Origin of the sequence: Blautia sp. JLR.GB0024 (assembly GCF_037000545.1) — a bacterium.
Taxonomy (GTDB): domain Bacteria; phylum Bacillota; class Clostridia; order Lachnospirales; family Lachnospiraceae; genus Blautia; species Blautia celeris.
In genome coordinates this window covers 57,672-105,655 of the sequence record NZ_JBANBF010000015.1, presented here as the reverse complement: position 1 = coordinate 105,655, position 47,984 = coordinate 57,672, and the positions used below count along the sequence as shown (strand labels likewise).

Genomic DNA, 47,984 nt, shown 5'->3' with positions numbered 1-47,984 from the left:
CATAAGCTTCCCTGTACGGACGGGAGCAGAGAACTTCCGAGCTAACACGCAACCCGCACTAAGTTCATCGCCTTAGGGCTCTTCACTAAGTGCTTGCTAGCGTGTGGATCTCGTAAGATTCTCTAAGCGCTCCTAAACGTCCGTACAGGGAAGCTTATGACCAGACCCGCCTGTTTTTCAATATGGGAATATACCTCCAGAATAACTGTGCCACGAAATAGATTATAAACTGCATGAAAAAGAAATTTCCTGTATTTACCTATAAGTTCAATAGAAATATCAGGGCTATATGTAATAATAAAGAGGTTTTGACAAGAATCATAATAATTTACCCATAATTTTTGTCTTAAGTAAAAAAATCATATGCAATATCTGGAATTACATTTTAAAAGTCTCTTATATTTACCTATAATTTCTTAAATGATAAACTCATTTATTTGTAGCAGCTTAAATTCGCCATTAAAATGATTCCGAATTTACGTACCATATCATATCGAAATACCAAACTTATATGAAGTCATAAAAAAGAATGAGCATTATTCTGTCCTGTTATCAGGAATTTATCCGGCAGGATCTCCAATGCAGTTCGCAACATTTTTCGTGTTCCAATTATTTCCCACTTATCAACTGTTCCACATACAAAGTCAGCCGAACCTGGCCGCAGGCTTCCCCGCACGGGCGTTTAGGAGCGTCCAGAGAAGCTTACAAGATCCATGCGTTAGCAAGCACTTAGTGAAGAGCCCTAAGGCGATGAACTTAGTGCGGCTTACGCATTAGCTTGTAAGTTCTCTGCTCCCGTCCGTGCGGGGAAGCCTGCGGCCAGGTTCGGCGTCCGGGTATATATCCTCTCCAACCAGAAGTCAACACAGCACTATTTACCACATAAAAAGCATCATGCCGCTTGCGTTTTCCACGGCGAAGTGATAAAATTTTCAACAATAACATCTGCAGTGCAATATAACATAAATCACGATCCCACTGGAATAGAATGGGAAAAGCGGAGAGGAGAATAACATGAGAACTTTTGATAAATCTTCAAAATTAGACAACGTCTGCTATGATGTCCGGGGACCGGTGCTGGATGAGGCCAACCGGATGCAGGAGAGCGGCATTGATGTGCTGAAATTAAACATAGGAAATCCGGCACCCTTTGGTTTCAAAGCACCGGAGGAAGTGATACTGGATATGATCTACACACTCCGGGACTCTCAGGGATATTCAGATTCCCATGGGATATTTGCTGCCAGAAAAGCGATCATGCAGTACTGTCAGATCAAGAACATAAAAGACGTGGCCCTGGAAGACATCTATACAGGGAATGGTGTCAGCGAGCTTATCAACATGGTGACTCAGGGGCTTATTGATGACGGGGATGAGATTCTGGTACCTTCCCCGGATTACCCGCTGTGGACCGGCTGTGTGACGCTGGCAGGAGGAAAGGCTGTGCATTATATCTGTGATGAACAGGCAGACTGGTATCCGGATATTGAGGATATGCGCAGCAAGATTACGGATAAGACAAAAGCCATTGTGATCATCAATCCAAACAATCCGACGGGAGCTGTCTATCCCAAGGAAGTGCTGGAGGAGATCGCTGCGCTGGCAAGAGAGCATGATCTGATGATTTTCTCTGATGAAATCTATGACCGCCTGACCATGGACGGGGTGGTGCATCATTCCATCGCTGCCCTGGCACCGGACGTGTTCTGTGTTACCATGAACGGCCTTTCAAAATCCCACATGGTGGCCGGATTCCGCTGCGGCTGGATGGTCTTAAGCGGGCCGAAAGAGAGGGCAAAGGGATATATCGAAGGGCTGAATATGCTGTCCAACATGCGTCTCTGCTCCAATGTTCCGGCACAGTCCATTGTACAGACAGCCCTGGGCGGTTTTCAGAGTGTACAGGAATACCTGCAGCCGGGAGGGCGCATCTATGAGCAGAGGGAATATATTTACAAGGCAGTCAATGATATTCCCGGTCTGTCGGCTGTGAAGCCAAAAGCGGCTTTCTATATTTTTCCGAAAATAGATACAAAGCGTTTTCATATTTTGGATGATGAGAAGTTTGTCCTGGACTTTTTGAAAGAGAAGAAGGTGCTTCTGACTCATGGAAAAGGATTTAACTGGGGAGAGCCGGATCATTTCCGTATTGTGTATCTGCCGAATCTGGAACAACTGAAAAGTGCAGCCAATAAACTGGCTGATTTCCTGGACGGTTATCATCAGAAACTCTGAAAGAGGCAGATAGAATGAAACAGAGACAAAAGGGAATTCTCTGCATTCTCATGGCAGCCTTCTGTTTTGCGCTGATGAACACCTTTGTGCGTCTGTCAGGGGACCTGCCGTCTGTGCAGAAGAGTTTTTTCAGGAATCTGGTGGCAGCAGCCTTTGCAGGTTCCATACTGATAAAAAATAAAGCCTGGTATTCAGGAAAAAAAGGAAATATGAAATATCTGCTGTGCCGTGCGGTTTTCGGCACAGCAGGTATTTTATGTAATTTTTACGCGGTGGATCATCTGGTGCTGGCAGATGCCTCCATGCTCAATAAGATGTCCCCGTTTTTTGCCATAATCTTCAGTCTGTTCCTGCTGAAAGAAAAACCGAATAAACTGCAGGTGGGAGCTGTGATCCTGGCCTTTGCGGGAAGTCTTATGATCGTTAAGCCTACGGGGACGGGAATGAGCTTTCTGCCTGCCCTTATTGGACTTGCAGGGGGAATGGCGGCAGGGTTGGCTTATACTATGGTGCGCGTGCTGGGAGGCAGGGGAGAGAAAGGGCCGTTTATTGTGTTTTTCTTTTCCTGTTTTTCCTGTCTGGTGACGCTTCCGTATCTGCTTTTCTTCTACCATCCCATGAGCCATATGCAGCTTTTGTATCTGCTTCTGGCGGGAGCAGCGGCGGCAGGGGGGCAGTTCTCCATTACAGCCGCTTATTGTTTTGCGCCTGCCAAGGAGATTTCGGTTTATGATTATTCTCAGGTTATTTTTTCGGCAGTTCTGGGCTTTATCCTGTTTTCACAGGTGCCGGACGTGCTCAGTATCCTGGGATATTTGATCATCTGTGCCATGGCAGTCTGGATGTATCTGTATAATACGGGAAAGCTGGGAAACGCAGGGGCTATGGGCCGTTCCCGGTGAAAGGAAGTGTAGGAAAGAATGCAATGGATAAAAAAACTGCATGAGGCACATAATGAAGAGCATGATTTTTCCCGGGGCAGTATCCCCGGGAATATTTTAAGACTTTCTCTGCCGCTTATGGTGGGGCAGTTTATCAACGTGCTCTATAGTATTGTAGACCGAATGTACATAGGACGTATCCCGGGGGCGGATTCCTCGGCGCTGACCGGTGTGGGGGTTTCCTTTCCGATCATTACGGTTGTCATGGCATTTGCCTTTCTGATCGGAACCGGCGGGCCGCCGCTCTGCTCCATTGCGAGAGGAAAACAGGAGGATGACAAAGCGGAAGTGATCATGGGCAATGCGTTTGCCCTGGTGGTCATTGCCGGTATCCTTATTATTATTCTGGGGCTTGCGGTAAAACGGCCTCTTCTATATGCGCTGGGCGCAAGTGAGGCTACTTTCCCATATGCGGACGATTACATCAGTATATATCTGCTGGGCAGTGTATTTGTCATGATCAGTATGGGGATGAATGGATTTATCAACTGTCAGGGATTTGCTAGGATCGGTATGCTGACCGTGCTGATCGGCGCTGTGATCAATATTGTGCTGGACCCTGTGTTCATTTTTTTATTCCACATGGGCGTGCGCGGGGCGGCAATCGCCACGGTCATCTCCCAGGCGGTGTCAGCTCTGTGGATCGTTCGTTTCCTGACCGGACCAAGGACACTTCTTCGTCTCAGGGCAGGATGTATGAGACTGAAATTGTCCTATGTAAAGGACATTCTGGCTCTTGGGCTGTCCGGCTTTATCATGCAGGCTACCAACTGTATGGTGCAGATTGTCTGCAATGTCACCCTGCAGAATTTTGGCGGGGATATCTATGTTGGAGTTATGACCATTATCAATTCCGTGAGGGAGGTCTTAAGCGTCCCGGTCAATGGATTTACCCAGGGGGCCCAGCCCGTAATAGGCTTTAATTACGGCGCGGGAAAATACAGCCGGGTGAAGCAGGGAATCAAATTCATGTCCGTGATCTGTATCGGCTATACCACGGTGGTCTGGATCCTCACCATGCTGGTGCCCGGCGCCTTTATTGCTATTTTCAATGGAAGCGGGGAGCTGATGGAGGCAGGTGTCCATGCCATGAGGATTTATTTCTTTGGATTCTGCTTCATGTCCCTGCAGTTTTCCGGTCAGACTGTCTTTACCGGGCTTGGAAAGGCAAAGCAGGCAATCTTCTTTTCCCTGCTCAGGAAGGCAGTGATCGTGGTGCCCCTCACCCTCATTCTGCCCCACGTGGCAGACCTTGGGGTGAACGGTGTATTTTTAGCGGAACCCATCTCTAATTTTATCGGCGGTACTGCCTGTTTTGTTACTATGCTGTGTATTATGTGGCCTGCGCTTTCCAGAGAAAAAGCATGACGAAGAAAAGAGTGGCATTTACAAAAGTGCATCGTGCGATTGACGAAAAAGTCATCCGCACGGTGCCTTTTTTCGGCTTTTTTTAATTCTCCGGTGTAACAAAAAGATTAGCCGGCTAATAAAATAAGATAAAGAAATTATAAAAAAAGGATAAAATATAAAGCTTTATATTGAAAAATGATAAATGTTGGGATAAACTAAGTTAGTCGACTAACTAATGAGAAGGGAGGCGGAAGAAATGATGTGTGGTAATGAAGACAGCCTGCAGAGTCTGTTTATAAAAACAACCCATATGTATTTTGGCAGGGCCTATGAGGCGCTGCGGGAGATGGATGTGCATCCCAGGCAGGTGCCGATGCTTCATCTGCTGGGAAAAAAAGAAGGATTGAGCCAGCGGCAGATTTCGGAGGAGATGAAGATAAAACCTCCGACTGTGGCAGTCTCCATTAAAAGGATGGAGAAGTCAGGGCTTATTATCCGCAGGGCGGATGAGAAGGACCAGCGCATGAGCCGCATTTATCTCAGCCCCAAGGGACGTGAACTCAATGAAAATGTTCAGAAAATGGTGGAAGACAGCGAAAATGCCATTTTCCGCGGCTTTTCAGAGAGCGAGATTTGTCTTATGAAACGGTTTTTCAAGCAGATGATCGAGAATCTGGAACAAACCAAATAAACTAAAAGGAGTGACACCATGATAAAAATGTTTCATTACATGAAAGAGCGCTGGTACTATATTGTGCTGATCATTGCTCTTTTATTCCTTCAGGCGAATTGTGACCTGGCTCTGCCGGATTACACATCTAAGATCGTCAACATAGGTATCCAGCAGAAGGGAATTGAGGACGGCGTTCCGGAAAAAATCCGGGAGGAGTCCATGGATAAACTCTTTCTGTTCATGGAAGAGAAAGATGTGGAGACAGTCAAAGATGCCTATACCTTAAAAGGTGATATTTACGAATTAAAAGAAATTGACGCAGATAAGAGAGAAAAGCTGAACAGCATTTTCGGTATGCCCATGATGGCTGTGGAAGGTCTGGAAGAGGGCGGGGACCAGGTAAAGCAGATCAGGGAAAAAATGCAGCTTCCCGAGGATGCGGACCTGTTCCAGGTATTTTCGCAGATGCCGAAAGAACAGCTTCTGAAAATGATGGATGCCATGACCTCAGGTATGAAAGATATGCCGGATTCCATTGTGACACAGGCGGCTGTACAGTATGTAGAACTGGAGTACGAAGGCCAGGGAATCGATGTGGACCAGATGCAGATCCGCTACATTCTGATGTCAGGCCTTAAAATGCTGGGGCTGGCGCTTGTCATAATGATAGCTGCCATTTCCGTTACATTTTTGTCAGCCAGGGTGGCGGCAATACTGGGACGGAATTTGAGAAACGGTGTGTACCGCAAGGTCATATCCTTTTCCGGTGAGGAGCTGAATCATTTCTCCACAGCGTCTCTGATCACCAGAAGTACAAACGATATACAGCAGGTGCAGCAGGTGTTTGCCATGATATTCAGGATCGTACTCTATGCGCCGATCTTGGGCATCGGCGGTGTGTTAAAGGTACTGCAGACAGACGCATCCATGACCTGGATCCTCGGTGTGGCAGTAGCGGCGATCATGGTTCTGGTGGGGCTGCTCTTTAAGATCGCTATGCCAAAGTTTACAAAACTGCAGTATCTGATCGATGAGCTGAACCTGGTTTCCAGGGAAATCCTGACAGGTATTCCGGTTATCCGGGCCTTCAGCCGTGAGAAACACGAGGAGGAGCGTTTTGAAAAGGCCAATGACAGGCTTACGAAGACAAACCTGTTTGTCAACCGCTGTATGACATTTATGATGCCTGCCATGATGCTTATTATGAACGGTATCACCATTCTCATTGTCTACAACGGAGCCCATGCGGTGGACAACGGAACCATGCAGGTGGGAAATATGATGGCGTTTATGCAGTATGCCATGCAGATCATCATGTCATTCCTGATGATCACCATGATGTCCATTATGCTGCCAAGGGCAAGCGTTGCGGCAAAACGTATCAATGAGGTGATGGACACCAAGGTTTCCATCCTGGACGGCGATGCAGGAGCACTGCCGGACAAAGGGGCAAAAGGTGAGGTGCGTTTCGAGCATGTGGGATTCTCATATCCGGGTGCTGATGAGGAGACGCTTACTGATATTGATTTTTCAGCCCATAAGGGGGAAACAGTGGCATTTATCGGAAGTACAGGAAGCGGCAAGAGTACGCTGGTGAACCTCATACCGCGATTCTTTGACGTGACATCAGGCCGGATTCTGGTGGATGGCGTGGATGTGCGTGATATGAAACTCACAGAGCTGCGTGACCGCATCGGTTATGTGCCGCAGAAGGGTGTGCTCTTCTCAGGTACCATTGATTCCAACATCCGCTACGGAAAAGAGGATGCTTCGGAAGCAGAGGTTCAGCGTGCAGCAGAAGTGGCTCAGGCTTGGGATTTCATACAGGAAAAAGAGGAGAAGATGGAATCAGAGATCGCCCAGGGCGGTACCAATGTATCCGGCGGACAGAAACAGCGTCTCTCCATTGCCAGGGCCATTGCCAAACGGCCGGAGATTTACATTTTTGACGACAGTTTTTCTGCCCTTGACTATAAGACAGATGTGGTGCTTCGACGCGCACTGAAGAAAGAGACAAAAGATGCCACGACTCTCATCGTTGCACAGCGTATCAGTACCATTTTACATGCAGACCGGATCCTCGTTCTGGATGAGGGACGCGTGGTCGGTCAGGGAACCCATAAAGAGCTTTTGAAATCCTGTGAGGTATATCGTCAGATTGCCATGTCACAGCTGTCGGAGGAGGAATTGGCTAATGAGTAATACTGCGAGAAGACCGAGAGGGCCGATGGGTGGTCACGGAAAAGGAATGCCGGGCGAGAAGGCAAAAGATTTTAAAGGCGCCATGAAACGCCTGGTGAAATACATGGAGCGGTATAAGTTCCGCCTGATGCTGATGATCCTGTTTGCTGTGGGCGGTACGGTATTTAATATTGTGGGGCCGAAGATTTTAGGAAAGGCTACCACGGAACTGTTTAACGGACTGGTGTCCAAGATAAACGGCGGCAGCGGAATTAATTTCGATAAAATTGTCCAGATCCTTTTGGGATGTCTCTGCCTGTACCTGGTAAGTGCCCTGTTGTCCTTTATCCAGGGATTTATTATGACGGGAATCTCAAATGATGTAACTTATAACCTGAGAAAAGATATTTCCGAGAAGATCAACAGAATTCCCATGAAATATTTTGAGAGCAGGACCCACGGAGAGATCCTTTCCAGGATCACCAACGATGTGGATACCCTGCAGATGGGTATCAACCAGAGCGTGACCCAGCTCATCACGTCCTGCACCACCTTGGTCGGTGTGCTGGTGATGATGCTGAGCATCAATGTGTGGATGACGCTGGCAGCCCTGCTGATCCTGCCTGTTTCCATGGCGATCATCAGCAAGGTCATGAAACATTCACAGAAATATTTCCAGGCGCAGCAGAAGTACCTGGGTGAAGTAAACGGACAGGTGGAGGAGATCTACAGCGGACATAACGTTGTGAAAGCCTTCAACAAAGAGGAATCCGTGATCAATGAATTTGAGAAGACCAATGAGAAGCTGTACAGCTCTGCATGGCGCTCCCAGTTTTTCTCCGGCATGATGATGCCTATCATGCAGTTTGTGGGAAATCTGGGATATGTGATGGTTGCCCTTTTGGGCGGATTCATGGTTATTAAGAACAGGATTGAAGTGGGCGATGTGCAGGCATTTTTCCAGTACATCAGAAACTTTACCCAGCCCATCCAGCAGATTGCCCAGGTGACGAATATGCTGCAGTCTTCAGCCGCCGCATCCGAGAGGGTCTTTGAATTTCTGGATGTCCCGGAGGAAGAGCAGATTGTGGAAAACCCTGCAGATGTAAGCCATATTGACGGCAATGTGGAAATCTGCCACACTTCCTTTGGATATGATCCGAACAAAATCATTATCCATGATTTCTCCGCATCTGTAAAAGCGGGGCAGAAGGTGGCAATCGTCGGCCCGACAGGTGCCGGCAAGACGACCATGATCAAACTGCTGATGCGGTTCTACGACGTCAATTCCGGTGAGATCCTGATCGACGGCCATAATATCAAAGATTTTAACAGAAGTGAACTGCGGGAACTGTTCGGCATGGTGCTGCAGGATACCTGGCTGTTCCACGGAACTATCATGGAAAATATCCGTTACGGCAGGCTGGACGCCACGGATGAGGAGGTTATCGCTGCGGCGAAAGCGGCGCATGCCCACCACTTCATCATGTCACAGCCCGGTGGCTACCAGATGGTGCTGAATGAGGAGACAAACAACATTTCCCAGGGACAGAAGCAGCTTCTGACCATAGCAAGGGCAATTCTGGCGGACAACCGGATACTGATCCTGGATGAGGCTACATCCTCTGTGGATACCAGGACAGAGGAGCGTATCCAGAAGGCTATGGATAACCTGATGAAGGGCAGAACCAGCTTTGTGATCGCGCACCGGCTTTCTACCATACGTGACGCGGATTTGATCCTTGTGATGAAAGACGGAGATATCATTGAGCAGGGAACCCATGAATCGCTGCTGGAAGCAGACGGATTTTATGCAAATCTGTACAACAGCCAGTTTGAGAGAGCTGAGGCAATGTAAAACGCTGATTTTTATGAGCGGTCCCGGCGGTGGGAGGACTCCTGGCAGGAACGGAAAGAGCCGTTCCCTGCCAGGGGTTCTTTTATTTTTGGGCTGCGCTTGCAATTTAAACCGTTACACTTTAAACTGATAAAATAATCTGATATAAAATGATTGACAAAGCAGCCGCCGGGTAGTATTATTGGGAATAACAAAGTGAGATAGAGGTTTTATTATGACAGCAGAAATGAACGTTTGGACAAAAGCATATTATTTTGGCTTTCTGGGTTATTTTTATAACGCAGGTTCATTTTGCTACGGTAAAACATCTGTTTCATAAAGTCTTTTAAAATATTGAAAGATAGTGGAATCAGACCGGTGTTTGCGCGTAGCAGACATCGGTTTTTTGTGTTCATTGGGAAATGATTTTCCGGAACAGGAGTCAGATATCTGAAGAGAAGAAATGGAGGAAATGCATTATGATCATTGTACTGAAAAAGGGCGCGGACGAGAGAAAGGTGGAGGAGCTGAAGAAAAACCTCCTTGACAGAGGACTGAAGCTTCACATGTCCGAAGGGCTGGATACCACACTGATCGGCCTGATCGGTGATACCACAGAACTGCAGGAGGACCAGTTTCAGGCGCTGGAAGTGGTGGAGTCGGTAAAAAGAATTAAGGAGCCGTACAAGAAAGCCAACAGAAGCATGCACCCGGATGACACGGTGATCGATGTGTGCGGAAGAAAGATTGGCAGCGGGAATTTCCAGGTCATTGCAGGGCCGTGTTCTGTGGAAACCAGGGAGCAGATGATCGAGGTGGCCGAGGATGTGAAAAAATCAGGTGCAGGACTCTTAAGAGGCGGCGCATTTAAGCCCAGAACCTCCCCCTACTCTTTCCAGGGACTGGGAGACGAGGGATTGAGGCTGCTTTTAGAAGCCAAGAAACAGACCGGACTTCCCATTGTCACGGAGATTATGCGTCTGGGCCATCTGGAATTATTTGAGGATGTGGATGTGATCCAGGTCGGCACCAGAAATATGCAGAACTTTGAGCTTCTGAAAGAGCTCGGAAAGTTGAAAAAGCCCATTCTCCTCAAACGCGGCATGGCGAATACCCTGGATGAACTGCTCATGAGTGCAGAATACATTATGGCAGGAGGCAATGAGAATGTGATTCTCTGTGAGAGAGGTATCCGCACATTCGAGACTTCCATGAGGAATACCCTGGATATTTCCGCGATTCCCATGCTGAAGAAAAAGACGCATCTGCCGGTCATCATAGACCCAAGCCATGCGGCGGGAATCCGTTTCATGGTAGAGCCCCTTACCATGGCAGCGATTGCGGCGGGAGCCGACGGCGTCATGATCGAAGTACACAATAATCCGGAAAAAGCGCTGTGTGACGGTATGCAGTCTTTGACACCAGCCATGTTTGACGATATAATGCAGAAAGTGAAGAAGACAACAGAATTTTTTGGAAAGGTAATGTAATTTCATGAAATCATTAGTTTTAGCAGAAAAACCGTCCGTCGCCCGGGATATTGCCAGGGTGCTGAAATGCGGGAAAAAGTTAAACGGCGCCATGGAGGGTGACAAATACATTGTGACCTGGGCCCTGGGCCACCTGGTCACTTTAGACGACCCGGAAGGCTATGACAAAAAGTACAGGGAGTGGAAAATGGAGCATCTCCCCATGATTCCAAAGAAAATGGAGCTTGTGGTGATCAAACAGACAGCCAAACAGTACAATGCAGTGAAAACACAGCTTTACAGAAACGACGTGGGAGAGATCATCATTGCCACCGATGCGGGGCGTGAGGGCGAGCTGGTTGCCAGATGGATCCTGGAAAAAGCAAACTGCCGAAAACCCATCAAACGTCTGTGGATATCCTCTGTCACAGACAAGGCGATCCGTGACGGTTTTGCCCATTTAAGAGACGGCAGGGACTACAATAATCTGTACGCAGCAGCAGTTTCCCGTGCGGAGGCTGACTGGCTGGTGGGAATCAATGCCACAAGAGCCCTGACCTGCAAATACAATGCCCAGCTTTCCTGCGGACGTGTCCAGACGCCGACCCTTGCCATGATAGCAAAACGCGAGGAGGAGATCAGAAACTTCAAACCCGTGGATTACTACGGCATGACTGTACTTGCCGGAGGCGTTCATTTTACCTGGCAGGACAAAAAGAGCGGTTCCTGCCGTTCCTTCCAGCAGGAGAAGATGGAAACCCTGTTAAAACAGGTCAAGGCAGGCTCCCTTACCATAGAATCCGTAGACAAGACTGCAAAAAAGACCTTTGCGCCGGGCCTTTACGATCTGACTGAGCTTCAGAGAGATGCAAATAAAAAATTCGGCCTCTCCGCAAAAGAGACTCTGAACATTATGCAGCGCCTGTATGAGAACCACAAAGTCCTCACGTATCCGAGAACAGATTCCCGCTACATCGGAAGCGACGTGGTCGGAACCCTGAAAGAAAGGCTGAAAGCCTGTGCAGTAGGTCCCTACCGCAAACTTGCGGGCAGCCTCTCCATGAAACCCATAAAAGCCAGCAAATCCTTTGTGGATGACAAAAAGGTAAGCGACCATCATGCCATCATCCCCACAGAACAATTTGTCCAGTTGGATCACATGACAAACGAGGAGCGCAAAATCTATGACCTGGTGGTGCGCCGTTTTCTAAGTGTACTCATGCCGCCTTTTGAATACGAGCAGACAACCGTGAAAGCCCAGGCCGCAGGGGAGTGTTTTCTCGCAAAAGGCAAAATAGTAAAAAGTCCGGGCTGGAAAGAAGCCTATGAAAGCGGCTGGTCCGATGAGGATGACGAGGAGGAATACACGGGAAGCCAGGAACCGTCCCTGAAAGACCAAACTCTCCCAACCGTGAAAAAAGGTGACACCTTCCCAGCATCCAAAGCGGAGCTGACCACAGGAAAAACAAAACCCCCGGCTCATTTCAACGAGGCAACCCTGCTCTCCGCCATGGAAAATCCCATTAAGTTCATGGAAAGCCATGACGCCAAAGCAGCCAAAACACTGGGCGAGACAGGCGGCCTTGGAACCGTTGCCACCCGTGCGGATATCATTGATAAACTTTTCAACACCTTCCTGATGGAAAAACGAGGCAAAGACATATACATCACCTCCAAAGCAAAACAGCTTCTGGAGCTGGTACCTGAGGACCTGAAAAAACCGGAGCTGACAGCAGACTGGGAGATGAAACTTTCCAGGATCGCAGACGGCAGGCTGAAAAAAGACGCCTTCCTCTCCGACATCAAAGACTATACCCAGGACATCATCCGGGAGATCAAGACAGGAGACGGCACCTTCCGCCATGATAACCTGACCAACACCAAATGTCCTGTCTGCGGCAAACGCATGCTCTCCGTAAACGGCAAAAACAGCAGACTCCTGGTCTGCCAGGACCGTGAGTGCGGCCACCGTGAAACCATTTCCCGTACCACCAATGCCCGCTGCCCCAAATGCCACAAACGCATGGAGCTCTATGTAAAAGGCAAGGAGGAGACCTTTATCTGCCCCTGCGGCTACAAAGAAAAACTCTCCTCCTTCCAATCACGCCGTGAAAAAGAAGGCGCCGGCGTCTCCAAAAAAGATGTCCAGAAATACCTCACCAAGCAAAAAAAAGAAGCCTCCGAACCCCTAAACAACGCCTTCGCCGATGCCTTCGCCAAACTAAAACTATAATCATACAACCGGCGGTATCCCCTGCCTGCAAACAAGCAGCCGGGATACCGCCAGTTTCATATAGTTACTCATTTATATTCCCACTTTTCCACAGCTCCCGCCAACAGCAGCCTTCACCAATATCCGCCCTCGCAGTCAGATACACCCCTACTCCTGCACATGCTCCAACCCCTGACTAAGTATAGTCTCCACATGCGCATCCGCCAAAGAATAATAAACCGTCTTCCCCTCCCTCCGGAATTTTACCAGCTTAATCTGCTTCAACACCCGAAGCTGATGCGAAATCGCACTCTGCGTCATATTCAGCACCGAAGCAATATCACAGACACACAATTCCCCGGCCGACAAAGCATACAAAATCCGAATCCTGGTAGGATCCCCGAAAACCTTGAACAGATCCGCCAGCCCATACAATGTAGTCTCGTCCGGTATTACTTTTTTTTGTATATGATCATGCTTATGCACGCAATCACACACATCTACAGTTTCATCCATTTTCATAAGCGAACCATTCCTTTCATTCCTTTAGTTTAAAGGAAAAAATCCTTTTCTGCAAGTATACAATGCAAAAACATAGTTATGCCGGAACAGTTACTGTCTGATAAATTTATAGAATGTTTAGAAAAATTTTTCTTGTTACGGACCTTTTCTTATGGTAAAATATCGTTATGCTAAAGCGATGAAGATAAAAGAACAAGGGGGAATCTAAAATGGGATTTAATATGAAAGTAACACCTGAAATCGAAGCCCTTACAAAGATTTGCGAGGATCACAGCAAGATGGATGTGTCCCTCTATGCGAAGTATGATGTAAAGCGAGGCCTGCGTGATATCAACGGAAAAGGCGTTCTTGCCGGACTGACACAGATATCCAATATAGTCTCCAGCAAAGAAGAGGATGGAAAATCAGTTCCCTGCGAAGGTGAGCTGTACTACAGAGGAATCAACATTGAAGAATTGACTAAAGGATTTCTCCAGGAGAAACGCTTTGGATTTGAAGAAGCTACATACCTGCTGTTATTCGGAACACTGCCGACACAGCAGCAGTTAGATGATTTCTGCAAGATACTGGGCGACCAGAGATGTCTGCCACGGAATTTTGTCCGTGATGTTATCATGAAAGCTCCCAGCAGGGACATGATGAATACCCTTTCAAGGAGTGTTCTAACCTTATATTCCTACGATACGAACCCGGAGGACATATCACTTCCCAATGTACTCCGTCAATGCATCAATCTTATCAGTATTTTCCCGATGCTGTCCGTTTACGGATATCAGGCGCACCGCCATTATAACCAGAACAAGAGTTTATATATACATCATCCGAAAAAGGAACTGTCCACAGCAGAGAACATTCTTTTAATGCTGCGTCCGGATAAGAAGTATACGCCGTTTGAAGCAACCATTCTGGATTTGGCCCTGGTGCTGCATATGGAGCACGGCGGCGGTAATAACTCTACCTTTACCACGCATGTGGTTTCCTCCTCGGGAACAGATACCTATTCTGCCATTGCGGCGGCTCTCGGTTCCTTAAAAGGTCCGAAACACGGCGGAGCCAACATTAAAGTTGTACGCATGTTTGACGATATGAAGAAGCATGTAAAGGACTGGAAGGACGAGGAAGAGGTTTCCGAATACCTCAGAAAACTGCTCCATAAAGAAGCCTTTGACAAGAGAGGTCTGATTTATGGAATGGGTCATGCGGTATATTCCATATCAGATCCGCGTGCCCAGATTTTCAAGAAGTTTGTAAAACAGCTTGCAGAAGAAAAGGGAAGACAAAAAGATTACCAGCTTTACGAGATGGTAGAGCGTCTGGCACCTCAGATCATCGGACAGGAGCGTCATATCTACAAAGGTGTCAGTGCCAATGTGGACTTCTACAGCGGATTTGTTTACAGCATGCTGGAGCTTCCGCTTGAATTATATACACCGATGTTTGCCATTGCCAGGATCGTGGGATGGAGTGCGCACCGCATGGAAGAGCTGATCAACACAGACAAGATCATTCGTCCGGCCTATAAAAATGTACTGGAGACACAGCAGTATACAGTCCTGACAGAAAGATAACTGAAAAGTGACAGTTCAGACAGGTCTGCAGATTTACTGCGCTGCCTGCCTCAGGATTTTATATCTTCGGTTTAAAAACACCTGGCGGGACAGAGAAGCGCGAACAACGGCACAGTCGGGCAAAACGAACTTGAAATAATACAAAAAGAATTGACAAACACCCGGGAAAACTGTTACCATCACGGTATACTATATGCGGCACATTTGCTGTGCCTTCAGGTACGGGGTGCCATCTATGGCATGCCACAGTATCTAAAAAGTATGCCGTGAAGAATACAAGAATTTTTGGATGCGCGGCAGGGTATAATAAGCCATGCCGCGTTTTATTTTGCTTACAGATGGGAGAGAATCGACAATGTTTCGCACTTTTTTTCCGGATGAATATCTGGATTCCACATATGTCATAGACTTTGAAAAATTATATGCGCAGGGATACAGGGGTCTGATCTTCGACATTGACAATACCCTGGTGCCTCACGGGGAGCCTGCAGATGAACGGGCAAAGGCGCTTTTTGTACGGCTTAAAGAGATTGGATTTCAGTGCTGCCTGCTGTCAAATAACCAGTATGAAAGAGTTTCTTCTTTTAACAGGGATGTACAGGTACATTTTATTGAGAATGCGCATAAGCCATCCCGGAAGAATTACAGAAGGGCTATGGAGCTGATGGGAACAGATCTGCAGACCACGGTGTTTATCGGTGACCAGCTTTTTACGGATGTGTACGGTGCAAAGAGAACAGGGATGCACAATATTCTTGTGAAACCGATTCATCCCAAAGAGGAGATTCAGATAGTTTTAAAGCGGAAATTGGAAAAAATCGTCCTTTATTTTTACAGGAAAGACCAAAGAAAGCGAAAAAACAGTTGAAAAATCGGATGAGGTATTATACAATGGAGTACAGTGGAAAAAGAGATGCTTTTCCAATGGAAGAATTTAAGGAGGAATATTCATTATGATATCAGCAGGAGATTTTAAAAATGGTCTCACTCTGGAAATTGATGGCAATGTAGTGCAGATTATGGAATTCCAGCACGTAAAACCTGGAAAGGGTGCTGCTTTCGTAAGAACAAAATTAAAAAATGTTATCAACGGCGGAGTTGTAGAGAAGACATTCAGACCTACTGAGAAATTCCCGCAGGCACGTATTGACCGTGTGGACATGCAGTATTTATACAATGATGGTGATTTATATTACTTTATGAACAATGAGACATATGACCAGATTGCCATTGACAATCAGACTGTAGGCGATGCTCTGAAGTTCGTAAAAGAGAACGAGACGGTAAAGGTATGTTCCTACAACGGAAATGTTTTCGCTATCGAAGCTCCGTTATTCGTAGAACTGGATATCACCGATACAGAACCTGGATTCAAAGGAGATACTGCTCAGGGAGCTACCAAACCGGCTACTGTTGAGACTGGCGCAGTTGTGTATGTTCCTTTATTTGTAGACCAGGGTGATAAGATCAAGATTGATACAAGAACGGGAGAATACCTGTCCAGAGTATAATGCTTCTGGTAAAAGAAAAGCCTGGAAACCTGGATTTCCAGGCTTTTATCATGTCTGAAATTATTCTGTCAAACTGTTTTGAAATTCATACAGCCGGCAGTCCTCTCCCTGTACCAGATAGTCATCCAAATGATTCTCCTGCAGAAAGGAGAGCTTCTGCTCGTACTGCTTCATCTGCTGCTTTTGTCTGCGCTGCTGCCTGCGCAGACGGCGGAGGAAACTCCGGTGGAAGTCGTTAAGCGGAAATAACCAGTCATCCAGCTCCCGGTCTGCTTTTAACGTGCATCTCTGCTCCCAGGTGTTATATTCCTGTACCGCTTTGTTGGAGGCCGCATAGGAAAGCCCGAACCGCAGGTGGATGTCCTCTGCATTTTTGCAGCCATAATGGCGGATCGCAACCCGGGGAGCCAGTATATTACCGGAAAAACAGTCTGCAATTTCTTCGTTTTCCGGATCTTCGCCGGTGTGTTCAAAGACAAAGTGTGCCAGTTCGTGCATGAGAGAGAAACGTATACGGCCCAAAACCGCTTTTTCATTGTAAGCGATGATGCGGTTTCTCTGGTCACAGAAAGCGTCGTTGGAGGCAGTGACGCAGAGTGTGTAAATCTCAGGATTTAATTCTTTCAATCTTGAATATGTAATCGTCCTGAATTCATAATGCCTCAGGATATCAAGGCAGGGAATGGGGAAATCTTTAATGCCGCACTCCCTGTAGACTTTCAGAATCATATCTGCTATATAAATATACTCCAAAATAAATCGCTCCGAAATTACTCATCTATTTCGGACAACAGTTGTATCAGGCGAAGTTTCTGTTCTTTTGACATTTTTTTTCCGTTTCTGGCTATGAGAAGCTCCACGTCGTCGTATGTGGGGACGGGTTTCTCCGGCTCTCTGCTCACATCATCAAAATCATCCAGGGTAAGTCCAAGAACCCGGGCGATGGCTTTCAGGGTTTCCAGTTTAGGATCTCTGGTCACGCCGCTTAATATTTTGTCAAGCGTTCCTTTCGGAACACCGGATTTCTCAGAAAGCTCTGCAGTAGTCATTCCCAGCCTCTTTTTGTATTCTTCGATTTTTTCAAGACCCATTTCAGTATCCTCCTGTTACTGAAAGTTTACAGCCGCCAGCGGAAAAAATCAACAAAAATCAACTTGAGAATAGAAAATAAATACTACTTGACGGAAAAAAATGGAAGAAAAATAGTTGACTATAGTAATTAACGGTGATATTATATAAAAGTAATAACCGTTAACGGAAATAAATGCCAAATACAAACGTATGTTCGATAAAATGAGTATACTTTATTATCTCAGCAATGTCAATAAGGATTGGAGGAAGAATATAAAAATACTGCATAAACCGTTACATATTACAGGCTATAGTTCCGGGAGATGTTTTCTAAAGATGGATGCTGCGCGATGCGAAGCAAGATTCCCGCCAGCAGGCATCAAAAAGCTATTTATTGTTTTGGTACTCTAAAGGACAGAACTGTGCATCGCGAAGCGCGTTACTGGTCACAAAGCGGACAAAAGCCATAAGCTTTATAAAATGAGGGTCGGATACACGGTCCGGCAGTATGGGTAAAACAGGAAAAGATTTTTGAAACTACACAGATACGGCAAAGAATTTGAGAAGGAATAGGAGAGATGACGGTTTTGGAATATTTAAAAAATATTGGTGTGGATAAGCAGCAAATGGGCATTAAGATCCATGACCTGCCAAACTACATAGAACACCCTGTATGGGACAGCAGAACGGAACAGTGGCTGATCATCAAATCTGTTGTATACGAGCGCGATACCGCGAAAGTTTACGCCACAGACGGAAGCTGCCGTGAAGTACCGGTAGGAATGGAGGATACCTGGCTTTGGAGGACAGAGGGGCAGTGACAGCCCCTGCCTCCGGGTTTAAAAGAATGAGAGATTCAAAAAAGAAATATTATCGTAAAATGTACTTGAAATATCCCTTGCATTCCTGTATAATGATATTTACATTTTTACAATGTATAGCAGTCAAATATCTATCAGCATTCTTGCACATTCGTGCAGTGTTTTCCAATTACAGCAAAAAGAATATTTACGGACTGTCAATGGAAACCGTATGTCCATTTGCAGCCCTTAAATATAGGACAGTATTTTTACTGTCTGAGATCCTATACGGCAAAATTCCGGTAGGCAGTAAAAAAGAAAGAGAGGTTCACAGATGGACTACAACACATTTACACAGGAGATACTCAGCAGCCTGAAAAAAGAAGCGGGGGAACAGAGGGTCACACTTCACAGGATTGAGAAAAACAACGGGAAGATTCTGGATGCTGTCACGATTATGGAGAGCGGTGCCCATATTGCGCCTACCATATATCTGGCTGATTTCTATGATTTCTTCAGACATGGAATGTCTCTGGAGGAAGTGACGCTTAAGATCCTGGAGCTCAACGCAGAAAGGCAGGTGGAGGAGGAAGAGTTTCAAAATGCCGGGTTTGAAGATTACAAAAGAGCCAGAAGCCATATCTGCTACAAACTGATCAATTTTGAGATGAACCGAAAACTTTTGAACAATGTCCCTTATATTCCGTATCTTGACCTGGCTGTGGTGTTTTATTACCGGTTGGATGAGGAGATTTTAAACGGAGCAAATTTTCTGGTACATAACTGTCATCTGGAAACCTGGGGGGTCAAGCTGAAGGAAATATATGAGGATGCACATAAAAATACCAGCCGCAGACTGCCCTTTACGTTTCAGGGGATGGAGGAGCTGATCCGGGAGATGTCCGGGGAGGATGATTTTCTGTCCCTTGGTTTTCAGAAGCGGGAGCCGATGTATATCCTTACCAATGAAGAAAAGTATTTCGGCGCCGCGGTGCTTTTGTATCCCCATGTACTTTCCCATATCAGCAGACTTCTGCACTGCAATTACTTTGTGCTGCCCAGCAGCATTCATGAATGTATTCTTGTGCCCGATTCCGGGCAGTTTTCCAAAAAGGAGCTGGAGACTATGGTCAGAGAGGTCAATGAGACCCAGGTGGTGGACGAGGAGGTTCTGTCCCATAATGTATACTATTATGACAGGAAAAAGGATGCACTAATCCTGTAAAAGTGGGGGATAGCCGCCGAAATCTGCCGGTTTTCGGCGGCGTATGCCCAAATTTCTGCGTAAGGCTTTACAATTTCAAAAATATGTGGTAATATACTAAGGATGTCATTTCTAGGAAGACATATGCACTCGTAGCTCAGGGGATAGAGCAGTGGTTTCCGGTACCACGTGTCGGGGGTTCGAATCCCTCCGGGTGTGTTTGGTGCTTTGGGGAAAAGCATTGGAATAAGGGAATGAAGGGTAACAGTCTTGAAGGAGGACAAGGATGTTAGACAATTTCAGAGAATGGCTTTCAGACAATCTGAGGTATATTCTTCTGGGTCTGGCTATTTTGGTCGTTCTGGTGGTTCTGTTTTTCGGCATTAGAGCCCTGACGGGCGGTTCTTCAAAAGAAGAAAAGAAGCCGGACGCACAGACAGAGCAGCAGAAAGGGTCTGACGATACCAAGAAGTCGAAAGATTCTGATGCTGATGCAAAAGCACAGGACGAGAAAAAAGAGGATGAAAACTCTTTGGAGAAAAATGCATACCCTGAAGTAAATTCTTTGATTGATGCATTTTATACAGCCTGGGGAGAGAAAAATGTTGACCGTATGAAAGAACTTGCGGACAGCTTTGATGCCACAGACGAAGCAAAAGTATTAAATGCCACTTATATTGAAAGTTACAGCAATATCAATGTATATACGAAAAAAGGTCTCACAGATGACAGCTATGTAGTATTTGTTTCCTATGACCTGAAGTTTACCGATGTAAATACACCGGCTCCGGGGCTGGCACAGCTTTATGTGGTAAAAAAGGATGACAAATACATGATCCATAATGACAAGAATGATACGGAGGTCAATGAATACATTGACAAGACCAATCAGGATGAGGATGTCAGGAAGCTGATTAGTGAGGTGGAGACCAACCTGAACAAGGCGATGGAGTCAGATGCTGATTTGAAAGCTTTTGAAGAACAGCTTGGACAGGAAACCAGTATGGCTTCCATGGCGGACAACGGCTCTGAACTGACAACTCAGGATGTCTGTAATATGCGTTCCGAGGCAGGAACAGACGGAGATATTCTCCAGGAACTGCAGGCCGGAACAAAAGTGACCAAGGTTGACAATGCAGACGGCAATTGGATCAAAGTAGAATACAATGGACAGACCGGATACATTTTCGGAGATTTGTTACAGTAAAATAAAACTGGTGTACAGTGAAATTCATCACTGTACACCAGTTTTTTCAGTTTATCTGATAGCGCCGTATGCAATGCCGTCTCCAAGGGATATTCCTTTGGCGGCTGCCAGTTCACTGACAGTTACCATCTGGAAGCCTTTGGCTTTCAGCGCCGGTACGATCATATCCACCGCGTCTGCCGTAGGGCCGTGAATATCATGCATAAGAATCACATCTCCGTCCTTGGCGGCCATGACTGCGTCATAAGTGCTCTGTGCATTTCGAGTTTCCCAGTCCAGCGTATCTACAGACCAAAGAATCATAGGAAGCCCTACATTGGCCTTAGTAGTAGAGTTATAAGCGCCGTAAGGCGGGCGTACTAAGGTAGCTCCGTGTCCTACGATCGCCGCAATTTTGCTGTTGGTGGATTCCACCTCATTCTGTACGCCGGAGGCATCCAGGGAATCCAGGCTTGTGTGGTCATAAGTGTGGTTGGCCAGTTCGCATCCCATACTGTCCATTTTTCTGACTGCGTCCGGATAACTGGGGACATTTTGGCCGAGCATGAAGAACGTTGCTTTTGCTCCGTTTGCCTGCAGTGTGTCCAGAATCCGATCCGTGTATTTTCCGGGACCGTCGTCAAAAGTCAGGGCAACCATAGGGCCGGAACCCGCAGCGGCAGTCTTTGCCGCTGCTTTGCTGTCCCAGACACCATTGTCTTTCAGGAAATAAGCCTTGCCGTCAACCGTGATCCATCCGGTAGCCATACTGCCGTCTTTGTTCAGATAGTACCAGTCTTTTCCAATCTGGAGCCATCCGGTCTTGGCAGTACCGTCACTCTTCAGGTAGTACCATTTTCCGTCATCTTTGATCCAGCCTTTTCCTGCCAGAGTACCGTCATCTTTCAGATAATACCTCTTGCCGTCCACAGTTACCCATCCGGTCTGAGGCTTGCCGTCATCACCCAGGTAATACTTTTTGCCGTCTTTTTCTTCCCAGGAGTTGGTGACCATTTTGCCCTCGCTGTCCAGTAAGAAATTCGTGCCGTCAGAGGTGATCCAGCCAATCATCATGGCGCCGTCCTCATCACGGAAGTAATACCAGGAATCCTCGATTTTCTTCCACCCGGTACTTATGGTTCCGCTGCTGTCCAGATAATAGCGGTTGCCGTCACGCTCCACCCATCCGGAGGCCATGGAACCGTCATCCTGCAGATAATAGCTCTTACCATCCACGTCTATCCATCCGGTAGCCATGGTTCCGTCATCCTTCAGATAGTACCACTTTTCGTCATTTTTGACCCAGCCCGTTGTGGGAACTCCGCTTTCATCCAGATAATACCAGGATTCACCTTCCGGCTGTACCCAGCCGGATGCGGGAGTGCCGTTTTCCTTCAGGTAATACCGCTTACCCTTATCGGTAACCCATCCGGTTTTTACATACCCTTCATCATCGAAATAGTAGCGGGTTCCGCCCACTTCACGCCAGGTGTTCTTGATAACAACACCGTCGTGGTAGACGAATTTCCTGCCGGAGTCATTATAGACCCAGTGGTCTTCCTTCATGGCTTCCTTCTTGTTGCTGTAGGTATCCATGCTGGTCTTGACCGCAGAAAAAATATACTTAGGCACAAAAATCAGCACGGCACCCAGAATACAGGTCAGCAGAAGGATGCCCGCGGTTTTCTTTTTGTTTTTCATTACATTAACCCCTTTGTAATTGATATGTCCGGTCATATCTGACCGGGCACATTCATAAGTACACGTTATCATTATACTATCGCAGTGGAAGGATTGGCAAGGCGCAAACCGAAAAAATGTCGAAATAACTGCTTAAGATATCTTAAAGGCATGGGAAAGCGAGCGCTTTACTTGCGGGCAGAACTTGTGATATACTCTTTATCATAATACGTAAAGGAGCGCACAAAACATGCGTTTAAATAAATATCTGAGTGACGCCGGCGTCTGTTCCAGGCGGGAAGCGGACCGTCTTGTGCAGGACGGTAAAGTTACGGTGGACGGGAAAACGGCTGTTCTCGGCATGCAGATTGAGGAGGGACAGGAGATTTGGGTGAACGGAAAAGAGGTTCGCCGTGAAGAAAAAAAGGTCCTTCTTCTCTTTCACAAGCCAAGAGGAATTGAATGTACAGCCAATCCAAAAATAAAAAATAATGTAATCTCTTATATAGATTACCCAATTCGGATATATTATATAGGCAGGCTTGATAAAGATTCAGAAGGACTTCTGCTTCTGACGAACCAGGGTGAACTGGTCAATAAAATGATGCGGGCCGGCAATTGTCATGAGAAAGAGTATCTGGTGACTGTGGATAAGCCTGTGACAGATGATTTCATCAGAAAAATGTCATGCGGTGTCCCGATTTTGGGAACGGTGACGAGAAAATGCCATGTGGAAAAGACAGGTGAAAAGTCATTCCGCATTATACTGACCCAGGGTTTGAATCGTCAGATCCGGCGAATGTGTGAATATCTGGGATATAGAGTAAAACGTCTGAAACGGGTTCGCGTCATGAACCTGGAGCTGGGCAGCCTGCCGGCAGGACAGTACCGGGAGGCTACAAAAAAGGAACTGGAGGAGCTGAAAAGTCTCATCCGGGATTCTTCGGAGACAACTGTCATAAGGAAAAATGAACGGAGGAAAAGGTAACATGGACAAGACAGCGAGGATGAAAGAACTGATTCCTCTTCTAAATGAGGCGGCTAAGGCATATTACCAGGAGGACAGGGAGATTATGAGTAATTTCGATTACGATAAGCTCTATGATGAACTGGTTTTGCTGGAGCGTGAGACGGGGATCACTCTGACAGGAAGCCCAACGGCCATGGTGGGATATGAAGCATTGGACGAACTGCAGAAGGAAGCCCATGAAAGTCCCATGCTCTCCCTGGACAAGACAAAGGATGTGGAAACCCTGCGGGAGTTTATCGGGGACCAGAAGACTCTGCTCTCCTGGAAACTGGACGGACTTACCATTGTACTTACTTACCGGGACGGCAGTCTTTCAAAGGCAGTTACCAGGGGAAACGGTGTGGTGGGTGAAGTTATCACCAACAACGCCAGGGTTTTCAAGAACATTCCCATTCAGATCGCCCACAAAGGTGAGCTGATCCTTCGCGGGGAGGCCATTATCACCTATTCTGACTTTGAAAAGATCAACGAACAGATCGAGGATGTGGATGCCCGTTACAAAAATCCCAGGAACCTTTGCAGCGGTTCCGTGCGCCAGCTCAACAACGAGATCACAGCAAAACGGAATGTGCAGTTTTACGCATTCTCCCTGGTCCGGGCAGAGGGCGTGGACTTTGAGAACTCCAGGCAGAAACAATTTGAATGGCTGGCAGGCCAGGGATTTGATGTGGTGGAATACAGGATGGTGACAGCGGATACCCTGGATGATGCCATTGCCTATTTTTCAGACAAGATCACCCGCAATGATTTTCCCTCAGACGGTCTGGTAGCCCTCTATGACGATATCGCTTACGGTGATTCTCTGGGCAGCACTGCAAAATTTCCCAGGAATGCATTTGCCTTCAAATGGAAGGATGAGATCCGGGAGACTACTTTGAAAGAAATAGAGTGGAGCCCGTCAAGGACCGGACTGATCAATCCTGTGGCAGTCTTTGAGCCGGTGGAACTGGAAGGAACTACCGTGAGCAGAGCCAGTGTGCATAATATCAGTATCTTAAAAGAGCTGGAGCTGGGAATCGGAGATAAGATCCAGGTTTATAAAGCCAATATGATCATTCCCCAGATTGCGGAGAATCTCACAAGGAGCGGAGATCTGGAGATTCCCCATGTCTGTCCCGTCTGCGGGCAGGAAGCCAGGGTGGTCAAAACCAATGATGTGGAATCCCTGTACTGCATGAACACAGAATGTCAGGCAAAGAGAATAAAATCTTTCACCCTGTTTGTCAGCAGGGATGCCATGAATATAGACGGCCTGTCAGAGGCAACCCTGGAAAAATTCATATTAAAAGGGTTTATCAAGGACTTCGGCGATATTTTTGAGATCGAGAAGTACAGAGATGAGATTGTTTCCATGGAAGGGTTTGGACAGAAATCCTATGACAATCTGATCGCCAGCATAGAAAAGGCGTCCCACACCACCCTTCCGAGACTCCTATACAGCCTGGGAATCTCCAATGTGGGGATTGCCAATGCGAAGATGATCTGCAAAGAGTTCCGCTATGACCTGGGGAAGATCATACATGCCACACCGGAGGAAATCAGCAGCATTGAGGGAATCGGACCGGTGATCGCGGGAACCTTTACGGAATATTTTGCGGATGAGGACAATATGAAAAGGCTGGAGCACCTGCTGTCCCACCTGACCTTTGAGGAGGTAAAGACAGAGAGCACCCAGAGCCTGGAGGGAAAACAGTTTGTTATCACCGGAAGCGTGGAGCATTTTGCAAACAGATCGCAGTTAAAAGAATATATAGAGGAAAGAGGCGGAAAGGTTACGGGAAGTGTAACTTCCAAGACCGATTACCTGATCAACAATGATACCACATCCTCCTCCTCTAAGAATAAGAAGGCCAAGGATTTGGGGATCCCCATTTTATCAGAGGAGGATTTCCTGAAGCTTTCAGGGGAAGGATGACAGAAAGAAGGTAGGAAATGCAGTCCGAAGAGATGAAGAAGAAAGGGCTGAAGGGCGTTAAGACTATTATTTTCGGCAGGACCCTGATTGTGGTCTTTGCCTTCCTGGTCCAGTTTGCCCTGATCATCGCCAGTTTTATCTGGCTGAGGGATTACAGCTTTTATATTTATGCCGGATTTGTAGTTTTGGGAGTTCTGGTACTGCTGCATCTGTTCAACAGCAGAGGAAATCCGGATTTTAAGCTGGTCTGGATGATTCCGGTGACGGTGGTACCCGTATTCGGAGCGCTGTTTTATCTCTATATCAACAGCCAGCCGGGAACCAGGATGATCTACCAGAGACTTCAGTATCTGGGAAAATTCACAAAACAGTATGTGACCCAGAAGGAAAAAGTGAAAAAAGATCTGGAACAGAAAAGCCCCCAGATGGGGCATCTGGCCTCTTATCTAATGGAGTACGGCACCTGTCCGGTCTATGAGCATACCCTTGTGACTTATTTTCCGCTGGGTGATGAGCAGTTTCCGGCCATGTTAAAGGAATTGGAGAAGGCCGAGAAATTTATCTTTATGGAATATTTCATCCTGGAAGAGGGGTATATGTGGAATACGGTGCTGGAACTTTTGAAAAAGAAGGTCAGAGAAGGCGTAGAAGTCAGGGTCATGTATGACGGAATGTGTGTGCTGGCGCTGCTCCCCTCCTTTTATCCGAAAATCTTGGAGAAAGAGGGAATCCAGTGCAAAATGTTTGCCCCCATCAAACCGTTTTTCTCACCCCATTACAATAACAGGGACCACAGAAAGATACTTGTGATTGACGGCAGGGTGGCGTTTACCGGAGGAACGAACCTGGCAGATGAGTATATTAATAAGAAGGAACGTTTTGGCCACTGGAAGGACACGGCAGTCATGCTGAAGGGCGAGGCAGTGGAACGCTTTACCTTCATGTTTCTGGAAATGTGGGGTGTGTCAGAGCGTGGAGATCTGGAATATGAGCCATACCGGACGCCAAAGGATATGCAGATGCCAAATGACGGATATGTGATTCCCTATGATGTGATGCCTTATGGATATGAGCGCACAGGGAAACAGGTATATCTGGATATATTAAATACCGCACAGCGTTATGTACATATTATGACGCCGTATTTGATTCTGGACCATGAGATGATCATGGCACTGACTTATGCGGCAAAGCGCGGTGTGGAGATCTGCATCATCATGCCGCATATTCCGGATAAAAAGACTGCCTTTGCCCTTGCGAAGACGTACTACAATGAATTGCTGGAGGCAGGTGTGGAAATCTATGAGTATACACCCGGATTTGTCCATGCGAAAGTATTTACCTCAGATGATGAAAAGGCCATTGTAGGTACTGTGAATATGGATTACAGGAGTTTTTACCATCATTTTGAAGATGGGGTACTCTTTTACCGGAATTCCCAGATTTCCCATGTGGAGCGGGATTTCCAGGCTACGAAAAAAAATGTGTGAAAATATCAGTGGCAGATTACAAGCGGCTCAGCATTTTTAACAGAATAATGGGTAAAGTGCTCCGTATATTTGCGCCGCTGATGTAAAAATAAAGCAGCGGTTCGGTCTGCCAAATAGCTGCAAAAACAGTAACTGTTCAGTCAGGTCTGCGCATTTACTGCGCTGACCGTGCAAAAGAGTAGTGGCGGCAGGTATTCGCCCCATCGCGAAGCGATTTTTAATGGGCGAATACCCGTAACTATTTAGCTGGCTGAATAGTTACCAAAAACAATACATAAGGAAAGAAGGAATAGTACATGCCGATTAAAATACAAAGTGACCTGCCTGTTAAGGAAATACTGGAAAAAGAAAATATATTTGTCATGGATGAGGGGCGTGCGGTCCATCAGGATATCCGGCCGATCCGTATCCTGATCCTGAATCTTATGCCGCTCAAAGAAGAGACAGAGCTGCAGCTTCTGCGCTCACTGTCCAATACTCCTCTGCAGGTGGATGTATCTTTCATGATGGTTGCGACCCACGAGTCAAAAAATACGGCGACCAGCCATTTGAACAAATTCTATGAGACCTTTGACCAGGTAAAAGCCCATAAGTATGACGGAATGATCATTACAGGCGCACCGGTGGAGCAGATGGAATTTGAGGAAGTGGATTACTGGGAAGAGTTAAAGGAGATCATGGAGTGGACAAAGACAAATGTGACCTCCACCATTTACCTGTGCTGGGCTGCCCAGGCGGGGCTTTACTATCACTATGGCCTGAAGAAGAAAATGATGGACCACAAGGTGTTCGGCCTCTTCCGCCACAGGGTAAAAAACCGCAGGGTGCCCCTTGTGCGCGGATTCGACGATGAATTTTTAGCGCCCCATTCCCGTCATACAGAGGTAGCAGCAGAGGACATCCATGCCTGTGATGCGCTGACGATCCTGGCGGAATCAGAGGAAGCCGGAGTATTTTTATGCATGGCTATGGACGGCCGCCAGATCTTTGTCATGGGACATCCGGAGTATGATCGTGTGACTTTGGACGGAGAGTATAAGAGAGATAAAGGGAAAGGGCTGGATATAAAGCTTCCCGAGAATTACTATCCTGAGGATGATCCGGATAATAAGCCGCTTCTGCTGTGGAGGGCACATGCGAATAATCTGTATACGAACTGGCTCAATTATTACGTTTATCAGGCTACTCCTTATGATTTGGATGGGACACCGTTCTAAGGCGCATTTTAAGCGGTATTCGGAGGAATAAGAAGTCTCATAAAGTATCGTAAAATATCGCCGATTATCGTATAGAATGGAGTGGATTTGGAGTAAATACAGTACTCGTGTGGAGTAAATAATTTAAAATTCAGGCGGTATGACGAAGCTATCTTTATCGAAATATTTGTATGTTTAAGCCCCGGCATATGCTGGGGCTTGTACTATTGTTTGATATTTGTAATTCTGTTTCATAAAATGAATCGTCCGGCATCTCTGTGTTGAGGTGCTTTTTTGTATGTTTGAATACAAAGAGAATGCGAAAAAGATAATTAAAAAATGGTAAACAGAGTCTATATTTACATAAATAATCACAGATACAGATTGGCTTGCCAGGATAATACAAAAAAATATCCCTGCGGGATGCCACATCAGAAAGAAGTGGAGCCATATAATAAATTCACCCATTGACAAGCGGGGATTTTAAGCTCTTAATAGAGTTCTGATTGAGCTTTACATATGTAGATGAAATATTGTACCTTGAGAAAGGTTATATAGCTAGTCGCTTATAATATGATAAAAAGTATAAATTGGACATGATTTTTATTTGGCTTTATAATAAATAATGTAAAAGTCGGAATGAATTTTATTGTCAGTGTACAGGGAATTACGAGGGTAAACGTAGTTCCCTGTATTATTTACAAGTTACATTATTAGTTCTGAAAAATGTTGTTTAGTATATTGTCTTATTTTATATAGGTGCGATAAGGACAGTTTTTCTAGGAAAATAGATGGAGAATGAAATATGGGTTACATATCTATTTATTTTGTATTACAGGGGATAGAATTATCAGTGAAAAAGGGAATAATGTTGTCAGATGCAGTCCGTATGGCCGGATTTCATTTTGATTTTCCATGCGGAGGACATGGGAGCTGCAGGAAATGTGAGCTGGTTATCGCTGATGGTGAAACAAAAAAGACAGTATTGGCCTGCCAATTTCGTGTAGTATGTTCTTTAAAAGTGTGGGTATCGGAGTACAGGGATGCACAGCTTTTAACAGCGGCAGAACAGGGTGAAAACCATTGGAGACCGTATTGCAGGGGAATTCGGATAGATGTGCCAGGGGGATTTTCAAATCAATATTGTTCTGATACGCAGGAAATGGCACGATTGGCTGAGATAAAGGCAGAATTAAAAAAAGGCAGCCTTATCTTTGATAAAGATGCTGCAGCGGAATTAGAACTGCTGATAGAGCAGGGATATAGGAATGTGACACTTGTCCGATTCCATGATCGAATCATTTCTGCCTGTGAACAAGATCAGAAAATGGCATTGGCTGCTTTTGACATTGGGACAACATCGTTGGCGGGATATCTTCTGGACAGTGATGATGGGCATGTTCTTGCGGTGGCAAGCAGGTTTAATCCGCAGAGGTCATACGGAGCGGATGTGATCAGCCGTGCTGTTCATGAAGTGGAGACACATGATGGAGAACTTGGAAGACTTGTTCATAGAGCAGTGAATGAAATGATTGGAGAATTGACGGCACAGGCGGGCTTAAAACGTGCACAGGTTTGGCAGATCATGCTGACGGGAAATGTTTGTATGCATCATCTGTTTTTGGGTATATCACCACGTGCGCTTTTGCACGTTCCGTATCACGCAGCAATTACTGATGCTTACGAAGGTGAAGCCCGCGTATATGATCTGGATGCGTCTCCGGCAGCGAGGATACAGTTTTTGCCGAATCTGGCAGGGTTTGTGGGAGCCGACACGGTGGGATGTCTGCTGGCGACAAATTTTACCCGGGAAGAGAAAAAAACTTTGATGATTGATATTGGAACCAATGGTGAACTGGTCATGGGAACCAAGGAGAAAGCATACACTTGTTCCACAGCAGCAGGTCCGGCTTTAGAAGGTGCAAAAATATCCTGTGGAATGTGTGGTGTTCCGGGAGCTATCCAGCATCTTAATATAGAAGATGGTGAACTGAAGATTTCCGTGATAGGAAATGGGAGATCGTTAGGAATTTGCGGTTCTGGTCTGATCGATGCGATTGCGATTCTATATAAGGAGGGCATGATCGAGCCTCGTGGCAGAATTCAGAAAAAGGATAAGTTAAAAACAGAGTTTTCAAAAAAGAATGCATGGAGGGTCAGGCGTGAAAATGGAAAGAGCAGTATTTTATTGACAGATAAAGTGTCTCTCACGCAACAGGATATCAGGGAAGTGCAGCTGGCAAAAAGTGCCATTGCGGCGGGGATTCAGATTTTGTGCCGTAGGCTCGGATGGAAACCAAAGGATTTGGAGCAAATTCTGATTGCCGGTGCATTCGGTAATTATATGAATCCGGAGAGTGCATGTGATATCGGGCTTTTACCAGAAGAATGCCGTGGTAGGATACGCGGAATCGGTAATGCCGCCGGTGAAGGGGCTAAGCTGGCAATGTCGGATGAAGAGTATTGGATGCAGGCAATGCAGATTCAGAAGCATGTCGAATTTGTGGAGTTGGCCTCAGAAAAGGATTTTCAGGAAAGGTTTGTGAGAAACCTGGATTTTGGATAAGAATGACAGCTCTCCTTTTGGGGAGCTGTTTTTGGTGAAGAATACCTTGTATAGAAATATCTTATGTTCTTATTTGGTTTGTATTATAAGGCGTTCCAAACTATGTGAAAAACTTATAAATTCTGGAAGATAAAATTGTGAAAATAGCTGAAAAAATCGACAACCATAAATGATTCTTATTACAATATTTATAAAGTAAAATTTATTGTTCTAAGATACTTTGTTATAATTCAACCATACAGAAACTAAATAAAGTTATGAGTAAGGAGAAAAGCATCATGATTCTTATTGGGGAAAAGATCAACGGAGCAATTCCGAGTGTAGGAAATGCCATTGCGAACAGAGATGAAGCATGGATTATTGACCTGGTACAGCGTCAGGAAGCAGCTGGGGCTGACTATCTGGATGTCTGTGCAGGAACCACGCCAGAATTGGAGTATGATACGCTTTGCTGGCTGATTGATGTGGTACAAAGTGTTGCGAATAAACCAATCTGTATAGACAGTCCGGATCCGCACATGCTGCTGAGGGTATTTCCGAAGCTGACTAAGCCGGGACTGGTCAATTCCATTTCTATGGAGGGAGAAAAATGCGATGTGCTTCTTCCGCTTTTGAAAGAAAATCCGGAATGGGGAGTGGTTGCTCTTTGCTGTGACCCGAAGGGGATTGCAGAGAAAGCAGAGGACAAGTTTGCACTTGCGGTCCAACTGGTAGAGAAAGCAGCAGCTTATGGTATCACACCAGATAGAATTCATATAGATCCATTGGTACTTGCGCTTTCCGCAGTAGATAATTCAGCACTTGAATTTTGCAAAGCCATCAGAATGATCAAAGAAAAATATCCTAGTATCAATGTAACTGCCGCACTGTCCAATATTTCTTATGGAATGCCGGCACGTAAAGTTGTCAACATCAGTTTCCTGGTCATGGCCATAGAGTCCGGTCTGGATTCTATGATCGCGGATCCGCTGAATAGAGATTCGATGGGAGTGATGTATGCCACAGAGGCACTGATGCAGAAAGATAAGTATTGCAGAAAGTATAATAAAGCCTACCGAAAAGGGATTTTTGGAGTGAAGAAGACAAAATAAAGATTTTTAGTAACAGAGTATCAAGAACAGATAAAAAGGAGGATGTAATATGGTAAGCATGGAAGCACTCGCTGAGGCTATGGGGGAACTGGAGGAAGATACAGTAGTAGAGCTTTTAGAGCAGGTAATGGAAGAGGGGGGTAAACAGGCACAGGAGGCTATGGACGCATGTCAGAAAGGCATGGATATCGTCGGAAGCTATTTTGAAGAGGGCGAATATTTTGTGAGTGACCTGATTTTTGCCGGGGATCTGATGAGCCAAGCTGTAGGTATTTTGAAAGATGCTCTGATTTCTGGTGACGGTAAAGAAGGTCCTCAGACCTCGCTGATTCTGTGTACAGTACAGAATGACCTTCATGACATTGGAAAGAATATTGTTCGTTCTATGTTGGAAGCAGGTGGTTTTCATGTCATCGATCTCGGCATTGATGTAGCTCCCGGAACGATTGTAGATAAGGTTAAAGAGACGGATGTAAAAATCGTATTGTTAAGCGGTGTATTGACTTTAGCAATCAATTCTATGAAAGCAACAGTAGAAGCCTTAAAGGAGGCGGGATTAAGAGATTACTGCCATGTTCTGATCGGCGGTGCACCAGTAAGTGCGGAATATTGTGAGGTTGTCGGCGCAGATGCCTGGGCGCATAATCCGCAGACAACGGTACAATACTGCAAAGAGTGGGCAGCCGTGTCATAATAAGATATCAGCGGCTTCTGATCAGTTTAGATTATGAAAGCCGTCAGAATACAGGAGGGTAAGCAATGAATTTAAGTCAGGAGTACCATGACAATCTTCAGCGTGTCCGTGACTGTACGAATTTTAAACATGTAGATAGAATTATTCATTTGAGTAACTTTTATACATGGAAGATTCTTGATTCGGACAGACATGTAAAATTGAGCGAGGCAATGACCAGTTATGAGACACTGGAACTGATTCAGAGAGAATTTCAGGAGAAATACAAATTCGATGTTCATATGGATCTGAATACGCGCAACCTGATCCTTCCATCTCAGGCGATGGGGACTGGCAGCCATATCATGATTGATGATGTAAATGAGTCTATAAACTTTTATGATCATGTACTTATGGGGCAGGATGAATATCCGGACTATAAGAATCACCGTGCCGAAATGAATTGGAAGATGTTCAATCGTAAATACCCTAATTTGGATAAGAGACATTTTCTGGATGCATTTATCAAACAGCAGGAAGCGAGTGCGTTTTCAGGTTACATGGGGCGTATGATGGTAGAAGATTATGCCTGTCTTGGGGTATATGATACTGATGTTGCAGGCGGATCTGTGCAGGTACCGTTTGAGAGATTTCCAAAATATTATCGTGGTATAAAGGAAATTTCGTTTGACATGCGAAGAAAAAAGTCTGACATGCTGGATTGTTTGGATTATATTCAGGAGAATGAAATTATCCCGGGATTGAAGAAGACGCTTGCCGAGATGGAGGGAAAGGAACAGTTATACATGGCGGATTTTATGATCGCTATGCTGGCTCATGGAACGATTAGTCAGAAGCAGTGGGACATCTTCTATTGGCCATATTTAAAGGAATATTTGGATCTGATCGTGGCGGCGGGCAAGACGGTTGTTATCTATTTGGAGAACAGTATCATGCGTTTTGCAGAGTATTTTCAGGATTACCCTAAGGGCCATATTATCATGATTCTGGAACTAGATGATTTAGTAGAACTGCGTAAAAAACTGCCGAATATCTGTTTTGCAGGTGGTATGACTGCAGCTTTGTTAGGAAACGGAACACCGGAACAGTGCGTTGATCGTGTGAAATATCTTGCAAATGAGCTTGGTGATGGTTTTATCTTAAGTCAGGATAAGATGATGGCATTCCGAAATGACTGTCGTCGTGAAAATCTGGAAGCTGTCTGTGAATATGTAAATAATTTCCGTTGGTGATGAACACATCGGACAAGGAGGTATATCATGGGTTTATTTGATTATGGTACACTCACCCAGGAGCGTCAGGCGGAGGCTGCAAAGATTCCGGAAGAGGTACTTGCTGAGACTATAAATCTAAATTTTCCGGAAGGTGTAGAAGAGTTGGCTGCTCTGCTCACTTTTATTCCGGAAGAGAAGAGGGCTGCTGCTATTCAAGGTTTTATTGGCTCTATGCTGGTGACCTGAAAATTGTTACGGGAAAAAGGGGAATGAGCGTAAATACTGATAAGAAAAAGGAGAAACTTTATGGAACTAGGTGTTTGGGGAATTATCAAAGAGTATCCGTCCTTGATTGGACTGATTCCAATGGTTCTTTACATTATTTTGGCTTTCAAAAAGGGAATTGATCCGGTTATCCCACTTTTGATTTCTATTGTGATTGGCTGGCTTTTGACCGGAAATGGCGCAACTGTATTTGGTCAGGAGGTGGGAACTTCTCTTTCCAGTGTTTTGGGTCAGGTAGGATTCCTATCCATGGAAGGTGCGGGTTTGGGTATTGTATTAAAGGAGGCAGGTGTCAGTGCAACGCTATGTAAGCTGATTGCCAATAAGCTGGGGGTCAAGACGCAGAAACAGGCACTGATCACGCTTATGGTTTGTCAGTTTATCCTGGCTACCTGCGTTGGGTCTGGTGTATCTGCGGCCGCTATTGTTATGCCGGTGCTGCTTCCGATGCTGGCTTTGACTGGTGTTACACCGGTTGCTGCAACAGTTGCTTTTATCCTTAGCGGACTTGCAGGCATGCTGTTAGCTCCGTTTGCTGCTCCGAATATTATGGCAATGAGCCTGACTGGGTTAAGTTATCCACAGTATTTGTTGTGGGGAGCAGGTCCGTATCTTATTGTTATGCTGATCACTGCGGTGATTTTAAGTTTTTGGATTGACAAGAAAGCAAAGAAGGATCCAAATGGAGAAAAATATGAGTTGAGTGATGCAGAAAAGGATATGACTGCTAAACCGACTCAGAAAGAAAAAATCACTACGATAGCTTTTATTGTAACCTTTGCACTTTGTATTGCTTACGCAATTGCATTCCGTCAGGGCATGGCATTTGTTATTTTTGTTCTTCCGTTTTTGGCAGTTGTTGTGGCAGTGTTTTCAAGAATGGGTGTTAACAAAGCCTGTGATGCTTTTTATACCGGCTGTAAGAACACGATATCGGTATTTATTATCTGCGTACTGTATCAACTTCTGGTTGATGTGGTAAACGTAGCAGGCGGTTTTGAAGCACTGAGTAATCTGTTTGTTGGTCTGGTTGGCAGCAGCCCGTCGAAATCAACGGTTATGTTAATGGGGACCTTTGTAGGTGCATTTGGTGTTAACGGCGGCGCGGCTGCCCAGATGCAGATTATCCATGAGCTGTTCCTTCCAATGATTCAGCAAAATGGCTTGGGTATGGGATTGTGGTCTATTGTTCTGGTTGCAGGATCTTATGTGACTTCTATTATCTACCCTAACGCAACAGTCCTCGCTCCCATGGGTATTGCACGAAGTAAAGATTTCAAAAATATGATGATTTGTATGTGGATATCCAGTGCGATTATCATGGCATTCTGTGTACTGTATTGTTTTATTATGCCGATGATTTTTTAATATGTGATAAATGAATAGTATTTCCCCTTTTTGTTGTGCATAAAAATGGCGGCTGGAGGATATTCCGGCCGCTATTTCCGATTGGTCTATAAAAATTAATGAATAGAAAACATTTCGCCTGAAAATTGCTGGTGATGTTTTCGCTGAGATTGAATTTCCTGGATGATGTAATCAAATAGCTCTTTATGTTCCAGATTATATTTCTTTTCTGTCAGCCAGGAAATAGCAGTTCGGCGAATCATGGTATCGTCAGAGAATGGAATAGCTACGTATCCGTTTCCATAGGTTTTTTCAAAAAAACTTTCAGGAATCAGATTGGCAAAGTGGTCCGTGTAGGCACATTCCTTTATTGCAGCATAGTAATCAGGATAGTCAAGTTCATGTGCATAGACTGGGGTAAAATGATATTCCTGAAACATTTGGTCATTATGAAGGCGTGTTGGCTGATAACGGTTTAATCCGGTTAATTCAATATTCTTGAGATCTGCAATGGAGATGCTTTTACGGGAAGCAAACGGATGACCAGAGGAAACCACTAAGATATACTGTTCTGAAAACAGGATTTGGTTTGTGACTTGATCATCAATGATTGGAGGGCAAGTTACTGCAAAGTCAATCATGCCATTTTTTAGAATAGCCAAAACCTGTTCTTCATCACCAAATAGTTTCTTTATGCCAACAGATTGAAAGGAATCAAAATTTCCGGTTATGGAGAGTGCAGAAAAAAATAATGTGCTGACAGAAAAACCGATGGTAATAAAGCTGTTTCCTTCATTTTGACGAAATTCTGCAGCCGCCTGGGTGAGGCGGTCATGTGCGTCTTTTAGTTCTTTAAAGTAATGATACAGATGTTCTCCGGCAGGCGAAATGATCAGCTTTTTTCCTTCACGGTAAAAAAGCTGTACATCCAGTTCACTTTCCAGACGGCCAAGTGCAAGGCTTAAGGCCGGCTGGGAAATATATAATTCCTCGGCTGCTTTGCTAAGATTCATATGTTTAACGATTGTAAGATATTGTTTGACTTGCTGGTAATTCATAGATACATCCCACCCCTCTGACGTTTTAAGTTACCAATAAGTCTATCATTTTTATAAATAAAATACAAGAAACAGATATTATTTTGTAACAGTTCAGACAAGCTGAACTGTTACGCATCCAGCCATTAAGAATCCCTTTGCGATGGGCTGGATGCCTGTCTTCGGTACGTTTTCATACGGTCAGCGCAGTAAATGCGCAGACCTGTCTGAACTGTTACATTATTTTACAAGATTGTATGACTGGAGGAGAATTGTGCGTAGAAAGATATATCCCTGGATCATATGTCTGATGAGTACGCTTCTGATTTCCTGCTGCATGGGAATCACGAATGGGACGTTTTCCGTGTTCCAGCCCTATCTGGTAGAAAGCGGTCTGACGAATACGCAGGCATCCATGATTCTTACCGTAAGGAACATATTTGGCTGTCTTGCGATTGCGTTTAGTTCTCAGTATTACGAACATATGGGACTGCGCAGGGGTATGACATGGAATGTCTGTATTGGAATGATCGCTTTTGTCATCTACAGTGCCGCAAGAATATATCCGGTATTCATGATTGGGGCGGCAATGTCCGGAATCTGTTATGGATGGGGCGGTATCCTGCCTGCTTCTATGCTCATCCGGCGTTGGTTTAAAAAGAACCGCACACTGGCTTTAGGAATCAGCGGCAGCGGCAGCGGTGTGGCAATGCTGATTTTACCAGTGCTCCTGACATCTGTTATCGAAAATAAAGATATGTATGCAGCTTTTAGATTAGATGCCCTTCTGATGGCCATAACTGCAGTTCTGCTTTATCTGACGATCAGAGAGTCTCCGGAGGAGGCAGGACTTATGCCCTGGGGTTATGAGGAAGAAAATGAGAAAAGGAAAGTTGTAAATGAAGGAGCCGGACTTACCTCCGGAGAATATGCAATGCTGCTTGTGTCCATGCTTTTCATGGGAATCAGTACCCAGCCGGAAGTCAATCATATATCGGTATATTTTCATGAACTGTCATTCCATCCTATGCTTGCCCCCAGGACAATATCCGTAATCGGATTTTTCCTAATCATCGGAAAGTGCGTGTATGGATATCTGGTTGATATCTTCCAGGCTTTTTATGTGAATCTGGTGTATTTTCTGGGAATTATTGCCGGACTGTTTTTTCTTGTTCTTTGCAAAAGTGGCAATACGGTGTTTGCATATATGGCGAGCGTGACACTGGGGTACGGGACGTCTCTTGCAACGGTGGGGATGATGTCCATTGCCGGAGATTTGGAAACTCCCGAAAAATACATGCGGACCGGAAAATATTTTCAATTGATATATCTTGGAGCAGTTCTGGTGTTCAGTGCGGTTCCCGGAATTGTAGCGGATGCAGCAGGAAGCTATCTGCCAGTATATATCTTGGCCCCGTGTCTGATGATCATAGGTATGATATTGGTGCAGACAGTATATATCCGGCATGGAAAAGGATTTATTCATAAGTAAAGGTTATTACATACTTAATTTTATAAAATTTACAAAACGCAGGAATTTGGTAAAATTTATATTAGATAGAAAAAACATTGATGATAAAAAAGGAGCGGAATGATTTATGGTTGAGTCGAACAAAGGCAAGCTGCTCGAACTTATTGAGAAGAAAAAAAAATGGATAAAAGGCGGCGGGGACGAAAAAATCAAAAGGCAGCATGACCGTGGAAAACTGACTGCGCGGGAGAGGCTGGGCCTGCTTTTCGACGAGGGGTCCTTTGTAGAGTATAATATGTTTGCCGGGCCGGATTGTAATCTGCATGGTTTGGATAAGGAATATGCACCGGGTGACGGTGTGGTGGTTGGGTACGGAAAGGTAAATGGACGTCTCACCTATGCAGTATCCCAGGATTTCACCGTACTCGGCGGCACTATGGGACAAAATCACTGCAAGAAAATCAATCATGCCAGTGAGGAAGCGGCCAGGAACGGCTGTCCTTGTGTTTATTTCTGGGACAGTGGTGGGGGACGTATTCAGGAGGCTCATTTCCGCGATGTGATCAAGTGTACCATGCTGGCAGCGAAAAACTCCGGATATATTCCCACTGTGTCAGTTATTATGGGAGCCTGTGCAGGTGGTTCTGCTTATGCCCCGATTTTGAATGACTATATGATCTGCGTAGATAAAACCAGTAAATTTTTTCTCTGTGGACCGGATGTGATCAAGGCAGTTACCGGTGAAACAGTCAATGATGAGGAACTGGCCGGAGCCTGGACAGAGAATATGATTTCCGGAAATGCACAGCAGTGGGCAGCCAATGATGAGGAAGCTGTCTGGCATGTGAAGAAATATCTGAGCTATATGCCGCAAAACTGTAATGAGAAGACGACCATTTACCCTTACAAGGATGATATTGAACGCCGTATCATGGAGTTGGACACTATCATTCCGGATGATTCTAAAAAGCCATACAGCTGTCATAAAGTGATCGAACTTCTGGCCGACGAGAACAGTATTTATGAGTATCAGCCTTACTGGGCACGGAATATTGTCTGTTGTTTTGCGCGCGTGATGGGAGAGACGGTTGGTTTTATTGCTAACAACACAGAGGTGAAGGCAGGATGCTTTGACATGGATGCGTCCGATAAATTTGCCCGTTTTGTGGATATTTTGGATTGCTACAACATCCCGATGATCACTCTTACGGATACACCCGGTTTTCTGCCTGGAAAAAATCAGGAACATGGAGGCATCATCAGACATGGTGCAAAAACTTTGGAGGCCTGTTACCGTGCTACGATTCCGAAAATTCAGGTGGTCCTCAGGAAAAACGTTGGCGGTGCCTGTCTGCCTATGGGATATAACCTATTCAATTTAGATGTAAACCTTTATTGGCCGACTTTCGACTATGGTATCATGAATCCAGAATCTGCATGCAGGATCATTATGAAAAACAAGATGAAGGCGGACCCGCAACATGCGGATGAAATTTTGGCGGAAGCCGTCCATGAATTTACAGAGGCCAGGACACCGTATTCTATGTGTGCACACATGTGGGCGGATGATATTATTGAACCGAATGAGACCAGAATGCGTTTGATCAAGGCGCTGGAATTTTTGAGAAATAAGAACCCGGAACTCATACCAATTCCGGAAAGAAAGAAGAAACATTCCGTCTCTCCGAGATAGGGAGACTGGAGGAAAGGGGAGTGAAAAGATGGGAATTCGTCCATTAGAAGGTTACAGAGTATTTGATTTCACAGTGGCAAAGTCCGGGCCGTATTGTACAGCTATTTTGGCGGATTTTGGTGCGGAGGTAATACATATTGAGAATCCGGCACGTCCGGATCCGGTACGTGCAATGAAGCCAGGCTATGATGGGACATCCACAGAATATTTAAATATTCACCGTGGGAAAAAGTCTGTTCAAATAAATGCAAAGACGGAGGCAGGGCGTGAACTGGCCTATAAGCTGCTCAAAAAGTGTGATGTGTTTGTGGAGAATGGTAAGCCTGGATCAGCGGAAAAGATGGGGCTTGGATATAAAACGGTAAAGGCGGTGAAGCCAGATATTGTCTATGCGTCAATCTCGGGCTTTGGGCAGGATGGACCTTATCGGGATCGTGCCGCATTTGACACTGTAGTCCAGGCTATGAGCGGATTTATGAGTCTGACCGGACCGCTGGGTGGTCCATTTACCAAGGCGGGGCCATCTATGTCAGATATGATCACCGGAATTATGACGGCTCTCGGTGTAGCTATGGGATTACTCCGAAGAGAGAAGACAGGGGAGGGAACTTACCTGGATGCATCCATGTTTGATATATATACTTCCTTGATGGAAGCTGCAATTGCAGATTATGTCAATGCCGGAGTTATCAGGAGACCTATTGGAAACCGCCATCCGTCTAACTCGATTGCAGAACCGGTAAGATGTAAGGACTCAGAATTTATTCTCCAGATGTTCGGCGATGAGATGCACAGACGTTTCTTTGCAGAGTTTGATATGCCGGATCTGACGAAAGATGAGCGCTTTAAGGATGGAGCATCCCGTGTGGCAAACAGAGATGTCTTGATTGATGAATATGTGAATCCGGCGCTTGCAAATTATACTATGGCAGAATGCCGTGAAAAGCTGACCCGTGCAAAATGCCCATTTGGTGAAATGAATACCATCGAGCAGCTGGTAGAGGACCCGCAGTTCAGACATCGTGAATGTATGATTCCGGTTACGGATTCAAAGAATGGTACATATCAGATTTATGGATCTCCGTTTAAGTTCAATAACTTTGACATGCCGAGGAAGACTTTTGCAGCACAAGCTGGTGAGCACAATGTAAGCGTACTCCGGGATGTGCTGGACATGAAGGATAATGAGATTAAAGACATTTTCGGCCGAATGGGTGTGAATGTGGATATTTAAGGAAGGAGGAGTTCTTAATGAACCAGGCGGTTGTACAGATTCCGCTGAATGGCCTGTTGGTATCAATAGCAGTCATTGTTTGCGTTATTATATATCTGAAATATAAATCATCCACACATGACAGGGGTGGAACTGCGCAGCAGGGACCCGTTCCTTTTTCCGAACCAAGACCATTTGCAGAGCCGATTCCGCCGGTACGGATGCCGGCAGCTCCAGTCGTGCCGGTGGCTGACAGAAAAATACGGCCGAGCCGTTATGTCTATGACCAGCAGTATTTCGAGCGTCATTATGCAATGCTTGAAGGCAGTGTGGATGAAGTACCGGCCAAGGTAGGCAGTGAGGTGAAAAAAGGTGATATTATACTGAAAATCAGGCATCAAGGGATAGAATGCGACCTGCGTGCATCGGCAGAAGGACGGGTCCGCGAAATAAATTGTAAGGCAGGAAGTTCTTTTCGGAGAGATGAACTTTTATATGTCATCCAGTAGGAGCGTATGTTATGATCGGAACAACGAAAGAACGTTTGATGGAACTAGACCGATTGTATCCGCATTGGGAAGAAGATACACTGTGGACCCGGTTTAAAAAAAATGCGATATATTTTCAAGACCATGTTTTTTTGATATACAAAGACCGTGAGTATACTTATGCTGAGTCGCTTCAGGAGGTTAACCGGCTTGCAAAGAGTTGTTATGCATGTGGTATGAGCGGGCAGCATGTTGCAATTTTGCTTTATAATTCTCCGGAGTTTGTATTTCTAACTTTTGCACTTGCTAAAATTGGTGCAGTAAAAGTGCCAATCAATATGAAACTGTCCATGGAAGAGAAGGCATATATCATACGGCAGTCTGATTGTCACTATGTAATTGGTCATGCCATTGATAAAATTCCTTTTAAATCGCTCTCTTCATTTGTGAAGTGTATAGTAATCTGTCATGGAGAAGAGCCGGATACACAGACGGAAAACAAAATAATTGAATGGTCACATTTCTTTGGTATGGGACAGGAGTTAGTTGATTCTCAATGTTTTGCAGTGTCAACTCCCGAATGCCTGTCTGATATTCTGTATACATCCGGAAGTACAACATTTCCTAAAGGGGTCATGTTAACGCATGATATACTGCTTCGCTCTTCTTTTGGAACATGCCGTACCAGGAGAATGGAGCTGGGGAGAAGGATATTCGTTCCGATTCCCTTATATCATATTTTTGCGTACAATGAGGGACTTTTGGCAGCCCTGTGGGTAGGTGGATGTATTGTTTTAGCCCATAAAAAGGCTGATGGTGAGTATATTTTAAATTTACTAGAGAGGAGCAGGGCTAACGATATTATCTGTGTACCAGTCATCATGATCCATCTTCTGGAGGCACTTGGTGAACAAAATGCAGAGTTTCCTTTTTTACATGCCGGATATTGGGCATCAACCTGTCCTGACTGGGTGTGGAATGCGGCCAAGGAAAAGCTGGGTATCAGCGATGTGACAACCGGTTATGGAATGACAGAGTGTGGTTCGACAACTACTATGTTTTCTCCAAATTGTACGACAGAAGAATTGATAGGATATCAAGGGTATAGGAAAGACTGCGGCTGTGCCGGAGATGGAGCGCCCGACGGGAAACTTTTGGAGATGCAGATTCGGGATGCAGAGACAGGAAATGAGATTTTGGTGGGACATACCGGCGAATTATATTGCCGTGGACTCACTGTGACAAAGGGATATTATAAAAACGATGAAGCGAATCAAAAGAGTTTTGATAAAGATGGTTGGTTTGCAACGGGAGATATCGGTAAAATGGATCTACGGGGGCGATTTACTTTTCAGGGAAGAAAAGATCACATGTATAAAATTAATGGTGAGAATGTGTCACCGCAGCATCTGAATTATGTGATCGGCAGTTGCCGGCAGGTGAAAGCGGTTGAAACTGTTGGGATTGAGAGTATGAGATATGGTGCGGTGGGCGTTGCCTTTATAGATTTGGAGAATGACACAAAAGAGTGTAGGAGTGAAATTACTGACTATATTTTCAGACATCTGTCCAAGTTCCAGATACCAAAATACATTGTATGCGGAGACAGCAGTTCTTGGCCACGTACTTCTTGTGGAAAGATAGCACCTGGAGAATTGAAAAAAACAGCATTGATTTATGTGGAATGTTATGAAAAAAAGCATATGAAAAAAGGAGGAAAGGCTATTATATGGATATAAAGCAAGAAAAACCGTTGACGGAGAAGACGGAAAAGCCGCATCCTCTGAGCGCAATGCCAAAATCAAAGCATATTGTGGTAGATACAGAGGCATGCGGTGGATGCCTGACCTGTGAGTTTGCATGTTCTGCCCGGCATTTTGAGGGGGTATGCAATGCGGATTATTCCGCAATTCAGATTGGTGCGGATATGCTGGATTATCATTTTGATGCGGCTGTATGCCGGCAGTGCAGGTCTGCTTCTTGTGTGGCTGTATGTAAAAAAGGCGCTTTGAAATTTGATGAGCACACAGGGGCGAGATATGTGGATAAGGAATTATGCATAGGATGCGGACTTTGTGTAAAGGCCTGTCCGTTTTCAGATGAAAAAAATCCTTTGATCAGACGCGTGCGAATAGGAAAAAAGCAGGTGATTGTGAAATGTGATCTCTGTCATGGGTTTGAAGACGGTCCACTCTGTATCAAGATCTGTCCGAAACAGGCGGTTTCATTAAAATAGGAGGTTGGGTATGAGCAGGAAATTGGAATATGGATGGAACGGAAAGATGTTGCTGATCGATGTGGCGGCTCAAACCTCTGAAGTGCTGGATATATCAGAGTTGTGTGATGAATATATCGGATGCCGTGGGATTGCGGCTAAATTAGTTGAGGAATATGGACACCCGGGTGTAGGAGCTTATGATGATGACAATGATTTGATTTACATGGTCGGACCTTGCTGCGGGACTCCGGTGTTGGCCGGCAGCCGCGGATATTTCTTTGGTGTTGGACCGCAGTGCTACCCAGAACACTGGACGCGCTCATCTATAGGCGGACGTGCAAATCTGGGTATGAAACAATGTGGGGTTGACGGTATTATCTTAAAACATAAATCAAAAGAACCTGTGGTGATTGAAGTTACGGATGACACGAAGGAACCGGTGCATTTTTATGATGGAACGCCTTACTGGGGAGCTCTTAGTGTGGATACCCAGAAGATGATGAAACAAAAATTTGGCCAGGAAACTGAGTCCTGTGTGATTGGGCCGGCAGGGGAGAACCTTGTGCGCTTTGCAGGTGTTTTCAGTGACCGCGATAACGCCGCAGCACAGGCAGGTTTTGGCGCGGTATTTGGAGACAAAAAGATTAAAGCAGTTGTATTTAACGGACATCAGGGAACACGGGTACAAGATCTGGATACAATTCTGAAACTTAGGGAGGAATGCTTTGGATTGAAAGCTATTCCGAAGCAGAGGGATCCGCTTCCCGGCACGATGGGTATCGGTTCTGCTCCTACAGGAGCAAAAATAATAACGCAGGAGATTCTTGATAAAGGCGAGGCCTCTTATATTACCCAGAAGGGAAATGCCTGTGCTGGCTGTGGTATCCCATGCCATCTGGCCGGATATACCTTTGTACGCGGTTCAAAAGGCGCTTATCAGACGAACTGTGATACCACCAATAGTTCCAAATGTGTTGCGAAATTTGTCTATGGATGGGCTGCCCTTTGCCCCATGGAACTGGAATGGCTGGAAAAAGGGCTTGGAAGGAATTACCGTTGGCCCATGGATTTCCGTCGTGGTGCAGAATGTGCTTATATGATCAACAACTATGGTTTGAATTCCTGGGAAGTCGTGTCCTTGTTCATGTGGCTGACTGAACTGGAGTGTGCCGGTGTAGATATGGATAAATTGACAGGCGTGCATTGGGATGTGGACGATCCCACCTTGTTTCCTCGTATTATTGAAATGTATGTCTACAGACGCGGATTCGGCAATCAATTGGCAGAAGGAATGGCCAGATGCGGCGAAGAGATGGGCGGCATCTATCGCAAGTACAGCGATCATGCAGTACAGGGTATGTGTAACCATTCTCTCGGAACCGGCGGCTGGTTTGCGCTGAAATATCCATACTGGATATCCTGTGCACTGATGGCAGCAGTAGGGACAAGGGATCCCATGTCTGATCAGGGTCACAAATATCCGGATTTTTGCGGAAGAAGAGAACCATTTTTACGTCTGCCGGAGTTGGCGAAGGAGTATTATGGTGCAGATGGAACGATTGATCCGGACCCGGCATGGAAAGAGTCCATGGACGAGGAAACTTATCATGACATGGCTTATGCACAGAAAGAATATGTCTCCCGAACGATGGAGTTGTACGGAATTATCTTAGGATCCGGAGTATTTTGTGATACGGTCTATCCTCAGACGCTCGCTCCGAAGAGAGAAGACCGTGGATATAAAGGTGATTGGGAGATGATGGCGAAACTTCTTACTGCGGTCACTGGCGTGGAATACGATAATGAAAGTCTGTTTGCCCGTGCAGAGAAGATCTGGAACATGGAGCGCTGCTACAATGTTTTGGAAGTGGGAAGATGCAAGAAGGATGACATGCAGATCATCCATTGCCATGATGCAAGGGATGGAGATTGGACAACAGGGACCAAAATTGATCCGGTTCGTTTCGAAAAACTCCTTGACCGTTATTATAAGCTTGTAGGCTGGGATGAAAATGGAATCCCGACAAGAGAGAAATTATTAGAGTTAGGCCTTGATAAGTATAATGAGCGTATCAAGGAGATTCGGGCCAGAGGAGGGCATGCGTGATGAAAGAAAATATGGAGTTTTATGCCAGGTGCTCTTATTTCTGGCCAAAATTCCACGACGAGGGCGCAATCGTGTACAGCACGGTCGTGGAATGTGGATATAAGGAACCGTTAACCTGCAGAACCAGGGAAGAGGCAGATGCGATAATAAAAAAAATGAATGAAGATCGTCCTTGTCCTAAATGTCAAAAGATTCATAAATGGAAAGCTATGACGGAATTTGAAATTGGCCAGCAGGAAAATATGATTGCAAATATTATGAATAAAGATATTTCCAAACAGAGATAAAATTGTCAGATAGATAATATGTCAGGAGGAAAAGATATATGAGGACATGGTTGATCACAGGATGCTCCAGCGGAATGGGAGCAGGTATTGCAAAGGCTGTGCTCGCGAAGGGTGAGCAGGCGGTCATTACTGCGAGGAGCGCGGAAAAGATGAAAGAAATCTGTGATAAATATCCGGAGACTGCTTTGGGGATTGCATTGGATGTGTGTAGTCAGGAAAGCATTGATGCAGCATTTGATGCGGCGGTTGCCAAATTTGGTAAGATTGATGTTTTGGTCAATAATGCAGGCTATGGGTACCGTTCATCTGTGGAAGAGGGCGATAAGGAGGCTGTCTATGAGCTGTTTGAGACCAACACATTCGGACCTGTGGAATTGATAAAAAAAGTGCTTCCGGGAATGAGAGAAAGACGTAGTGGTGCGATAATTAACATCACTTCCATTGCAGCAGTACGTTCTGCAGTGGGCTCTGGCTATTATGCAGCAAGCAAGGCGGCTTTGGAGTATATCAGTGAGGGACTTTATAAAGAGGTAAGTCCACTTGGCATCAAGGTTATGATCGTGGAGCCGGGGGCTTTTAGGACCAGTTTTTATAAGGAGAACAACCTGAAGGGAAGTGAGCATAAGATCAGTGATTATGCAGAGACTGCATGGACAAGGGATCCGAAACTTGGATCACATAAGACCAACCAGCTTGGTGATCCGGATGCCATTGGTAACGTGTTAATAGAACTGCTTGACAGGGAGGATACTCCCCAGCGCTATGTGATGGGTTCTGATGCCTACAAAGCTGTAAGTGGTGCACTGAAAAATCGAATCATAGAGGTAGAGAAATATAAAGATTATAGTTTTCGTACTGATTTCAAGGAAGGAGAAGGCTCTACTCTAAATATCTAGTCTTTTACAGTAACTTCATAATATACAGGGTGCGGCAGCAGGATAACAAGCTTGCTGCCGTTTCTCAATATAATAGGGGAAAATTTTATGAAAAATGTATCTACAAGACGATATGTTTATCTGGTACTGAATTTTGTTATTTTGCTTCTATTGGGAATTGCCTACGCATGGTCAATATTTGTCGGTCCGTTGGAAAATGCTTATGGATGGACCAGAATGCAGACTTCACTGGCATTTACGATTCTCATGGTTGGTTTTTCCGGAGGAAGTCTCCTGGCAGGAATATTAGCGAAAAAAATCGGGTTTTCTAAAATATCCATGATTGCCTCCTTATTGGTTGGCGGAGGGCTTGTGGCAACTGCTTTTACCAGTAGTATTTCGGTGCTCTATGTGACCTATGGTGTGCTTGCAGGCCTTGGTATCGGTATGATCTATAACACTATTGTATCTGTAATTCCCCTATGGTTCCCGGATAAGAAAGGGATGGTCACGGGTCTTCTTCTGATGGGTTATGCGTTGTCCACTAGTATTTTAAGTCCCATATGCCAGTGGCTTCTGGTCTCTTTTGGACCAAAGACGACGTTCTTGACTTTTGGAATTTTGGATTTTGTAGTATTTCTACTTGGCAGCTTTTTTATGAAAGAACCGAATACAGCGGAACTTGCTGAACTGCCGGAGATACAGACGACAATTGCTGATCAGGAAATGAAAAATTATACTACCAGCGAAATGCTGCATTCTGTAAAATTTTATGTATATTTTCTGGGCGCGAATTTTTTGGTCATGTCTGCACTTGGATATTTGAATCATGTGGCTCCGGCTCTGCAAAGTGAGATGGGGATGTCAGCAGTGGCGGCTGCTTATGTTGTAAGCGCTATGAGTTTATGTAACGGAGTTGCGAGACCTTTGGCCGGGCGGATGTTTGATAAGTTTAGTATCAGGTTTGTGCTTCGGGTTATTTGCCTTATTTATGCAGTATCCGCATCTCTGGCAGTGTTTGCGCTGAACAGTCATGCGACATGGCTTTTGGTTGTTGCGTCATGTTTGCTTCTATTTGGATATGGTTTTCAGGGGGCATCACTTCCGTGTGTGATTCGGAGATTTTATGGGGATGAATACTTCTCTATGAATTATTCTATTGTCAGTCTGGTAAGTCTGACAGCATCCTTTTGTCCAAGTTTCGTAGGAAAAATGCAGGTTCTGTCCGGTTCCTACTCTTTGGGGTTTGCAGTGATGGCTGTTTGCTGCGTAGCCTCGATTCCGCTGATGTTTATAGCGGGGATAGAAAAATAATATTATAAATAAG

39 protein-coding genes, 1 tRNA gene and 1 pseudogene are annotated in these 47,984 nt (G+C 45.4%); 36 read left to right on the top strand and 5 right to left on the bottom strand.

The window, feature by feature from the left end; all coding sequences use genetic code 11:
* Positions 1 to 1,014 precede the first annotated feature (1,014 nt).
* The 8 genes from V8Q34_RS23245 (at position 1,015) to V8Q34_RS23210 (ending at position 12,919) form a co-directional block, all read left to right on the top strand.
* Positions 1,015 to 2,235, top strand: coding sequence for an aminotransferase class I/II-fold pyridoxal phosphate-dependent enzyme (locus V8Q34_RS23245; protein WP_033142653.1), 1,221 nt, complete (start codon positions 1,015 to 1,017; stop codon positions 2,233 to 2,235).
* Between the two features lie 14 nt (positions 2,236 to 2,249).
* Entirely contained in the window at positions 2,250 to 3,137 is an 888-nt protein-coding gene (locus V8Q34_RS23240) for a DMT family transporter (RefSeq protein ID WP_103733034.1), read from the top strand.
* Between the two features lie 18 nt (positions 3,138 to 3,155).
* Positions 3,156 to 4,544 carry an MATE family efflux transporter gene (locus V8Q34_RS23235; protein ID WP_103733035.1) on the top strand — a complete coding sequence of 463 codons (1,389 nt, stop codon included), beginning with the start codon at positions 3,156 to 3,158 and terminating at the stop codon, positions 4,542 to 4,544.
* A gap of 238 nt (positions 4,545 to 4,782) precedes the next feature.
* The gene (locus tag V8Q34_RS23230; protein WP_033142651.1) at positions 4,783 to 5,217 is read left to right on the top strand and encodes a MarR family winged helix-turn-helix transcriptional regulator; all 435 of its coding nucleotides are present in this window, start codon (positions 4,783 to 4,785) and stop codon (positions 5,215 to 5,217) included.
* Positions 5,218 to 5,235: 18 nt separating this feature from the next.
* Positions 5,236 to 7,401, top strand: coding sequence for an ABC transporter ATP-binding protein (locus tag V8Q34_RS23225; protein WP_033142650.1), 2,166 nt, complete (start codon positions 5,236 to 5,238; stop codon positions 7,399 to 7,401).
* Entirely contained in the window at positions 7,394 to 9,238 is a 1,845-nt protein-coding gene (locus V8Q34_RS23220) for an ABC transporter ATP-binding protein (protein WP_320070950.1), read from the top strand. The genes V8Q34_RS23225 and V8Q34_RS23220 overlap by 8 nt, the downstream gene beginning before the upstream one ends.
* A gap of 458 nt (positions 9,239 to 9,696) precedes the next feature.
* The gene (aroF, locus tag V8Q34_RS23215) at positions 9,697 to 10,707 is read left to right on the top strand and encodes a 3-deoxy-7-phosphoheptulonate synthase (protein ID WP_033142649.1); all 1,011 of its coding nucleotides are present in this window, start codon (positions 9,697 to 9,699) and stop codon (positions 10,705 to 10,707) included.
* Positions 10,708 to 10,711: 4 nt separating this feature from the next.
* Entirely contained in the window at positions 10,712 to 12,919 is a 2,208-nt protein-coding gene (locus V8Q34_RS23210) for a DNA topoisomerase III (RefSeq protein ID WP_148393302.1), read from the top strand.
* A gap of 147 nt (positions 12,920 to 13,066) precedes the next feature.
* Here the strand turns inward: V8Q34_RS23210 and V8Q34_RS23205 are convergent, their stop codons facing one another.
* On the bottom strand, positions 13,067 to 13,420 hold the full coding sequence (locus tag V8Q34_RS23205; protein ID WP_033142647.1) for an ArsR/SmtB family transcription factor: 354 nt from the start codon (positions 13,418 to 13,420) through the stop codon (positions 13,067 to 13,069).
* A 209-nt stretch (positions 13,421 to 13,629) separates the two neighbouring features.
* Between V8Q34_RS23205 and V8Q34_RS23200 the strand changes: the two genes are divergently transcribed.
* The 3 genes from V8Q34_RS23200 to efp all read left to right on the top strand — a co-directional run bounded on the left by V8Q34_RS23200 (position 13,630) and on the right by efp (position 16,499).
* A complete protein-coding gene (locus tag V8Q34_RS23200; protein ID WP_033142646.1) occupies positions 13,630 to 14,988 on the top strand; it encodes a citrate/2-methylcitrate synthase in 1,359 nt (452 codons plus the stop codon).
* A 355-nt stretch (positions 14,989 to 15,343) separates the two neighbouring features.
* The gene (locus V8Q34_RS23195; RefSeq protein ID WP_033142645.1) at positions 15,344 to 15,856 is read left to right on the top strand and encodes a YqeG family HAD IIIA-type phosphatase; all 513 of its coding nucleotides are present in this window, start codon (positions 15,344 to 15,346) and stop codon (positions 15,854 to 15,856) included.
* Positions 15,857 to 15,941: 85 nt separating this feature from the next.
* On the top strand, positions 15,942 to 16,499 hold the full coding sequence (gene efp, locus V8Q34_RS23190) for an elongation factor P (protein WP_033142644.1): 558 nt from the start codon (positions 15,942 to 15,944) through the stop codon (positions 16,497 to 16,499).
* Positions 16,500 to 16,559: 60 nt separating this feature from the next.
* On the opposite strand, the gene V8Q34_RS23185 is transcribed toward efp, so the two are convergent.
* Both V8Q34_RS23185 and V8Q34_RS23180 read right to left on the bottom strand, forming a co-directional pair.
* Positions 16,560 to 17,252 carry an ImmA/IrrE family metallo-endopeptidase gene (locus V8Q34_RS23185; protein WP_227211039.1) on the bottom strand — a complete coding sequence of 231 codons (693 nt, stop codon included), beginning with the start codon at positions 17,250 to 17,252 and terminating at the stop codon, positions 16,560 to 16,562.
* A gap of 17 nt (positions 17,253 to 17,269) precedes the next feature.
* A complete protein-coding gene (locus tag V8Q34_RS23180; protein ID WP_033142643.1) occupies positions 17,270 to 17,590 on the bottom strand; it encodes a helix-turn-helix domain-containing protein in 321 nt (106 codons plus the stop codon).
* A 567-nt stretch (positions 17,591 to 18,157) separates the two neighbouring features.
* Here V8Q34_RS23180 and V8Q34_RS23175 point away from each other — a divergent pair.
* From V8Q34_RS23175 to V8Q34_RS23155, 5 genes are all read left to right on the top strand, one after another.
* Entirely contained in the window at positions 18,158 to 18,391 is a 234-nt protein-coding gene (locus V8Q34_RS23175; RefSeq protein ID WP_146051714.1) for a hypothetical protein, read from the top strand.
* Positions 18,370 to 18,747 carry a hypothetical protein gene (locus V8Q34_RS23170; RefSeq protein WP_335836429.1) on the top strand — a complete coding sequence of 126 codons (378 nt, stop codon included), beginning with the start codon at positions 18,370 to 18,372 and terminating at the stop codon, positions 18,745 to 18,747. The genes V8Q34_RS23175 and V8Q34_RS23170 overlap by 22 nt, the downstream gene beginning before the upstream one ends.
* Complete coding sequence (locus V8Q34_RS23165; RefSeq protein WP_033142640.1) at positions 18,705 to 19,595, top strand: DUF5688 family protein; 891 nt, start codon at positions 18,705 to 18,707, stop codon at positions 19,593 to 19,595. The genes V8Q34_RS23170 and V8Q34_RS23165 overlap by 43 nt, the downstream gene beginning before the upstream one ends.
* Before the next feature lie 125 nt (positions 19,596 to 19,720).
* A tRNA-Arg gene (locus V8Q34_RS23160) sits at positions 19,721 to 19,793 on the top strand.
* Positions 19,794 to 19,860: 67 nt separating this feature from the next.
* Complete coding sequence (locus V8Q34_RS23155) at positions 19,861 to 20,781, top strand: SH3 domain-containing protein (RefSeq protein ID WP_335836428.1); 921 nt, start codon at positions 19,861 to 19,863, stop codon at positions 20,779 to 20,781.
* A gap of 51 nt (positions 20,782 to 20,832) precedes the next feature.
* Here the strand turns inward: V8Q34_RS23155 and V8Q34_RS23150 are convergent, their stop codons facing one another.
* Positions 20,833 to 22,461 carry a polysaccharide deacetylase family protein gene (locus V8Q34_RS23150; protein ID WP_335836427.1) on the bottom strand — a complete coding sequence of 543 codons (1,629 nt, stop codon included), beginning with the start codon at positions 22,459 to 22,461 and terminating at the stop codon, positions 20,833 to 20,835.
* Positions 22,462 to 22,690: 229 nt separating this feature from the next.
* On the opposite strand from V8Q34_RS23150, the gene V8Q34_RS23145 reads away from it, so the two are divergent.
* The 10 genes and pseudogenes from V8Q34_RS23145 to V8Q34_RS23100 all read left to right on the top strand — a co-directional run bounded on the left by V8Q34_RS23145 (position 22,691) and on the right by V8Q34_RS23100 (position 35,289).
* The gene (locus V8Q34_RS23145) at positions 22,691 to 23,428 is read left to right on the top strand and encodes a pseudouridine synthase (protein ID WP_227211037.1); all 738 of its coding nucleotides are present in this window, start codon (positions 22,691 to 22,693) and stop codon (positions 23,426 to 23,428) included.
* A 1-nt stretch (position 23,429) separates the two neighbouring features.
* Positions 23,430 to 25,385, top strand: a complete 1,956-nt coding sequence (ligA, locus tag V8Q34_RS23140) for an NAD-dependent DNA ligase LigA (protein WP_335836426.1) — start codon at positions 23,430 to 23,432, stop codon at positions 25,383 to 25,385.
* A 17-nt stretch (positions 25,386 to 25,402) separates the two neighbouring features.
* Positions 25,403 to 26,961: pseudogene (gene cls / locus V8Q34_RS23135) on the top strand (cardiolipin synthase).
* 210 nt (positions 26,962 to 27,171) lie between these two features.
* Positions 27,172 to 28,092 carry a homoserine O-acetyltransferase MetA gene (metA, locus tag V8Q34_RS23130; protein WP_054353482.1) on the top strand — a complete coding sequence of 307 codons (921 nt, stop codon included), beginning with the start codon at positions 27,172 to 27,174 and terminating at the stop codon, positions 28,090 to 28,092.
* A gap of 784 nt (positions 28,093 to 28,876) precedes the next feature.
* Positions 28,877 to 30,637, top strand: a complete 1,761-nt coding sequence (locus tag V8Q34_RS23125; protein WP_335836425.1) for an ASKHA domain-containing protein — start codon at positions 28,877 to 28,879, stop codon at positions 30,635 to 30,637.
* 278 nt (positions 30,638 to 30,915) lie between these two features.
* Positions 30,916 to 31,728 carry a methyltetrahydrofolate cobalamin methyltransferase gene (locus V8Q34_RS23120; protein WP_103732223.1) on the top strand — a complete coding sequence of 271 codons (813 nt, stop codon included), beginning with the start codon at positions 30,916 to 30,918 and terminating at the stop codon, positions 31,726 to 31,728.
* Between the two features lie 49 nt (positions 31,729 to 31,777).
* Positions 31,778 to 32,422, top strand: a complete 645-nt coding sequence (locus tag V8Q34_RS23115; RefSeq protein ID WP_103732222.1) for a cobalamin B12-binding domain-containing protein — start codon at positions 31,778 to 31,780, stop codon at positions 32,420 to 32,422.
* Between the two features lie 65 nt (positions 32,423 to 32,487).
* A complete protein-coding gene (locus V8Q34_RS23110; protein ID WP_103732221.1) occupies positions 32,488 to 33,654 on the top strand; it encodes a uroporphyrinogen decarboxylase family protein in 1,167 nt (388 codons plus the stop codon).
* Between the two features lie 27 nt (positions 33,655 to 33,681).
* On the top strand, positions 33,682 to 33,882 hold the full coding sequence (locus V8Q34_RS23105) for a hypothetical protein (RefSeq protein WP_227211034.1): 201 nt from the start codon (positions 33,682 to 33,684) through the stop codon (positions 33,880 to 33,882).
* A gap of 60 nt (positions 33,883 to 33,942) precedes the next feature.
* Positions 33,943 to 35,289, top strand: a complete 1,347-nt coding sequence (locus tag V8Q34_RS23100) for a TRAP transporter large permease subunit (protein ID WP_103732220.1) — start codon at positions 33,943 to 33,945, stop codon at positions 35,287 to 35,289.
* 95 nt (positions 35,290 to 35,384) lie between these two features.
* Here V8Q34_RS23100 and V8Q34_RS23095 read toward each other — a convergent pair whose 3' ends face one another.
* Positions 35,385 to 36,326: a LysR family transcriptional regulator gene (locus V8Q34_RS23095; protein ID WP_103732219.1), complete on the bottom strand. Its 942-nt coding sequence runs from the start codon at positions 36,324 to 36,326 to the stop codon at positions 35,385 to 35,387.
* Positions 36,327 to 36,579: 253 nt separating this feature from the next.
* Here V8Q34_RS23095 and V8Q34_RS23090 point away from each other — a divergent pair, with 253 nt between their 5' ends.
* From V8Q34_RS23090 to V8Q34_RS23045, 10 genes are all read left to right on the top strand, one after another.
* Positions 36,580 to 37,797 carry an MFS transporter gene (locus V8Q34_RS23090; protein ID WP_335836424.1) on the top strand — a complete coding sequence of 406 codons (1,218 nt, stop codon included), beginning with the start codon at positions 36,580 to 36,582 and terminating at the stop codon, positions 37,795 to 37,797.
* Positions 37,798 to 37,903: 106 nt separating this feature from the next.
* Complete coding sequence (locus V8Q34_RS23085; RefSeq protein WP_118593805.1) at positions 37,904 to 39,469, top strand: acyl-CoA carboxylase subunit beta; 1,566 nt, start codon at positions 37,904 to 37,906, stop codon at positions 39,467 to 39,469.
* Positions 39,470 to 39,497: 28 nt separating this feature from the next.
* Positions 39,498 to 40,703: a CaiB/BaiF CoA transferase family protein gene (locus V8Q34_RS23080; RefSeq protein WP_103732337.1), complete on the top strand. Its 1,206-nt coding sequence runs from the start codon at positions 39,498 to 39,500 to the stop codon at positions 40,701 to 40,703.
* Between the two features lie 17 nt (positions 40,704 to 40,720).
* Complete coding sequence (locus V8Q34_RS23075) at positions 40,721 to 41,191, top strand: biotin/lipoyl-containing protein (RefSeq protein WP_103732336.1); 471 nt, start codon at positions 40,721 to 40,723, stop codon at positions 41,189 to 41,191.
* 11 nt (positions 41,192 to 41,202) lie between these two features.
* Positions 41,203 to 42,909, top strand: coding sequence for a class I adenylate-forming enzyme family protein (locus V8Q34_RS23070; RefSeq protein WP_335836423.1), 1,707 nt, complete (start codon positions 41,203 to 41,205; stop codon positions 42,907 to 42,909).
* Positions 42,900 to 43,406, top strand: coding sequence for a 4Fe-4S dicluster domain-containing protein (locus V8Q34_RS23065; RefSeq protein ID WP_103732334.1), 507 nt, complete (start codon positions 42,900 to 42,902; stop codon positions 43,404 to 43,406). The genes V8Q34_RS23070 and V8Q34_RS23065 overlap by 10 nt, the downstream gene beginning before the upstream one ends.
* Positions 43,407 to 43,416: 10 nt before the next feature.
* A complete protein-coding gene (locus V8Q34_RS23060; protein WP_335836422.1) occupies positions 43,417 to 45,495 on the top strand; it encodes an aldehyde ferredoxin oxidoreductase N-terminal domain-containing protein in 2,079 nt (692 codons plus the stop codon).
* Positions 45,495 to 45,782: a hypothetical protein gene (locus V8Q34_RS23055; protein ID WP_054353318.1), complete on the top strand. Its 288-nt coding sequence runs from the start codon at positions 45,495 to 45,497 to the stop codon at positions 45,780 to 45,782. Before V8Q34_RS23060 ends, V8Q34_RS23055 begins: the two co-directional genes overlap by 1 nt.
* 38 nt (positions 45,783 to 45,820) lie before the next feature.
* Positions 45,821 to 46,678, top strand: a complete 858-nt coding sequence (locus V8Q34_RS23050; RefSeq protein ID WP_335836421.1) for an SDR family NAD(P)-dependent oxidoreductase — start codon at positions 45,821 to 45,823, stop codon at positions 46,676 to 46,678.
* Positions 46,679 to 46,765: 87 nt separating this feature from the next.
* Positions 46,766 to 47,971, top strand: a complete 1,206-nt coding sequence (locus tag V8Q34_RS23045) for an MFS transporter (protein WP_335836420.1) — start codon at positions 46,766 to 46,768, stop codon at positions 47,969 to 47,971.
* Positions 47,972 to 47,984 lie beyond the last annotated feature (13 nt).

Excerpts from the sequence above, each read along its gene's own strand:
- V8Q34_RS23245 (WP_033142653.1), top strand. The coding sequence starts at position 1,015 with ATGAGAACTTTTGATAAATCTTCAAAATTAGACAACGTCTGCTATGAT.
- V8Q34_RS23240 (WP_103733034.1), top strand. The coding sequence starts at position 2,250 with ATGAAACAGAGACAAAAGGGAATTCTCTGCATTCTCATGGCAGCCTTC.
- V8Q34_RS23235 (WP_103733035.1), top strand. The coding sequence starts at position 3,156 with ATGCAATGGATAAAAAAACTGCATGAGGCACATAATGAAGAGCATGAT.
- V8Q34_RS23230 (WP_033142651.1), top strand. The coding sequence starts at position 4,783 with ATGATGTGTGGTAATGAAGACAGCCTGCAGAGTCTGTTTATAAAAACA.
- V8Q34_RS23225 (WP_033142650.1), top strand. The coding sequence starts at position 5,236 with ATGATAAAAATGTTTCATTACATGAAAGAGCGCTGGTACTATATTGTG.
- V8Q34_RS23220 (WP_320070950.1), top strand. The coding sequence starts at position 7,394 with ATGAGTAATACTGCGAGAAGACCGAGAGGGCCGATGGGTGGTCACGGA.
- aroF (WP_033142649.1), top strand. The coding sequence starts at position 9,697 with ATGATCATTGTACTGAAAAAGGGCGCGGACGAGAGAAAGGTGGAGGAG.
- V8Q34_RS23210 (WP_148393302.1), top strand. The coding sequence starts at position 10,712 with ATGAAATCATTAGTTTTAGCAGAAAAACCGTCCGTCGCCCGGGATATT.
- V8Q34_RS23205 (WP_033142647.1), bottom strand. The coding sequence starts at position 13,420 with ATGAAAATGGATGAAACTGTAGATGTGTGTGATTGCGTGCATAAGCAT.
- V8Q34_RS23200 (WP_033142646.1), top strand. The coding sequence starts at position 13,630 with ATGGGATTTAATATGAAAGTAACACCTGAAATCGAAGCCCTTACAAAG.
- V8Q34_RS23195 (WP_033142645.1), top strand. The coding sequence starts at position 15,344 with ATGTTTCGCACTTTTTTTCCGGATGAATATCTGGATTCCACATATGTC.
- efp (WP_033142644.1), top strand. The coding sequence starts at position 15,942 with ATGATATCAGCAGGAGATTTTAAAAATGGTCTCACTCTGGAAATTGAT.
- V8Q34_RS23180 (WP_033142643.1), bottom strand. The coding sequence starts at position 17,590 with ATGGGTCTTGAAAAAATCGAAGAATACAAAAAGAGGCTGGGAATGACT.
- V8Q34_RS23165 (WP_033142640.1), top strand. The coding sequence starts at position 18,705 with ATGGACTACAACACATTTACACAGGAGATACTCAGCAGCCTGAAAAAA.
- V8Q34_RS23155 (WP_335836428.1), top strand. The coding sequence starts at position 19,861 with ATGTTAGACAATTTCAGAGAATGGCTTTCAGACAATCTGAGGTATATT.
- V8Q34_RS23150 (WP_335836427.1), bottom strand. The coding sequence starts at position 22,461 with ATGAAAAACAAAAAGAAAACCGCGGGCATCCTTCTGCTGACCTGTATT.
- V8Q34_RS23145 (WP_227211037.1), top strand. The coding sequence starts at position 22,691 with ATGCGTTTAAATAAATATCTGAGTGACGCCGGCGTCTGTTCCAGGCGG.
- ligA (WP_335836426.1), top strand. The coding sequence starts at position 23,430 with ATGGACAAGACAGCGAGGATGAAAGAACTGATTCCTCTTCTAAATGAG.
- metA (WP_054353482.1), top strand. The coding sequence starts at position 27,172 with ATGCCGATTAAAATACAAAGTGACCTGCCTGTTAAGGAAATACTGGAA.
- V8Q34_RS23125 (WP_335836425.1), top strand. The coding sequence starts at position 28,877 with ATGGGTTACATATCTATTTATTTTGTATTACAGGGGATAGAATTATCA.
- V8Q34_RS23120 (WP_103732223.1), top strand. The coding sequence starts at position 30,916 with ATGATTCTTATTGGGGAAAAGATCAACGGAGCAATTCCGAGTGTAGGA.
- V8Q34_RS23115 (WP_103732222.1), top strand. The coding sequence starts at position 31,778 with ATGGTAAGCATGGAAGCACTCGCTGAGGCTATGGGGGAACTGGAGGAA.
- V8Q34_RS23110 (WP_103732221.1), top strand. The coding sequence starts at position 32,488 with ATGAATTTAAGTCAGGAGTACCATGACAATCTTCAGCGTGTCCGTGAC.
- V8Q34_RS23105 (WP_227211034.1), top strand. The coding sequence starts at position 33,682 with ATGGGTTTATTTGATTATGGTACACTCACCCAGGAGCGTCAGGCGGAG.
- V8Q34_RS23100 (WP_103732220.1), top strand. The coding sequence starts at position 33,943 with ATGGAACTAGGTGTTTGGGGAATTATCAAAGAGTATCCGTCCTTGATT.
- V8Q34_RS23095 (WP_103732219.1), bottom strand. The coding sequence starts at position 36,326 with ATGAATTACCAGCAAGTCAAACAATATCTTACAATCGTTAAACATATG.
- V8Q34_RS23085 (WP_118593805.1), top strand. The coding sequence starts at position 37,904 with ATGGTTGAGTCGAACAAAGGCAAGCTGCTCGAACTTATTGAGAAGAAA.
- V8Q34_RS23080 (WP_103732337.1), top strand. The coding sequence starts at position 39,498 with ATGGGAATTCGTCCATTAGAAGGTTACAGAGTATTTGATTTCACAGTG.
- V8Q34_RS23075 (WP_103732336.1), top strand. The coding sequence starts at position 40,721 with ATGAACCAGGCGGTTGTACAGATTCCGCTGAATGGCCTGTTGGTATCA.
- V8Q34_RS23070 (WP_335836423.1), top strand. The coding sequence starts at position 41,203 with ATGATCGGAACAACGAAAGAACGTTTGATGGAACTAGACCGATTGTAT.
- V8Q34_RS23065 (WP_103732334.1), top strand. The coding sequence starts at position 42,900 with ATGGATATAAAGCAAGAAAAACCGTTGACGGAGAAGACGGAAAAGCCG.
- V8Q34_RS23060 (WP_335836422.1), top strand. The coding sequence starts at position 43,417 with ATGAGCAGGAAATTGGAATATGGATGGAACGGAAAGATGTTGCTGATC.
- V8Q34_RS23055 (WP_054353318.1), top strand. The coding sequence starts at position 45,495 with ATGAAAGAAAATATGGAGTTTTATGCCAGGTGCTCTTATTTCTGGCCA.
- V8Q34_RS23050 (WP_335836421.1), top strand. The coding sequence starts at position 45,821 with ATGAGGACATGGTTGATCACAGGATGCTCCAGCGGAATGGGAGCAGGT.
- V8Q34_RS23045 (WP_335836420.1), top strand. The coding sequence starts at position 46,766 with ATGAAAAATGTATCTACAAGACGATATGTTTATCTGGTACTGAATTTT.